This is a genomic window from Polaromonas sp., assembly GCF_029945925.1.
GTDB lineage: Bacteria > Pseudomonadota > Gammaproteobacteria > Burkholderiales > Burkholderiaceae_C > Polaromonas.
In genome coordinates this window covers 1-52,225 of the sequence record NZ_JAQSDN010000023.1, presented here as the reverse complement: position 1 = coordinate 52,225, position 52,225 = coordinate 1, and the positions used below count along the sequence as shown (strand labels likewise).

58 protein-coding genes, 1 tRNA gene and 1 riboswitch are annotated in these 52,225 nt (G+C 63.5%); of the genes, 28 read left to right on the top strand and 31 right to left on the bottom strand.

Annotated features, from left to right (window positions below; translation table 11 throughout):
- Positions 1 to 50 precede the first annotated feature (50 nt).
- Positions 51 to 431, bottom strand: coding sequence for a hypothetical protein (locus PSV40_RS06050; RefSeq protein WP_300535492.1), 381 nt, complete (start codon positions 429 to 431; stop codon positions 51 to 53).
- Positions 432 to 806: 375 nt separating this feature from the next.
- On the opposite strand from PSV40_RS06050, the gene PSV40_RS06045 reads away from it, so the two are divergent.
- Entirely contained in the window at positions 807 to 1,157 is a 351-nt protein-coding gene (locus tag PSV40_RS06045; protein ID WP_300535489.1) for a hypothetical protein, read from the top strand.
- A 15-nt stretch (positions 1,158 to 1,172) separates the two neighbouring features.
- On the opposite strand, the gene PSV40_RS06040 is transcribed toward PSV40_RS06045, so the two are convergent.
- The 3 genes from PSV40_RS06040 to PSV40_RS06030 all read right to left on the bottom strand — a co-directional run bounded on the left by PSV40_RS06040 (position 1,173) and on the right by PSV40_RS06030 (position 3,898).
- Positions 1,173 to 1,502 carry a hypothetical protein gene (locus PSV40_RS06040; RefSeq protein WP_300535486.1) on the bottom strand — a complete coding sequence of 110 codons (330 nt, stop codon included), beginning with the start codon at positions 1,500 to 1,502 and terminating at the stop codon, positions 1,173 to 1,175.
- Positions 1,499 to 2,302, bottom strand: coding sequence for a hypothetical protein (locus tag PSV40_RS06035; protein ID WP_300535484.1), 804 nt, complete (start codon positions 2,300 to 2,302; stop codon positions 1,499 to 1,501). The genes PSV40_RS06040 and PSV40_RS06035 overlap by 4 nt, the downstream gene beginning before the upstream one ends.
- A gap of 114 nt (positions 2,303 to 2,416) precedes the next feature.
- The gene (locus tag PSV40_RS06030) at positions 2,417 to 3,898 is read right to left on the bottom strand and encodes a GNAT family N-acetyltransferase (RefSeq protein ID WP_300535481.1); all 1,482 of its coding nucleotides are present in this window, start codon (positions 3,896 to 3,898) and stop codon (positions 2,417 to 2,419) included.
- Here PSV40_RS06030 and PSV40_RS06025 point away from each other — a divergent pair.
- Entirely contained in the window at positions 3,897 to 5,585 is a 1,689-nt protein-coding gene (locus tag PSV40_RS06025) for an NAD+ synthase (protein ID WP_300535478.1), read from the top strand. The genes PSV40_RS06030 and PSV40_RS06025 overlap by 2 nt on opposite strands.
- 152 nt (positions 5,586 to 5,737) lie before the next feature.
- Complete coding sequence (locus PSV40_RS06020; RefSeq protein WP_007869659.1) at positions 5,738 to 6,076, top strand: P-II family nitrogen regulator; 339 nt, start codon at positions 5,738 to 5,740, stop codon at positions 6,074 to 6,076.
- Positions 6,077 to 6,206: 130 nt separating this feature from the next.
- Here PSV40_RS06020 and PSV40_RS06015 read toward each other — a convergent pair whose 3' ends face one another.
- The 7 genes from PSV40_RS06015 to PSV40_RS05985 form a co-directional block, all read right to left on the bottom strand.
- Positions 6,207 to 6,794, bottom strand: coding sequence for a TIGR00730 family Rossman fold protein (locus tag PSV40_RS06015; protein WP_300535472.1), 588 nt, complete (start codon positions 6,792 to 6,794; stop codon positions 6,207 to 6,209).
- A complete protein-coding gene (locus PSV40_RS06010) occupies positions 6,791 to 7,231 on the bottom strand; it encodes a diacylglycerol kinase (protein WP_300535469.1) in 441 nt (146 codons plus the stop codon). Before PSV40_RS06010 ends, PSV40_RS06015 begins: the two co-directional genes overlap by 4 nt.
- Positions 7,232 to 7,299: 68 nt before the next feature.
- On the bottom strand, positions 7,300 to 7,770 hold the full coding sequence (locus PSV40_RS06005; protein WP_300535494.1) for an RDD family protein: 471 nt from the start codon (positions 7,768 to 7,770) through the stop codon (positions 7,300 to 7,302).
- Positions 7,771 to 7,928: 158 nt separating this feature from the next.
- A complete protein-coding gene (locus PSV40_RS06000) occupies positions 7,929 to 8,618 on the bottom strand; it encodes a DUF3106 domain-containing protein (protein WP_300535466.1) in 690 nt (229 codons plus the stop codon).
- A gap of 92 nt (positions 8,619 to 8,710) precedes the next feature.
- Positions 8,711 to 9,139 (bottom strand): DUF3619 family protein, encoded by a 429-nt coding sequence (locus tag PSV40_RS05995; protein WP_300535463.1) that lies wholly within the window; start codon positions 9,137 to 9,139, stop codon positions 8,711 to 8,713.
- The gene (locus PSV40_RS05990) at positions 9,136 to 9,702 is read right to left on the bottom strand and encodes an RNA polymerase sigma factor (RefSeq protein ID WP_096665297.1); all 567 of its coding nucleotides are present in this window, start codon (positions 9,700 to 9,702) and stop codon (positions 9,136 to 9,138) included. Before PSV40_RS05990 ends, PSV40_RS05995 begins: the two co-directional genes overlap by 4 nt.
- A 30-nt stretch (positions 9,703 to 9,732) precedes the next feature.
- Positions 9,733 to 9,885, bottom strand: coding sequence for a hypothetical protein (locus PSV40_RS05985; RefSeq protein WP_300535460.1), 153 nt, complete (start codon positions 9,883 to 9,885; stop codon positions 9,733 to 9,735).
- 117 nt (positions 9,886 to 10,002) lie between these two features.
- On the opposite strand from PSV40_RS05985, the gene PSV40_RS05980 reads away from it, so the two are divergent.
- The 6 genes from PSV40_RS05980 to pbpG all read left to right on the top strand — a co-directional run bounded on the left by PSV40_RS05980 (position 10,003) and on the right by pbpG (position 17,542).
- Positions 10,003 to 11,784 carry an acetolactate synthase 3 catalytic subunit gene (locus PSV40_RS05980; protein ID WP_300535458.1) on the top strand — a complete coding sequence of 594 codons (1,782 nt, stop codon included), beginning with the start codon at positions 10,003 to 10,005 and terminating at the stop codon, positions 11,782 to 11,784.
- 103 nt (positions 11,785 to 11,887) lie between these two features.
- On the top strand, positions 11,888 to 12,379 hold the full coding sequence (gene ilvN / locus PSV40_RS05975) for an acetolactate synthase small subunit (protein ID WP_096665291.1): 492 nt from the start codon (positions 11,888 to 11,890) through the stop codon (positions 12,377 to 12,379).
- A 140-nt stretch (positions 12,380 to 12,519) separates the two neighbouring features.
- Positions 12,520 to 13,536 carry a ketol-acid reductoisomerase gene (gene ilvC / locus PSV40_RS05970; protein ID WP_096665288.1) on the top strand — a complete coding sequence of 339 codons (1,017 nt, stop codon included), beginning with the start codon at positions 12,520 to 12,522 and terminating at the stop codon, positions 13,534 to 13,536.
- A gap of 173 nt (positions 13,537 to 13,709) precedes the next feature.
- Positions 13,710 to 14,522, top strand: coding sequence for a CDP-diacylglycerol--serine O-phosphatidyltransferase (gene pssA, locus PSV40_RS05965; protein ID WP_300535455.1), 813 nt, complete (start codon positions 13,710 to 13,712; stop codon positions 14,520 to 14,522).
- A gap of 223 nt (positions 14,523 to 14,745) precedes the next feature.
- Positions 14,746 to 16,284 (top strand): 2-isopropylmalate synthase, encoded by a 1,539-nt coding sequence (locus tag PSV40_RS05960; RefSeq protein WP_300535453.1) that lies wholly within the window; start codon positions 14,746 to 14,748, stop codon positions 16,282 to 16,284.
- A gap of 196 nt (positions 16,285 to 16,480) precedes the next feature.
- Positions 16,481 to 17,542, top strand: a complete 1,062-nt coding sequence (gene pbpG, locus PSV40_RS05955) for a D-alanyl-D-alanine endopeptidase (RefSeq protein WP_300535451.1) — start codon at positions 16,481 to 16,483, stop codon at positions 17,540 to 17,542.
- Between the two features lie 97 nt (positions 17,543 to 17,639).
- On the opposite strand, the gene PSV40_RS05950 is transcribed toward pbpG, so the two are convergent.
- From PSV40_RS05950 to PSV40_RS05935, 4 genes are all read right to left on the bottom strand, one after another.
- Positions 17,640 to 18,431, bottom strand: coding sequence for an IclR family transcriptional regulator (locus PSV40_RS05950; RefSeq protein ID WP_300535448.1), 792 nt, complete (start codon positions 18,429 to 18,431; stop codon positions 17,640 to 17,642).
- 104 nt (positions 18,432 to 18,535) lie between these two features.
- A complete protein-coding gene (locus PSV40_RS05945) occupies positions 18,536 to 19,297 on the bottom strand; it encodes an arginyltransferase (protein ID WP_300535445.1) in 762 nt (253 codons plus the stop codon).
- Positions 19,294 to 20,067, bottom strand: coding sequence for a leucyl/phenylalanyl-tRNA--protein transferase (aat, locus tag PSV40_RS05940; RefSeq protein WP_300535443.1), 774 nt, complete (start codon positions 20,065 to 20,067; stop codon positions 19,294 to 19,296). The genes PSV40_RS05945 and aat overlap by 4 nt, the downstream gene beginning before the upstream one ends.
- Positions 20,068 to 20,200: 133 nt before the next feature.
- A tRNA-Asn gene (locus PSV40_RS05935) sits at positions 20,201 to 20,276 on the bottom strand.
- Between the two features lie 167 nt (positions 20,277 to 20,443).
- On the opposite strand from PSV40_RS05935, the gene thiD reads away from it, so the two are divergent.
- Positions 20,444 to 21,307: a bifunctional hydroxymethylpyrimidine kinase/phosphomethylpyrimidine kinase gene (gene thiD, locus PSV40_RS05930; RefSeq protein WP_300535440.1), complete on the top strand. Its 864-nt coding sequence runs from the start codon at positions 20,444 to 20,446 to the stop codon at positions 21,305 to 21,307.
- On the opposite strand, the gene PSV40_RS05925 is transcribed toward thiD, so the two are convergent.
- From PSV40_RS05925 to PSV40_RS05885, 9 genes are all read right to left on the bottom strand, one after another.
- On the bottom strand, positions 21,291 to 22,598 hold the full coding sequence (locus PSV40_RS05925; RefSeq protein ID WP_300535437.1) for a cytosine permease: 1,308 nt from the start codon (positions 22,596 to 22,598) through the stop codon (positions 21,291 to 21,293). The two genes, thiD and PSV40_RS05925, sit on opposite strands and share 17 nt — an antisense overlap.
- 67 nt (positions 22,599 to 22,665) lie before the next feature.
- Positions 22,666 to 22,764: riboswitch (TPP riboswitch) on the bottom strand.
- A gap of 226 nt (positions 22,765 to 22,990) precedes the next feature.
- The gene (locus tag PSV40_RS05920; protein WP_300535434.1) at positions 22,991 to 24,091 is read right to left on the bottom strand and encodes an NAD(P)/FAD-dependent oxidoreductase; all 1,101 of its coding nucleotides are present in this window, start codon (positions 24,089 to 24,091) and stop codon (positions 22,991 to 22,993) included.
- A 65-nt stretch (positions 24,092 to 24,156) separates the two neighbouring features.
- Positions 24,157 to 24,486 (bottom strand): ferredoxin FdxA, encoded by a 330-nt coding sequence (gene fdxA / locus PSV40_RS05915; RefSeq protein ID WP_293593279.1) that lies wholly within the window; start codon positions 24,484 to 24,486, stop codon positions 24,157 to 24,159.
- A 90-nt stretch (positions 24,487 to 24,576) separates the two neighbouring features.
- The gene (locus PSV40_RS05910) at positions 24,577 to 25,986 is read right to left on the bottom strand and encodes a GTP-binding protein (RefSeq protein ID WP_300535431.1); all 1,410 of its coding nucleotides are present in this window, start codon (positions 25,984 to 25,986) and stop codon (positions 24,577 to 24,579) included.
- Between the two features lie 117 nt (positions 25,987 to 26,103).
- On the bottom strand, positions 26,104 to 27,036 hold the full coding sequence (gene cysD / locus PSV40_RS05905) for a sulfate adenylyltransferase subunit CysD (protein WP_300535429.1): 933 nt from the start codon (positions 27,034 to 27,036) through the stop codon (positions 26,104 to 26,106).
- Positions 27,033 to 27,842: a phosphoadenylyl-sulfate reductase gene (locus PSV40_RS05900; protein WP_300535426.1), complete on the bottom strand. Its 810-nt coding sequence runs from the start codon at positions 27,840 to 27,842 to the stop codon at positions 27,033 to 27,035. The genes cysD and PSV40_RS05900 overlap by 4 nt, the downstream gene beginning before the upstream one ends.
- Before the next feature lie 2 nt (positions 27,843 to 27,844).
- Complete coding sequence (locus PSV40_RS05895; protein WP_300535424.1) at positions 27,845 to 28,240, bottom strand: DUF934 domain-containing protein; 396 nt, start codon at positions 28,238 to 28,240, stop codon at positions 27,845 to 27,847.
- Positions 28,241 to 28,249: 9 nt separating this feature from the next.
- Positions 28,250 to 30,070, bottom strand: coding sequence for a nitrite/sulfite reductase (locus PSV40_RS05890; RefSeq protein ID WP_300535421.1), 1,821 nt, complete (start codon positions 30,068 to 30,070; stop codon positions 28,250 to 28,252).
- A 29-nt stretch (positions 30,071 to 30,099) separates the two neighbouring features.
- Positions 30,100 to 30,891: a sulfite exporter TauE/SafE family protein gene (locus tag PSV40_RS05885; protein WP_300535418.1), complete on the bottom strand. Its 792-nt coding sequence runs from the start codon at positions 30,889 to 30,891 to the stop codon at positions 30,100 to 30,102.
- A gap of 200 nt (positions 30,892 to 31,091) precedes the next feature.
- Between PSV40_RS05885 and PSV40_RS05880 the strand changes: the two genes are divergently transcribed.
- Positions 31,092 to 31,913, top strand: coding sequence for a response regulator (locus tag PSV40_RS05880; protein ID WP_300535415.1), 822 nt, complete (start codon positions 31,092 to 31,094; stop codon positions 31,911 to 31,913).
- A gap of 42 nt (positions 31,914 to 31,955) precedes the next feature.
- On the opposite strand, the gene mnmC is transcribed toward PSV40_RS05880, so the two are convergent.
- Both mnmC and PSV40_RS05870 read right to left on the bottom strand, forming a co-directional pair.
- Positions 31,956 to 33,851 carry an FAD-dependent 5-carboxymethylaminomethyl-2-thiouridine(34) oxidoreductase MnmC gene (gene mnmC, locus PSV40_RS05875; RefSeq protein ID WP_300535411.1) on the bottom strand — a complete coding sequence of 632 codons (1,896 nt, stop codon included), beginning with the start codon at positions 33,849 to 33,851 and terminating at the stop codon, positions 31,956 to 31,958.
- Between the two features lie 125 nt (positions 33,852 to 33,976).
- Positions 33,977 to 34,249, bottom strand: a complete 273-nt coding sequence (locus tag PSV40_RS05870; protein WP_293593270.1) for an oxidative damage protection protein — start codon at positions 34,247 to 34,249, stop codon at positions 33,977 to 33,979.
- 148 nt (positions 34,250 to 34,397) lie between these two features.
- Here PSV40_RS05870 and PSV40_RS05865 point away from each other — a divergent pair, with 148 nt between their 5' ends.
- The 8 genes from PSV40_RS05865 to alkB all read left to right on the top strand — a co-directional run bounded on the left by PSV40_RS05865 (position 34,398) and on the right by alkB (position 39,720).
- Positions 34,398 to 35,438: a sulfate ABC transporter substrate-binding protein gene (locus PSV40_RS05865; protein WP_300535407.1), complete on the top strand. Its 1,041-nt coding sequence runs from the start codon at positions 34,398 to 34,400 to the stop codon at positions 35,436 to 35,438.
- Between the two features lie 100 nt (positions 35,439 to 35,538).
- On the top strand, positions 35,539 to 36,153 hold the full coding sequence (locus PSV40_RS05860) for a class I SAM-dependent methyltransferase (RefSeq protein WP_300535404.1): 615 nt from the start codon (positions 35,539 to 35,541) through the stop codon (positions 36,151 to 36,153).
- Between the two features lie 185 nt (positions 36,154 to 36,338).
- Positions 36,339 to 36,692 (top strand): hypothetical protein, encoded by a 354-nt coding sequence (locus tag PSV40_RS05855; RefSeq protein WP_300535402.1) that lies wholly within the window; start codon positions 36,339 to 36,341, stop codon positions 36,690 to 36,692.
- Positions 36,679 to 36,912: a hypothetical protein gene (locus PSV40_RS05850; protein ID WP_096665230.1), complete on the top strand. Its 234-nt coding sequence runs from the start codon at positions 36,679 to 36,681 to the stop codon at positions 36,910 to 36,912. The genes PSV40_RS05855 and PSV40_RS05850 overlap by 14 nt, the downstream gene beginning before the upstream one ends.
- A 23-nt stretch (positions 36,913 to 36,935) precedes the next feature.
- On the top strand, positions 36,936 to 37,373 hold the full coding sequence (trxC, locus tag PSV40_RS05845; RefSeq protein ID WP_300535399.1) for a thioredoxin TrxC: 438 nt from the start codon (positions 36,936 to 36,938) through the stop codon (positions 37,371 to 37,373).
- A 207-nt stretch (positions 37,374 to 37,580) separates the two neighbouring features.
- Positions 37,581 to 38,042, top strand: a complete 462-nt coding sequence (locus PSV40_RS05840; protein WP_300535396.1) for a hypothetical protein — start codon at positions 37,581 to 37,583, stop codon at positions 38,040 to 38,042.
- A gap of 165 nt (positions 38,043 to 38,207) precedes the next feature.
- Complete coding sequence (locus PSV40_RS05835; protein ID WP_300535393.1) at positions 38,208 to 38,921, top strand: 2OG-Fe(II) oxygenase; 714 nt, start codon at positions 38,208 to 38,210, stop codon at positions 38,919 to 38,921.
- A gap of 148 nt (positions 38,922 to 39,069) precedes the next feature.
- Positions 39,070 to 39,720, top strand: coding sequence for a DNA oxidative demethylase AlkB (alkB, locus tag PSV40_RS05830; protein WP_300535390.1), 651 nt, complete (start codon positions 39,070 to 39,072; stop codon positions 39,718 to 39,720).
- A gap of 103 nt (positions 39,721 to 39,823) precedes the next feature.
- Here alkB and PSV40_RS05825 read toward each other — a convergent pair whose 3' ends face one another.
- The gene (locus PSV40_RS05825) at positions 39,824 to 40,081 is read right to left on the bottom strand and encodes a hypothetical protein (protein WP_300535388.1); all 258 of its coding nucleotides are present in this window, start codon (positions 40,079 to 40,081) and stop codon (positions 39,824 to 39,826) included.
- 403 nt (positions 40,082 to 40,484) lie between these two features.
- Positions 40,485 to 40,805, bottom strand: a complete 321-nt coding sequence (locus PSV40_RS05820) for an antibiotic biosynthesis monooxygenase (protein ID WP_300535386.1) — start codon at positions 40,803 to 40,805, stop codon at positions 40,485 to 40,487.
- 310 nt (positions 40,806 to 41,115) lie between these two features.
- On the opposite strand from PSV40_RS05820, the gene PSV40_RS05815 reads away from it, so the two are divergent.
- Both PSV40_RS05815 and PSV40_RS05810 read left to right on the top strand, forming a co-directional pair.
- Positions 41,116 to 42,600 carry a SulP family inorganic anion transporter gene (locus PSV40_RS05815; RefSeq protein WP_300535383.1) on the top strand — a complete coding sequence of 495 codons (1,485 nt, stop codon included), beginning with the start codon at positions 41,116 to 41,118 and terminating at the stop codon, positions 42,598 to 42,600.
- Between the two features lie 16 nt (positions 42,601 to 42,616).
- Entirely contained in the window at positions 42,617 to 43,474 is an 858-nt protein-coding gene (locus PSV40_RS05810) for a universal stress protein (RefSeq protein ID WP_300535380.1), read from the top strand.
- 10 nt (positions 43,475 to 43,484) lie between these two features.
- Here PSV40_RS05810 and PSV40_RS05805 read toward each other — a convergent pair whose 3' ends face one another.
- Positions 43,485 to 44,078 carry a hypothetical protein gene (locus tag PSV40_RS05805; protein WP_300535378.1) on the bottom strand — a complete coding sequence of 198 codons (594 nt, stop codon included), beginning with the start codon at positions 44,076 to 44,078 and terminating at the stop codon, positions 43,485 to 43,487.
- Between the two features lie 193 nt (positions 44,079 to 44,271).
- On the opposite strand from PSV40_RS05805, the gene PSV40_RS05800 reads away from it, so the two are divergent.
- The gene (locus tag PSV40_RS05800; protein ID WP_300535375.1) at positions 44,272 to 44,820 is read left to right on the top strand and encodes an NAD(P)H-dependent oxidoreductase; all 549 of its coding nucleotides are present in this window, start codon (positions 44,272 to 44,274) and stop codon (positions 44,818 to 44,820) included.
- 87 nt (positions 44,821 to 44,907) lie between these two features.
- On the opposite strand, the gene PSV40_RS05795 is transcribed toward PSV40_RS05800, so the two are convergent.
- Entirely contained in the window at positions 44,908 to 45,555 is a 648-nt protein-coding gene (locus PSV40_RS05795; RefSeq protein ID WP_300535372.1) for an NAD(P)H-dependent oxidoreductase, read from the bottom strand.
- A gap of 380 nt (positions 45,556 to 45,935) precedes the next feature.
- On the opposite strand from PSV40_RS05795, the gene PSV40_RS05790 reads away from it, so the two are divergent.
- From PSV40_RS05790 to PSV40_RS05765, 6 genes are all read left to right on the top strand, one after another.
- Positions 45,936 to 46,844, top strand: coding sequence for a LysR family transcriptional regulator (locus PSV40_RS05790; RefSeq protein ID WP_300535370.1), 909 nt, complete (start codon positions 45,936 to 45,938; stop codon positions 46,842 to 46,844).
- A gap of 303 nt (positions 46,845 to 47,147) precedes the next feature.
- Positions 47,148 to 47,753 (top strand): alpha/beta hydrolase, encoded by a 606-nt coding sequence (locus PSV40_RS05785; protein WP_300535368.1) that lies wholly within the window; start codon positions 47,148 to 47,150, stop codon positions 47,751 to 47,753.
- Positions 47,750 to 48,742 carry a sulfate ABC transporter substrate-binding protein gene (locus PSV40_RS05780; protein ID WP_300535365.1) on the top strand — a complete coding sequence of 331 codons (993 nt, stop codon included), beginning with the start codon at positions 47,750 to 47,752 and terminating at the stop codon, positions 48,740 to 48,742. The genes PSV40_RS05785 and PSV40_RS05780 overlap by 4 nt, the downstream gene beginning before the upstream one ends.
- A 3-nt stretch (positions 48,743 to 48,745) precedes the next feature.
- Positions 48,746 to 49,624 (top strand): sulfate ABC transporter permease subunit CysT, encoded by an 879-nt coding sequence (gene cysT, locus PSV40_RS05775; protein ID WP_300535362.1) that lies wholly within the window; start codon positions 48,746 to 48,748, stop codon positions 49,622 to 49,624.
- On the top strand, positions 49,621 to 50,550 hold the full coding sequence (cysW, locus tag PSV40_RS05770) for a sulfate ABC transporter permease subunit CysW (protein WP_300535360.1): 930 nt from the start codon (positions 49,621 to 49,623) through the stop codon (positions 50,548 to 50,550). Before cysT ends, cysW begins: the two co-directional genes overlap by 4 nt.
- A gap of 76 nt (positions 50,551 to 50,626) precedes the next feature.
- Positions 50,627 to 51,712: a sulfate ABC transporter ATP-binding protein gene (locus tag PSV40_RS05765; RefSeq protein WP_300535357.1), complete on the top strand. Its 1,086-nt coding sequence runs from the start codon at positions 50,627 to 50,629 to the stop codon at positions 51,710 to 51,712.
- Positions 51,713 to 51,725: 13 nt separating this feature from the next.
- Here PSV40_RS05765 and PSV40_RS05760 read toward each other — a convergent pair whose 3' ends face one another.
- Positions 51,726 to 52,001: a DUF2277 domain-containing protein gene (locus PSV40_RS05760; protein WP_300535354.1), complete on the bottom strand. Its 276-nt coding sequence runs from the start codon at positions 51,999 to 52,001 to the stop codon at positions 51,726 to 51,728.
- Positions 52,002 to 52,225: the final 224 nt, after the last annotated feature.

Below are 52,225 nucleotides of genomic sequence, written 5' to 3'. Positions count from 1 at the left end.
AGATACAAAGCTTGGGCGATACTATGTTTCGAAACTTACGTGTTGATGTACTAGTCCTCGAACAGATACTCCATGTCGCCCAGCCAGCGTTTTTCAATGACGGTCAGGCTGGCCCGCTTGCCGGCCTGCACGTTGCGACCCACCGAACTGCGAAAGGCCGCTCCCGGGGTTTCTTCCAGCCACCGGTCGGCCGTGTCGTCCGGAAATTCGAGTCCGAGCTTGTCGCCGACCTCGATGCCGCTGTGGCAGCCGTGCCTGAAGGCCAGCAGCAGTGACATGGCAAGGCGATGGCGACCGGCCGCGCAGTGAAACACGCCAATCATCCTGTTGTACACGAAGGGCAGGCTCAGGTCGGCAAGGTGCAATGGCTGGGGCTCCTGGGCGCCGGCCTCGACCAGCATCTGCCATTGCTGCGGCGTGAAATTGATCATGGATTCTTTCTTGGGCAGAGGGTCCGCGGCTTGGTCAGCCGGATGGGTTGCGGCTTGTTCCGCCGGTGTCTTCAACACGTCGGCAGGCTGCTTTGGCGGCCTTCGCGAGAACAGGCCTTGCTTGAATGGCGTTGCTCCAGTGTAGGGGTGATATCGGGTTTTGTTCCGGCGGGACAGGCCTTTTGAAGGCTTGTCTGTATGCTCTATTTATACAACACCCTCGGCGGGTCTTTCCCGCCATGTTAGGGTGAACGCCCGATGTTCGCATCGCTGCCGGCTCCAGGGGCGGGCGGAGGGTGTGAAAAATTCCCGAAAGGTGGCTTTATGGCGATAGGCTGGTTGACTGTGTTGCAAAGTGTTCCGTGGACCGAGGTGGTGAGCAACGCCCCCAAGGTCGCCGCCGGTGCGAGAAAACTGTGGGCCGCGGTGGGCAGGAAACCTCACGCCGGCGCGCAGGTCGCCGATGCCACCGAGGCAGCGCTTTCGCCGGAGGCCCGGGCCATCACCACCCTGACCGCGCATGTCAGTGAACTGGAAACGGCGACGAAAGAACTGCAGGAACAGATGCTTGCTTCCTCGGAGTTGATCAAGGCGCTGGCCGAGCAGAACACGCAGCTGATTCTGCGCATCGAGACGCAGCGCCGCCGCATGGCATGGCTGGCGGGCGCGCTGGTGCTGGTGGGCATGGCGGCGCTGGCCAGCCTGGTCCTGCTGCTTGCGCGCTGAAGGGGCGCCGCAGGCTTACAACGGAACGATTTCGAAGCGGGCATCGCCCATGTCCCGGTTCAAGGGGCGAAATGCCGCGAGGATCGCGTCTTCTTCGGCGTTCTCCCACAGCGCGATGACCTGTTCCTCGGCTTGCGACACCTGCGCGCCCAGCGGCAAGTCCTCGTTGAGCGATTGCACCAGCAAGTAGGCCTGCAGGGAAGGCAGCACCTGGTCGGGGCCGCCCAGGGAAAATTCAAGTGACATGCGAAAACGCAGCTCCGACGCAGCACGTTCGTCAGGGCTGAGGCTGGGGCACTCGACGAGTTTGACCTGGTAATGGCCGGTGCCGGGTTGCTTGTTCATGATGGTTCTTTCTCCCCTGGGTGGGTGTCGGTATCGCCCAGCAGGCCCTGTTCGTCATCGCGCAGACCGGCGACCGGGGTTGCCTTGGCCAGCGCGACCCACACGCCAAAAGGCAATGCCTGCCGGGGACGCCGCGGCGCGGCGCGGGCCACCACCAGCCGTTCGCCTTCGACCTGCATCACGCCGCATTCCGGCGGAACTTCATCGGCGGTGGCAATGGGCTGGCCTTTGGCGTCGCAGCCCAGCACGTACCAGCACTCGCCGCCCAGATCGAGATAGGCGCCGCGTTTTTCGGGCCGGCGCAGGTCGCCCAGCAGGTCGGATCGCCGCACCTTGATCTCATGGACGACGGGCTCGACATAGGCTTCCACCGAGGTATTGCGGATCGAAAACACGTCGGGCCGCACCATGCACCAGCGTGCGGCGGCGCCGTCGGCCGGTGGCGGCAGCTGCGCGCGCAGGCTCAACGCCCGCCAGGTGATGCGGCCGGCGCGCACCATCTCGCAGGCCACGCGTTCGACCAGCGCCTCGTGCGCCGACAGGGCCGCGCGGTTGCGCACCAGCGCGGCGGCCAGGCAGGCGACGCCGGCATCAGTCACGCGCAGGGTCTCGTGGCCTGAGGGGCCGGCGACACGCTGCAGCAGGCCGGCGGCCAGCAACTCGATTTCCAGCAGGTCCTGGCAGGGCCAGCCGGCGGAGCGGTAGATCTCGCGCAGGCGCCGCGCATGGGCGCGGCCCAGCGGTGCAGACTGGGTGGCAAGCGTTGCAAGGCCGGGGGCGTCGGTGGTGGCGTCGAGCATGAAAAAAGGGTGAGAAGCAGGGTTTCAGAAAAAGCTTGAATCAACTGTCCTTATACGCCAAATCGGCCTCCAGCCCAATGTAGGAAAGCGCTGGTAGCTATGAATACTGTAGCGTCACGAGGGGGTATTGCCGCCAGGCTCCGCCTGCCGGAACGGGTTGCGCCGCTCCAGTTCTTCCATGTAGCCGGCCATGCCTTCGCCCTCGCGTTCCAGGAAGCGCTCCACCGCGTCGGCAAAGGCCGGGTGCGCCAGCCAGTGGGCACTGGTGGTCTTGACCGGCAGCAGGGCGCGCGCCATTTTGTGCTCGCCCTGGGCGCCACCTTCGAAGCGCTGGTAGCCATGGGTGATGCACCATTGCAGCGGCTGGTAATAACAGGCCTCAAAGTGCAGGCAGTCGACACGTTCCAGCGCACCCCAGTAGCGGCCATAGGCAACCCGGGTCGGTGTTATGGCGTCAAATTGGCCTTCTGCCCTTGTTCCACCTGCGCTGACAGCTATCAAACTTGTAGCGATTGGTGCGCCATCGCGTTGCGCCACAAACAGCAGCCAGTTCTCCGGCATGGTGGCCTGCATGCGCTGGAAGAAGTCGCGGCTCAGGTAGGGCGCGTTGCCGTGTTCGTAATAGGTGCGCTCGTAGCAGCGGTAGAAAAAGTCCCAGTCGGCAGCGCTGATGTCTTTGCCCAGCGACCAGCGGAAGCGCACGCCGGCATCCAGCACCTTGCGCCGCTCCTGGCGGATTTTCTTGCGCTTTTCCTGGCTCAGCGACATCAGGAAGTCGTCGAAGTCGCGAAACGGCCGAGGCTCCCCGTATTCACCAGCCGGGGCCGCGGATCCGGCTTCGCCGGTCCGCAGGCGCAGCGCCCCCTCGGGGGGCAGCGAACCACACGCAGTGGGGAGCGTGGGGGCATTATTTTCACCAGCCGGGGCCGCGGATCCGGCTTCGCCGGTCCTCAGGCGCAGCGCCCCTTTTTCTCGTGCAAGGGGCAGCGAAACGCCGGAGGCACACGCAGTGGGGAGCGTGGGGGCTCTATTGGACCAATGGAACTGCACGTTGTGCCGCAGCATCAGCCCGGCTTCCTCGCAGGCGGCGACATCCTCGTCACTGGCAAACAGCAGGTGCAGTGACGACAGCCCTTCTTCCGTACACCAGGCCAGCAGCGCCTGCACCAGCAGCGTGCGGGTGGCGGCATCACGCGCCAGCAGCCGCGGGCCGGGCACCGGCGTGAAGGGCGGCGCCACCAGGGCTTTGGGGTAGTAGGGCAGGCCGTGCTGGTGGTAGGCGTTGGCCCAGGCGTGGTCGAACACGTATTCGCCGTAGGAGTGGTCTTTCAGGTAGAGCGCGCAGGCGCCGACCAGCTGCGTGCCCAGCGACAGCATGACAAAACGCGCGGTCCAGCCGGTTTGCGGGGTGGCACTGCCGCTTTCCAGCATGGCGGCGAGGTACTCATGGCGCATGAAGGGGTTCAGGCTGCCGTCACCCGCCTGCGCCGCGAGCAGCGCGTTCCAGTCGGCGGCCGGGACCTGCAGCGGCGAATCCAGCACGCGGATGACATAATCGTTTTCAGTCACAGCATCAACCGTTTTTTCTTTTTTCATGACTCTCAACATCTGCGTTGCCCAATTGAACTACTGCGTTGGCGACATGCCGGGCAACGCGCAAAAAATCATTGATGCGGCACGTACGGCCTATGCCGACGGTGTGCGCCTGCTGCTCACGCCCGAGATGGCGATATGCGGCTACGCCGCCGAAGACCTGTTTTTGCGCCGCTCCTTCATCGCAGCCTGTGATGATGCCGTGAATCTGGTGGCCCGGGAGCTGGCCGGGTTAAAGGGGCTGACGGTGGTGGTGGGCACGCCGACCCATGGTGACAGTGGCCGCGGCCTGCGCACAAAAAGTGTCGAGGTGCACCAGCGCCACAACGCCGCCCGCGTACTGCGCGAAGGCGCGGTGATTGCCACCTATGCCAAGCGCGAGCTGCCCAACTACCAGGTGTTCGACGAGCGCCGCTATTTCACGCCGGGGCAGGGTGTCTGCGTGTTCGAAGCCGGCGAGGGCGCCGATGCGGTCAAGGTCGGCCTGCTGATCTGCGAGGACGCCTGGTTCGAGGAGCCCGCGCGGCTGGCCAAAGAGGCGGGCGCCGAGCTGCTGGCCGTCATCAACGCCTCGCCTTTCCATGTGGGCAAGGGCGGCGAACGTGAACGCATGATGCGCGAGCGCGTGCTGGCCACCGGCCTGCCCATGGTGTATGCGCACCTGGTGGGCGGGCAGGACGAAATTGTCTTCGAAGGCCACTCCTTTGCCCTGCAGGCAGACGGCGCGCTGGCGGGTCGGGCCGAAAGTTTCAGGGAAAATCTGTTTCTGGCCCAGGCGGAACGTGCGCCGGGCGCTATTAAACTGATAGCTAGAGAGGTGCCGCTGCGCAGCGCCGAAGCGGATTTGTGGGACGCGCTGGTGCTGGGCGTGCGCGATTACCTCGGTAAAAACGGGTTTCCCGGCGCCATCCTCGGCCTGTCGGGCGGCATTGACTCGGCGCTGGTGCTGGCCATTGCGGTGGACGCGCTGGGCGCCGACAAGGTGCGCACGGTGATGATGCCGTCGCCCTATACCGCCGACATCTCCTGGACAGACGCACGCGACATGGCTGCGCGTTTGAAGGTGCGTTACGACGAGATTTCCATCATCCCCGAATTTGAAGCCTTCAAGGCTTCTTTGGCAGGTGAGTTCAAGGGCTTGCCGGAAGACACCACCGAGGAAAACATCCAGGCGCGCATCCGCGGCGTGTTCCTGATGGCGCTGTCCAACAAGTTCGGCGCCATCGTGCTGACCACCGGCAACAAGAGCGAAATGGCGACCGGCTACTGCACGCTGTACGGCGACATGGCGGGCGGATTCGCGGTCATCAAGGACCTGCTGAAAACCACGGTGTTCCGGCTGGCGCAGTGGCGCAACGAGAACGACCCCTACGGCACCGGCAGCAACCCGATTCCCGAGCGCATCATCACTCGCCCGCCCAGCGCCGAACTGCGCGCCGACCAGACTGACCAGGACAGCCTGCCGCCTTACGAGGCGCTCGACGCGATCCTGCAGCGCTACATGGAAAACGACGAGAGCATAGCGGCCATCGTGGCGGAGGGGTTTGATCGTGCCGTGGTCGAACGTGTGACCCGGCTCATCAAGATCAATGAGTACAAGCGCCGCCAGGCACCGATAGGCATCCGGGTTACCCACCGGAGCTTCGGCAAGGATTGGCGCTATCCTGTCACCAACAAATTTCATGCCTAGATATGGCCCCCACGCTCGGCACTGACGTGTCCTCGCTGCCCCCCGGGGGGCGCTGCGCCTGCGGGCCGGCGAAGCCGGACCCGCGGCCCTGGCTGATTAAGAGATGCCCGTTTATCACGGCTTTGCCAATTTAAAACCAACGGAGATATTCAGTGAAACAAATTACCGCCGTCCTCAAACCCTTCAAGCTCGAAGAAGTCCGTGAAGCCTTGGCTGAATGCGGTGTAACCGGCCTGACCGTCACCGAAGTCAAGGGTTTCGGCCGCCAGAAAGGCCACACCGAGCTATACCGCGGCGCCGAGTACGTGGTCGACTTTTTGCCCAAGGTCAAGGTCGAGGTGGTGGTGAAAACGGAGGACGTGGAACGTTGCGTGGACGCCATCGTGCGCGCCGCCCGCACCGGCAAGATCGGTGACGGCAAGATTTTCATCACCAGCGTAGAGCGTGTGGTGCGTATCCGTACCGGCGAAGAGGACGAAGCGGCGGTCTGATGCGCCCCCACGCTTTTCACTTCGTGTAATGCGCTGCCCCCCGAGGGGGCCGCTGCGCCTGCGGTCTGGCAAAGCCAGTCCCGCGGCCCCGGCTGGTGAAGAGCCCATAGGCTAGCTCGACGCAATCGCGTTAGATCTGGTCCAGGCGCAGCACGTCGGGCGCCATGCCCGCTGACTGCACCAGTTGCTGCAGCAACTGTTCAGCATCGCTGGCGACATGAATCAGTTCCATCTGCCAGTCGTTCATGAAGCCGCTGGTGACCGAGGTTCCCAAAAAAGCCAGCAGGTGGTCGTAATAACCGTTCAGGTTCAGCAGGCCGACCGGTTTGGCGTGGTAACCCAGCTGGCGCCAGGTCCACACCTCAAAAAATTCTTCCAGCGTGCCGATGCCGCCGGGCAGGGACAGAAAAGCGTCGGCGTGTTCGGCCATGATGCGCTTGCGTTCGTGCATGGTGTCCACGATGTGCAGCTCGGTGCAGCCTGTGTGGGCCCATTCCTTCTCCACCAGCGCCTTCGGGATGACGCCGACGACGCGGCCGCCGGCGGCCAGGGTCGCATCGGCGAGGATGCCCATCAGCCCGTTGCGCCCGCCGCCATACACCAGCTGGCCGCCATGCTCGCCTATCCACTGGCCGACCTGGCGCGCGGTTTCGGAAAATCCGGGGTCCGCGCCCGCTCGCGAGCCGCAATAAACGCAGACGGAAAAAGCCGGTTTCATGCGAAAAACCTCTGGAACAGCGCCATGACCCAGATGCCCGCGCACAGCAGCAGGCTCAGCAACACGGCGGCACTGCCCATGTCCTTGGCGCGTTTGGACAGGTCGTGCCACTCCGGGCCGATGCGGTCGATCGCGGTTTCTATGCCGGTGTTGAGCAGTTCGATGATCATCACCAGGATGACCGAACCGGCCAGCAAGGCGGTTTCAACCCAGCTGCGGCCCAGCCAGACGGCGGCAGGAAGCAGCACCAGCGCGGCAATGGCTTCCTGGCGAAATGCCGTTTCCTGCCATCCGGCGCGCAAGCCCGCCACCGAATAGCCGAAGGCATGCCAGACGCGGTTGATGCCTTTGCGGTCTTTCTGGGGATTGGCGGGAGGGGGGGGCGCCGGGTGGCCCTGAAGCGCAGGGGGAGAGACGGTGGAAGCGTGTTCGGGCATGGGCCGATTGTCGCGCAGCTCTGTGACGGTGTGACGCGGCTCTTGCATGGCGGAGGCGCCGCGGGGCTTCAGGCGGCTTGGGCCGGCGCGCCGGCGGGGAGGCTGGATACCAGGCGGGTGCCGGCCAGCGCATCGTGCCAGAACTGCCGGTCCGGGTGAAAGCGCGACAGGATCGCCCAGATGGCGATCCAGCCGCCGGCCAGCACGAGCGCCTGCCGCACGTCCAGCCCCAGCAGCCAGCTCAAGGCCAGCGGCGGCAAAAACCAGAGCCAGCTCAGGGTGTAACGCAGGAAGGCGCGCTTCTGGCTGACGGCTTGTCCCTGCAGGTCGGTCAGGCGGATGTTCCAGGTCTTCATGGCCAGGGTCTGGCCTTTGGCCCAGAACCAGACGAAGTAGATGCCGAACACGACAAACAGGAAGGCCTGCTGGGCGTTTCGGTTGTCCATGGCATTGCGCGTCTGGCTCAGGGTGCTGAACAGGTAGTCGGCAATGAACACCACGCCGAACATCAGCATGCCCTCATACAGCCAGCAGGCCATGCGCCGGCGCAGGGAGGGGGTGGGAAGGCGTTTGGCTGGTGAGTCTGTCAATTTGGTCGCGTTCAGGTCAGGTCGGTTAAATGCGCCCGGAGGAACCAAAGCCCGATCCGCATGCGGATCGTGTCAGGCCGGCACAGGGGGCCGAGCTCCTTTGCTGTCTACGGTTTGGCCGGTACCACGCCAGGCGTGGCAGCCGGCGCGGTGGTCGACAGCAGGTCCGGCTGTCCGGCCGGGGGCGGCGTAACCGCGATTTTAGTCGCTGGCTTGGCCTTTTGCTTGTCGGCGCGCGAAGGCACCGTCGCCAGCTTTTGCGCCGCAACCGGTTTGGCTGCAGGGGCTGCGCCCGCCGGTTTGGGCGGTGCCTTGGCGGCCAGTTTGCGCTTTTCCTCGGCGCTAAGGGCCTGGTAGGCTTGCCACTTGGCTTGCCTCTCTTCAGCAGTGAGCTCTTTGGACAGTTCTTTGGTTTTTGCAAAATTCAGCCGCGCCTGGGTGCGCTGCTGGGGGCTGAGCGCCACCCACTCCTTCATGCGCCCCTGCATCTTGACCTGTTCTTCGGTGGAAAGCGCCGGATAACTTTTGGTCATTTGCAGCCATTTGCGCTTCTGGGTTTGGCTCAGCCTGTTCCAGGTGGACGCCAGCGGCTTGAGGATCTCGCGTTCCACCGGGCTCAGCTCGGTCCAGACCGGACTGGAAAAAGCGGCCTGGGCAACCACGGTTTTGGCGGGCGGCGCTGGCGCTGCTGCGGGCGCGGGCGTCTGGGCGCGGGCGCCGGTCGCCAGGGCACCGAAAACCAGGCAGAGCAGCCCCACCCATCCCGGCAACGCCCAGGTCAGCCGGGTATGAATCAAGGTGTCACCTGCGGGTTGCAGACGCGCAGGACGGCGGGACAGGGTGACAGGCATCGATGTAAACGTCTTTCTGCGCAAGCGCCACTCCGGCCCTAGCGGCTGACCTTGAGGAATTGCACAAATCCGGGGTCGGAAAAGGCGTCGGGCGGCAGGTCGTCGGTCAGCAAGGCGGAGTCGACTTCGGCCAGTTCCTCGACGAAACTGTCGGTTTGCAGGGAATGGATCGCCAGCAGACCGACGACCAAGGCGATCAGGGGCAAAACCGATCCGATCCGGTACCACAGGCCGAACCTCTCGCCGGATCCCCAGGTCAGCACCGAACCTGTACCGCTTGCTGCGGTGGCGGAGCAGGTTTGAACCCTGGCCACCTTGCGGGCAGCCACGGCCTGCACACGGGCGGCCCGCAGGCGCTCGGAAATGTCGTACGGCAAGTCCGCCGCGCCAGCGGACAGGTAGGACGCCGTTTTCAGGCCATAGCGGTCCTGAAGGATATCGGTGTGCTTTTGCAGTGGATGGTTCATAGTTTTATTCCCTTGGCGGCCAAAGCCTTGCTGAGTGCGTGGACGGCTCTCGAGCAATGCGTTTTCACGCTGCCCTCGGAGCAACCCATGGCGGCAGCTGTTTCAGCAACATCCATTTCCTCCCAATAACGCATCAGAAAGGCTTCCCGTTGACGGCCCGGCAGTTCCTTGATCTCGACCTCGATCTGCCGCAAGATCTGCGCCCGTTCGGTGGCATCCTGGGCGCTTTCTGTTCCCTCTGAGTTGGTCGAGGTCTCCAAAGTTTCAAGCAAATCGAAATCGCCATCGTCCCCGGCGGATTCAAAGTCGCTCATGTTGGAAAACAGGGCGTTGCGCGTTTTGCGGCGCCGGAACCAGTCCAGCGTGGTGTTGGACAGGATGCGCTGGAACAGCATGGGCAACTCGGCCGCAGGCTTGTCTCCGTAGTGCTGGGCCAGCTTCATCATGCTGTCCTGAACGATGTCGAGCGCCGCTTCGTCGTCGCGGACATGGTAGACGCTGCGCTTGAAAGCGCGCTTTTCAACGTTTTTCAGGAAATCGGAGAGTTCTTGTTCAGTTGCCAAAGGGATGCATCCCGATTTGTCCCAGCGCCGTCATTGTTGTGTTTTCCAGGCGCAGTGAAGCGCCCGAAGCTGCAAAATTATCGCATCAAGCATGGCGCCTGCCGGACTTTTTTGCACGCCCCGCTGGTCACGCGCCGCCTGATGCCATAATACGAACTGCAAATCAAACAGCAAACGGGTCATGACCCGGCGGGATATGTTTCCGCCCATGGTTTTGGCCTCAAGTCTCGACGCTACTCCACAAGAGTGGGCGAAGAGGCACCCAAGGTATTTCGTTAGAGAAATTCACAAAGGTTCATCATGGAAATCACAAAGGCCGAACTCGCTTCGGCAGCGGCGGCAGCTTCTGCCCCAACAACCCCGCAAGAACTCCGCGGCGCGGAAATCCTGATCAAGGCCCTGCAGGCCGAGGGCGTCAAGCACGTCTGGGGTTATCCCGGCGGCGCCGTCCTGCATATCTACGACGCTTTTTACAAGCAAGACACCATCCAGCACGTCCTGGTTCGTCACGAGCAGGCGGCCGTTCATGCCGCTGACGGTTATGCCCGCGCCACCGGCGAGGTGGGCGTGGCACTGGTCACTTCCGGCCCCGGCGTGACGAATGCCGTCACCGGCATTGCGACGGCCTACATGGACAGCATTCCGATGGTGATCATCACCGGCCAGGTGCCCACGCACGCGATTGGTCTGGATGCCTTCCAGGAGTGCGACACCGTCGGCATCACGCGCCCCATCGTCAAGCACAACTTTCTGGTCAAGGATGTGCGGCAGATGGCCGAGACCCTGAAGAAGGCTTTCCACATCGCGCGCAGCGGCCGGCCCGGTCCGGTGGTGGTGGACATCCCCAAGGACGTCTCGTTCAACAAGACGCCCTATACCGGTTATCCGCAGACCGTCGAAATGCGTTCCTACAACCCGGTTCGCAAGGGCCATGGCGGGCAGATCCGCAAGGCGCTGCAGTTGCTGATGGCGGCCAAGCGCCCCTACATCTACACCGGTGGCGGCGTGCTTCTGAGCAATGCCTCGCAGGAGCTGCGCACGCTGGTGGACATGCTGGGTTACCCCTGCACCAATACGCTGATGGGCCTGGGCGCCTACCCGGCCAGCGACAAAAAATTCCTCGGCATGCTGGGTATGCACGGCACCATCGAAGCCAACAACGCCATGCAGCACTGCGATGTGCTGCTGGCTGTCGGCGCGCGTTTTGACGACCGTGTTATCGGCAACCCGAAACACTTTGCGCAGAACGAACGCAAGATCATCCACATCGACATCGACCCGTCGAGCATCTCCAAACGCGTCAAGGTGGACATCCCCATCGTCGGCGACGTCAAGGATGTGCTGACCGAGCTGATCGCGATGATCAAGGAGTCCGGTCTCAAGCCCGACGGCAACGCACTGGGCGGCTGGTGGGAAACCATTGAAGGCTGGCGCAAGCGCGACTGCATGAAATACAGCCTGGGCAAGGGCGACGTGATCAAGCCGCAGTACGTGGTTGAAACCCTGTGGAACATGACCAAGGACGCCGACACCTACATCACGTCCGATGTCGGCCAGCACCAGATGTGGGCCGCGCAGTATTACAAGTTCGACGAGCCGCGCCGCTGGATCAATTCGGGCGGCCTGGGCACCATGGGTGTGGGCATTCCCTACGCCATGGGCATCAAGCTGGCCAGGCCTGACAGCGAGGTGTACTGCATCACCGGCGAAGGTTCTGTGCAGATGTGCATCCAGGAGCTGTCGACCTGCCTGCAGTACAACACGCCGATCAAGATTGTCTCGCTGAACAACCGCTATCTGGGCATGGTGCGCCAGTGGCAGGAAGTGGAGTACGCGGGCCGCTACAGTAGCAGCTACATGGACGCGCTGCCCAATTTCGTGAAGCTCGCCGAGGCCTATGGCCACGTCGGCATGCTGATCGAAAAACCGCAGGACGTGGAGCCTGCGCTGCGCGAGGCGCGCAAGCTCAAGGATCGCACCGTGTTCATGGACTTCCGCACCGACCCCACCGAGAACGTGTTCCCGATGGTGCAGGCCGGCAAGGGCATCACCGAAATGTTGCTCGGGTCCGAGGACCTGTAAGCGGCGCACGCCATTTTTTCAACCGTCACCTGACGAATCTATTGCCTGCCGAGCCCGCGCATTACCGTGCGCGGGGGAGGGCAGCGAAAAGAGGAATCTTCACATGAAACACATCATTGCAGTTTTGCTGGAAAACGAGCCGGGCGCTCTTTCCCGCGTGGTCGGCCTGTTCTCTGCGCGCGGCTACAACATCGAAAGCCTGACCGTGGCGCCGACCGAAGACGCCAGCCTGTCGCGCATGACCATCCAGACCACCGGTTCCGATGACGTGATCGAGCAGATCACCAAGCACCTGAACCGGCTCATCGAGGTCGTCAAGGTGGTGGACCTGACCGAAGGCTCCTACACCGAGCGCGAGCTCATGATGGTCAAGGTGCGTGCCGTCGGCAAGGAGCGCGAAGAGATGAAGCGCATGGCTGATATATTCCGCGGGCGGATTATCGATGTCACCGAGAAGAGCTACACGATCGAGCTGACCGGCGACCAGTCCAAGAACGACGCCTTCCTGGAAGCGATTGACCGCAGCGCGATTCTGGAAACCGTGCGCACCGGCTCGAGCGGCATAGGGCGCGGCGAGAGAATTCTGAGAGTCTGATTTTCAGTGGTCCGTGCGCGCGTTTCGACAGGCTCAACGCGAACGGATTTTGACAGTGGCGATATGCGTTGACCGTTCGCCCTGAGCCTGTCGATGGGCATTTTCGCCAGAACCTGCAGACAATTTCTTCGGAGAGAAAAATGAAAGTTTATTACGACAAAGACTGCGACCTGAGCCTGATCAAGGGCAAAACCGTCGCCATCATCGGATACGGCAGCCAGGGCCATGCCCACGCGCAGAACCTGAACGACAGCGGCGTCAAGGTCGTGGTCGGCCTGCGCAAGGGCGGCGCTTCGTGGCCCAAGGTCGAAAAGGCCGGTCTCAAGGTCGCTGAAGTGGCCGATGCCGTCAAGGCGGCCGATGTCGTGATGATCCTGCTGCCCGATGAGCAGATTGGCAAGGTCTACGCCAATGACGTGGCCCCCAACATCAAGCAGGGCGCCTCGCTGGTGTTTGCCCACGGCTTCAATGTGCACTACGGTGCCGTGATTCCGCGCGCCGACCTCGACGTCTGGATGGTGGCGCCCAAGGCCCCCGGCCACACGGTGCGCAACACCTACACCCAGGGCGGCGGCGTGCCCCACCTCGTGGCCGTTCATCAGGACAAGAGCGGCAAGGCCCGTGACCTGGCCCTGAGCTACGCCATGGCCAACGGCGGCGGCAAGGCCGGCATCATCGAAACCAACTTCCGCGAAGAAACCGAGACCGACCTGTTCGGCGAGCAGGCCGTGTTGTGCGGCGGCACCGTCGAGCTGATCAAGGCCGGTTTCGAAACGCTGGTCGAAGCCGGTTATGCGCCCGAAATGGCCTACTTTGAGTGCCTGCACGAGCTCAAGCTGATCGTTGACCTGATTTATGAAGGCGGCATCGCCAACATGAACTACTCGATCTCCAACAACGCCGAATATGGCGAATACGTGACCGGCCCGAACATCGTGACCTCGGCCACGAAAGAAGCCATGCGCAAGTGCCTGAAGGACATCCAGACCGGCGAATACGCCAAGAGCTTCTTGCTCGAAAACCAGGCCGGTGCGCCAACCCTGTTGAGCCGCCGCCGCCTGAATTCGGAGCACCAGATCGAGATCGTGGGCGAAAAACTGCGCGCCATGATGCCCTGGATTGCCAAGAACAAGCTGGTCGACCAGACCCGCAACTGATACCCGGCGGGGCTTACCGGCCCCGTTTGGTCCAGTCCTCAAGCCGGGCAAGACATTTGCGCGGCTTTTTTCATTTGTGGGGCTCTCCGTTTGGTATCCTCGTAGCATGAACCATTCACTATCGGCGCAGCACGGTTGGCGCGAAAACGGTCCTGATACCGGGAGCACCCAACATGCATGACGGTCACGACGCCGCGCAGGAGTCCGACGAGCTCGTTCCGCGCAAGCGGCGCAAGGGCATTTACATCCTGCCCAACCTGTTCACGCTGGCAGCGCTGTTTGGCGGTTTTTACGCCATCGTGATGGCCATGAATGGCCGCTTTGACCAGGCCGCGATTGGTGTGTTCTGCGCCATGGTGCTCGACAGCCTGGACGGCCGTGTGGCGCGCATGACCAACACCCAGAGCGCGTTCGGCGAGCAAATGGACTCGCTTTCCGACATGGTGTCCTTCGGCGCTGCGCCCGCATTGATCGCCTATGTGTGGGCCTTGACCAGCCTGGGTCGCTGGGGCTGGATCGCGGCTTTTGTCTATTGCGCCTGCGCGGCACTGCGGCTGGCCCGCTTCAATGTCAACACGGCGGTGGTCGACAAGCGGTTTTTCCAGGGCCTGCCCTCACCGGCGGCGGCCGCGCTGGTAGCGGGCTTCATCTGGCTGATGACCGAGGCCGGCGTGCGCGGCGAGGAGGTTCGCTGGTTCATGTTTGCGCTGACCCTGTACTCGGGCCTGACCATGGTCACCAACGTGCCGTTTTACAGCTTCAAGGATGTGAGTCTCAAGCGCAGCGTTCCGTTTGCCGTGATCGTGCTGATTGCCCTGGGCATTGCCGTGATCAACATCGATCCGCCCACCGTCATGTTCGGCCTGTTTGTCATCTACGGTTTTTCCGGCTATGTGCTGTATGGCTGGCGCAAGGCCAAGGGCCAGCAGACCAGCGTGATCTCGACTTCGACCGACGAGCCGGATGAACGCGGTCTGCACAAGTAGGCGCCTGTCCGACCACCTTGCGGCTGGGGCCATGTCAATTTGTGGTACATTGATTTCCATGAAACGAATTTCGCTTGCACTATCGCTACTGGACCGACACGGGCACAGGCGATAGCGCACGCGCGCGATTCCAAACGGCCCGTATGCAAACGCAGCGGGCCGTTTTGTTTTGGGCTGCGTTTTTTGATTATCAGATCGACCTCGACCTCTCAGGAGAACAAGCATGGCAGATAAATTGATCATTTTCGACACCACCTTGCGTGATGGTGAGCAGTCGCCCGGTGCCTCAATGACGCGCGATGAAAAACTGCGCATTGCGCGCCAGCTCGAACGCCTGCGCGTCGATGTGATCGAGGCCGGCTTTGCCGCCAGCTCCAACGGCGACTTCGAGGCGGTGCAGGCGATTGCCAATGCCATCAAGGACTCCACCATCTGTTCGCTCTCGCGCGCCAACGACCGGGACATTTCCCGCGCGGCCGAAGCGCTCAAGGGTGCCAACAGCGCCCGCATCCACACCTTCATTGCCACCAGCGCCCTGCACATGGAAAAGAAGCTGCGCATGAGCCCGGAACAGGTGCTGGAGCAGGCCAAACTCTCGGTGCGTTTTGCGCGCAACCTGGTGGCCGATGTCGAGTTCAGCCCGGAAGACGGCTACCGCAGCGATGTCGACTTCCTGTGCCGCGTCATCGAGGCCGTGATCGCCGAAGGTGCGACCACGATCAACGTGCCCGACACGGTCGGCTACGCCGTCCCCGAGCTCTACGGCAACTTCATCAAGACGCTGCGCGAGCGCGTCCCCAACAGTGACAAGGCCATCTGGTCGGTGCATTGCCACAACGACCTCGGCATGGCGGTGGCCAACTCGCTGGCCGGCGTGAAGATTGGCGGTGCCCGCCAGGTCGAGTGCACGATCAACGGCCTGGGCGAGCGTGCCGGCAACTGCTCGCTCGAAGAGATCGTCATGGCCGTGCGGACACGCAAGGACTATTTCAACCTGGAGATGAACATCGATCCGGTGCATATCGTGGCGGCCAGCCGCATGGTCAGCCAGACCACCGGGTTCGTGGTTCAGCCCAACAAGGCCGTGGTCGGGGCCAACGCCTTTGCCCACGCCTCGGGTATCCATCAGGACGGCATGCTGAAGGCACGCGAGACCTACGAGATCATGCGTGCCGAAGACGTGGGCTGGAGCTCCAACAAGATGGTGCTGGGCAAGCTCAGCGGGCGCAATGCCTTCAAGCAGCGCCTGCAGGACCTGGGCATCCAGATGGAAAGCGAAGCCGACACCAACGCCGCTTTTGCCCGGTTCAAGGAACTGGCCGACGGCAAGAGCGAAATTTTCGACGAGGACATCCTGGCACTGGTCAGCGACGACAGCGTGACCCACGAGAAAGAGCAATACGGCTTTGTCTCGCTGTCCCAGCACAGCGAAACCGGCGAGCGTCCGCAGGCGACGGTTGTTTTCACCGTTGACGGCAAGGAAGTTCGCGGCGAATCGGACGGCAACGGCCCGGTGGACGCCTCCCTCAAAGCCATTGAAACCCACGTCAAAAGCGGGGCGGAAATGGTGCTTTATTCCGTGAACGCGATCAGTGGATCCACGGAGAGCCAGGGAGAAGTCACGGTGCGGCTGCAAAACAGCGGCCGAGTGGTCAACGGTGTCGGGGCCGATCCGGACATCGTGGTCGCTTCTGCCAAGGCTTATTTGAGCGCCTTGAGCAAATTACAAAATAAGGCCGACCGGGTTGCCGCTCAGGGTTGAAGTCTGAAGGTTTCGGAAAAAGCTTTTATATTCAACAGTTTAGTAAGTTTTTGTGGGCCAGGTCTGGCTGAAAAGACACATGGACTGATCTCTTCATTGTTGCGTTTAGGAAAGTCACGCAAGCTTTTGATATTGCGTGACTTTTTCTATTTGTATACACTGCGGTTTCGTATTAATCGCATCTGGAGACGAATCAATGTCCATCACGCTGAATTCGATTTTCAAACAGACCTTACAGGTCGTTGGAATTCTTACCTTTTCGGCAGCCTTGATTGCGCCCGCGGCAGATGCCGCCACGGCGAAGCGCCAGATCGTTAAAAAGTCACACGCCGCCAAGACGGTGTCGAAAAAGGTGATTTCCAGCCGGAAAAGCGCCCGCTTTGTCGCCAAAGCCCCGCGCAAGTCCGTGGTGATCGTGGCCTCGCCGCCCCGGCTGTCATATGGCCAGCTGGCGGGCCTGCACAGTGCACAGGACCCTCTTGACCTGAAATCCAGCGTGGCCCTGGTGATCGACCAGGACACCCGGGAAGTGCTGTTCAGCAAGAACGACCATGCGGTGCTTCCCATCGCTTCGCTGACCAAGCTGATGACCGGCGTGATCGTCAGCGGCGCGCATCTGCCGATGGACGAAACCATCACCATCACCCAGGACGACGTGGACACAGAAAAGGGCAGCAGCTCCCGCCTGCGCGTGGGCGCCAGCCTGACACGCGGCGAACTGCTGCATCTGGCGCTGATGTCCAGCGAAAACCGCGCAGCACATGCCCTCGGGCGGACCTACCCGGGTGGCTTGTCCACCTTCGTGGGCCTGATGAACGCCAAGGCCAAAATGCTGGGCATGAAAGACACCCGTTATGTGGAGCCGACAGGTTTGTCCAGCCTGAACCAGTCCAGCGCACAGGACCTGGCAACGCTGGTCAGCGCGGCCCATGGCGATCCTGTCTTGCGCGAGTTGTCCACCTCGACCGGCTACCAGGTCGCTGTCGGCCGCCAGACCCTGCAGTACAACAACACCAACCGGCTCGTGAAAAATCCCGAGTGGGAAATCGGCCTGCAAAAGACCGGCTACATCTCCGAAGCCGGCCAGTGCCTCGTCATGCAGACCAAAATCGCAGGGCGCAAGCTGATCATGGTTTTTCTTGATTCGGCCGGCAAATTGAGCCGCCTCGGTGACGCAGAGCGCGTCCGCCGCTGGGTGGAGTCGCAACCGGTCAACGCATCCAAAATCAGCGCAACCGCCCATCCCAACAACGGCTGAGGCCGTATTCCCATTGATGGGCAGGCTGGTCTGTCCGCTGAATCGCTATAAAAAGAGTAGCTGCCAGCGCAATGGGTACAAGGGCTAGAGCCCTTTTTTACTTGAAATTGTTGGGCTTGTAGCCCAGCGCCGCCGAGATCTCGCTGGCGGTGGACTGCAGTTTGGGCAGCCAGTTTTCATCCAACCGGTCGGCCGGCGCAGAAATCGACAGCCCCGCCACCAGCTTGCTCTGGTCGTCGTAAATGCCGGCGGCCATGCAGCGCACCCCCAGTTCCAGCTCCTCGTTGTCGCGCGCAATGCCGTATTGGCGTGCCTTGGACAGCTCGCGCTCCAGAATCGTCAGCTGGGTGATGCTGTTTTTGGTCTGGCCCGGCAAGCCGGTGCGGGTGGCATAACTGCGCAAGCGCTGGGGATCGTCAAAAGCCAGAAAAAGTTTGCCCACCGAAGTCAGGTGCAGCGGTGCCCGCCCGCCGATGGCGCGTACCACCTGCATGCCGGAGCGTTCGCTGTAGGCCCGTTCGACGTAAATGATTTCATCGCCCTGGCGCATGCTCAGGTTGACGGGTTGCTGGATCAGCCGGTGGAGCTCGCGCATGGGCGTCAGCGCCGCGTCCCGCACGCTCAGGCGCGCCTTCACCAGGTTGCCGAGTTCCAGCAGGCGCATGCCCAGCCGGTAGCTGCCCGCCACCGGCCGGTCTACAAACCGGCCGGTGGCCAGGTCGTTCAGGATGCGGTGCGCTGTCGAGGGGTGCAGGCCGGATTTTTCGCTGATCTCCTTGAGCGAGACGGCTTCCTCCCGCCCCGCCAGAATCTCTAGCAGGGTGAACATGCGTTCAATGACCTGAACCGTGGGTTTGGCGGGTGAGGCGAGGGAATCTTGCTTTTTCATGGGGGGCGACCTTCACCAGATTTTAGCTGGTGAAATCAGCGCGCCGCTACTCGCCGCCGTTTCGTCTTGACCTGCCTCACAGACGGTGCACTCAGATGGCTCACTCAGATGGCGCTGGCCGGGCTTGGGGTGGCGGAGTTCACCCACTGCCCATCGACCAGGATCTGGTTCGGCAAAAACCGGGCCTTGTAGCTCATCTTCGGGCTTTCGGCAATCCAGTACCCAAGGTACACATGCGGCAAGCCCAGTTGCCGGGCCTGGTCAATTTGCCAAAGCACGCTATAGGTGCCGTAACTGGCGTGCGCGTCGGGCTCGTAAAACGTATACACCGCCGACACACCGTCTTCCAGCACGTCGAGGATGGACACCATTTTCAGCGCCCCGGCCTCGCCATTGGACAGGGTGTCGCGAAACTCCACCAGGCGCGAGTTGACGCGGCTTTGCAGCAGAAACTGCGTGTACTGGTCGATGCTGTCATGGTCCATGCCGCCGCCCGCGTGGCGGCCGTTCTGGTAGCGCAGGTAGAGCTGGTAATGCTCGGGCATGAAACACAGCTTGAGCACGCGAACCTGCAGCGCCTGGTGCTGCTTGCGGGCGCGGCGCTGGCTGCGGTCTGGCCGGAAAGTCGCCACCGGCACGCGCAGGGGCACGCAGGCCTGGCAGCCGTCGCAATAGGGGCGGTAAGTGAACATGCCGCTGCGGCGAAAGCCGTTGGTCACCAGCTCCGAGTAGGCGGCGTTGTGAATCAGGTGGCTGGGGGTGGCGACCTGCGAGCGGGCCTGCCTGCCCGGCAGGTAGCTGCAGGGGTAGGGCGCTGTCGCATAAAACTGCAGCGTCTGGAGGGGCAGGTCTTTGAGGTGCGTCACGTCGTCAGGTCGTTCTGCGTTCTGGCCGTCAATAGCTGCTGCCAGTATAGGGTGTCAAACTTCCAGCGGGGTGAAGCCTGGGCCACGAGGGCGGCCACCTGCGCGACAAATTCCGCGCGGGGAATTTCCGCAGCGCCCAGCGAAGCCAGGTGCCGCGTGTTTTGCTGGCAGTCAATCATGGGCAGGCCCTTGGCCCGGCAGAAACCCACCAGCGCCGCCAGGGCCATCTTGGACGCATCGGTCTGGTGGGCAAACATCGACTCGCCAAACACCATGCCGCCCAGGTTGACGCAGTACAGTCCGCCGACGAGCTGGCCGTTCACCCAGGTTTCCACGCTGTGGGCGTGGCCCGCACGGTGCAGGGCGGTGTAGGCCTTGACCATGTCCGGCACGATCCAGGTGCCCGGCTGGCCGTCGCGCGGTGTGCTGGCACAGGCGTGAATCACCTCCGGAAAAGCCGTGTCAAAACGGATCTCATGACCGGCAGCACCGATGAAACGCAACAGGCTTTTGCGCAGCGAGCGGTGCAGCTTGAAATTGTCGGTACGCAACACCATGCGCGGATCGGGGCTCCACCACAGGATGGGCTGGCCGACCCCGAACCACGGGAAAATGCCCAGCGCATAAGCCTGCTGCAAGCTCGCCACATCGAGCGAGCGCCCCGCAGCCAGCAGGCCGGGTGCCGGGTCGCCTTCGGCCCACGCCGTTTCCACGGGCGGAAAGGACTCGTCCGCATCCAGCCAGGGCCGGGGGTGGGGTGACTTGCGCATGGCAGATGGGTGAGGCAAGGGTGTGGTTTGGCGTGCTGAGCGCATGCGCCGGTGACGCATGGACAGCACCCGCAAATGGTAACCCCGCCAACGAAAAAAGCCTGGACGTTGTGGACGTCCAGGCTTCAAATTCTGGCTCCTCAACCTGGGCTCGAACCAGGGACCTACGGATTAACAGTCCGGCGCTCTACCAACTGAGCTATTGAGGAATACAGCCTAAGATTATAGCCTGACTTTTTCGGACTTCTGGCTCAGGATTGAACTCGGGGCCGGAAATTCAGGCGCTGATCCCCGGCGCGCAAGGCGCCAAGCGGCTTCCCCGATAATCCGGCATCGCCTTTCGCAAGGCCTGAACCACCGGGAAACACTTTTCTCCATGAGCAACGACACTTTTGAATTCGAGTACCCGCGCGTGTTGTCCATCGCGGGGTCGGACAGCGGCGGCGGGGCGGGCATCCAGGCGGACCTGAAGACTTTTGCCGCGCTCGGCTGTTACGGCATGACGGCCATCACGGCGCTGACGGCGCAGAACACCCAGGGGGTGCGGGCCATTCATGGCGTGCCGCCGGCCATGCTGCGCGACCAGATCGATGCGGTGGTCGAGGACATCGGTGTGGATGCCGTGAAGATAGGCATGCTGCATGCGCCCGAGATCGTGCTGGCCGTGGCCGCGGCCATTGACCGCCATGCACTTGAAAAAATCGTGCTCGACCCGGTGATGGTCGCCACCAGCGGCGCGGTGCTGATTGACAACCCGGCCATTGAGGTCCTGGTGCGGGATCTGTTTCCGCGCGCGGTGCTGGTCACGCCCAACCTGGACGAAGCCGCCCTGCTGGTCGGCCGGCCCCTGAACAATGCGGATGACATGGAAACGGCCGCCCACGAGCTGCTGGCCAAGGGCGCACGCGCGGTGCTGCTCAAGGGCGGGCATCTGCCGGGCGACACGGTGATGGACCTGCTGCTGACCGCAGCGGGCGAAAGACACTGGATGCATGCAGCGCGCATTCACAGTGCCAACACGCATGGGACAGGCTGCACGCTTTCGTCCGCCATTGCGGCCGGACTGGCGTTGGGGCAGCCCTTGCTGGAAGCCGTGGAAATGGCCCGGGCCTATGTGCGTGCGGCACTGCTGGCCGGCGCCAAGGTGAAAACCGGCGCCGGCAGCGGGCCGTTGAACCACGGGCATGCGCCGCTGGCCATGCGGCTCAAGCCCTTGAATCCGCTCAAGCCGCGGGGCTGAGCACGCGTTCGCCGGTGGCCGGCCCGGAGTGAGCACGGGTCACACGGGCGAGCACAAAGGTCAGGGCCAGCGTGGGAAGCGCCGCGCCCCACTCGGGCGCGAGTTTGGCGCACAGGTGGTAGGTGGCCACGCCCAGCACCCAGATCACGACCGCGCTGATATTGACTTTTTTCGTTCCCACCAGCGCAGCCACATTCGGCGCACCGCCCAGGCGCGCCAGGATCACGCCGTAGAGCGGCACAAACACCGAACTGAGCATCAGCAGGAAAGGCTCCAGGCTGTGCATGGGCAGCACCAGCGCCAGCCCGGTGCACAGGACGGCGAGGGCCATGCCCCAGCGGCGCAGGCTCCAGCCGGGTTTCAGGCTGTGGCCCGCGACCGAGCCGGAGTACAGGTCGCCATAGGCGTTGTCCACCTCGTCGATCAGGATCAGGCCCAGGGCGATCAACCCGCCTTGCGCCAGCAGCAGGGCGGCAACCAGGTCGGTGCTCGGTGTGGTCAGTGCAATCAGCACGCCCAGGCCGTAACACCAGGTGTTGGCGATTGCATAACCCAGCCAGGTGCCACGCAGCGCGCTTTTGCCGTCGCGGCCATGGCGTGCGAAATCGGCCACCAGCGGCAGCCACGACACCGGCATGGCAATCACCAGGTCCAGGGCTGACAGTGTGCTCATGCCGCCTGTGCCGGGACGGTTCCAGATTTCCTGCCAGCCTTGCGCGTGGGCCCGTCCGAGGAATTGCCAGGTCAGCCACAGCAGCGAGGCGATCACCAGCGGCAAGCCATAACGGCCTATGAATTTGCGCACCAGTTTGACCATGGAGCCCGACAGCAGGGCAATCAGCACGCCGCCCCAGAGCAGGGTGGCCAGTACCGGCCAGAAGGACGCGACAAACGAACCAGACTGCCGGGCGATGGCGACCGTGCCGTCGCGCATGACCACGAGTTCGAACGTGGTCCAGCCGATCAGTTGCACGATGTTGAGCAGCACCGGCAGGCGCGCAAAGCTGCTGCCGTAGGTGGCGTGCATCAGGCCGGCGCTGGACAGGCCGCTGTCGCAGCCGATTTTCGCGGTCCAGGCCAGCAGGCCGGCGCCGAGGATGGAGCCGACCACGATCACGGCCATGGCGGCTTTGGCGCCGAGCGCCGGGACCAGGTAGGCACCAATTTGCATGACCAGCAGGCCGACGCCCAGGCTGAGCCAGAGCGCGGCGTGTTCGCGCCAGCCGAACAGGCGGTCTCCCGGGGCCAGGGGCGTGAGTGCGGTGTTGGGGGTAGCGTTTAGGATGGCCATCAACTTTTCCTTGTGTCAATGGCAGGTCGGCTTGCGAGGGCGCGGGCAGGGTCGAAAAAACCTGTGCCACGCCTTGGACATGCTTCCCTGCGCGAGGATTACCTCAGTCAGGTTCAAAGGGACTTTCTCAGTCGCCACTTGCATGGCAACACCCCCAGCGAATGCGCTCCTGCGGGAGCGCGTGTTGGATTCTACGGCAGGAGCCGCATGACGCGCCGCCGGGTCACAGCCGGCGCACCGGCTGGTACTGCCAGACCTGCCGGTAGTCGGCGGTCTGCATCGCCAGCATGGCGGTGATGAATATTGCGGTGGGCACCAGCACGGGGCCGCTGGCGCGCATCAAAGAAAAGGCCCGCACATGGCGGGCCTGACAGGAGGGTGCGGCCCGGTGTTCAGTCGAAAACCGGCGTCTCCACCCCAAGCACCTTGTGCAGTTTCGGGCTGGTGGTGGTGTATTGGAGGTGGATTTTTTTGTCCGGGAAGATGAAAGGCGCCGCGCCGAAAGCGGCCAGCGCGCATTCATGAAAGCCGCTGAGGATCAGCTTTTTCTTGCCGGGGTAGGTGTTGATGTCGCCGACCGCAAAAATGCCGGGCACATTGGTCGAGAACTTCTCGGTGTCCACCTTGAGCTGCTTGCGCTCGATGTCCAGGCCCCACTCGGCAATCGGTCCGAGCTTGGGCGACAGGCCGAAGAAAACCAGCATCACGTCGAGCGGTACCACGCGGGTGACGCCGTCGGCACCTGTGACCTTGGCGCCCGTGAGCTTGCCGTCCTTTTCCTCGTAACCGGTGACCTGGCCGACGATGAACTGCATCTCGTAGTTGTCGCACAGCTCTTTCATCTTCGCCACACTGGCTGGGGCGGCCTTGAAGCCGTCGCGGCGGTGGATCAGGATCACGCTTTCGGCCTTGTTCGGACCTTCGTTGGCGAAATTGAGCGCCCAGTCGAGCGCGGAGTCGCCGCCACCGATGATCACCAGGTTTTTGCCGGCAAAGTCAGCCGGTGACTTGACGCGGTAAAACAGCTGCGTGTCGTCAAACTTCTCGAGGCCGTCGACCTTCAGCAGGCGCGGCTGGAAAGCCCCCACGCCGGCCGCAATAAAGATGGTTTTGGTCAGGAACTGCGTGCCTTTGGAGGTCTGGACGAAAAAGCGGCCGTCGTCCTGTTTTTCGACGGTGCTGACTTCCTGGCCGAAGTGAAAAGTCGCGCCAAAGGGCTCGATCTGCTTGAGCAGGGAGTCGGTCAGTTCCTTGCCGGTGCACATGGGCACGGCGGGAATGTCGTAAATCGGCTTATCCGGGTAGAGTTCGATGCACTGGCCGCCGGGGTAGGCCAGCGAGTCGATGACATGGGCCTTGATCTCCAGCAGGCCGAGTTCAAACACCTGGAACAGCCCGACCGGGCCCGCGCCGACGATGACCGCATCGGTCTCTATCGGGCCATCGTGCGCGGCAGCCGTGTTGATCACTTCCTGGTTCAGTTGAGGTTCCATGGGGCTTTTTTCGGTTTGCTGTTTCAAGAGGGCGGACAGACGCGCAGCCTGCGGCGGGGTGCGTCTCAGCGAACGAGCTGGTCCAGTTTGCTGGTGACGTCTTTCCACTCTTCGGCATCGGGCAAGGCTTCCTTGCGCTTGGTGATGCTTTTCCAGCCTGGCGCGTTGCTCAGTTCGACATTGATCTTGATGAAGTTGACCTGGTCGGCCGGCACGTCTTCCTCGGCATAAATGGCATTGACCGGGCACTCCGGGATGCAGACCGCGCAATCGATGCACTCATCCGGATCGATCACCAGCATGTTGGGGCCTTCGCGGAAGCAGTCCACGGGACAGACATCCACACAGTCGGTGTATTTACAGCGGATGCAGGATTCGGTAACGATGTGAGTCATGTTGTTCTTGCGGGATCGGTGGAAACCCTCAATTTTAAGAGGATTCCGTGAGCAGGGTTAAGTCGGGTGCTTGATAGCGTCTGATCCTGATCAAAGGATCAGCGCGGCGCCCGAGGTCTTGTTCGACGCCGTGTCCACCAGCACCAGCGAGCCCAGGACCCGTGAGCGGGCGTAAGGCAGGGTGGCCAGCGGGGCCTGCAGGCTCAGTTCAATGTGGCCGATGGCATTGGGCGGCAACTCACTGGCGTCTTCCTCGGCCAGTGTGTTGACGTCGAGTTTGTGCACGATGCGTTTGACCTTGGCCTTGACCCAGCGGTGGCCGTGCAGCGCCCAGTAGACACGTCCGGCGACCAGCGGCTCGTCGTCCATCCAGGCGATGGTGACCGCCAGTTCGCGCGTCGGCTCGAAGGTGTCGGCAGCCAGCAGCCAGTCGCCACGCGACACGTCCACTTCGCGGTCCAGCACAATGCCGGCGCTGTGGCCGGCCAGAATGGATTGGGGCTGGCGGGCGTGGTCGAGTACCTGGGCCACCACGGCTGTATGTCCGCTGGGCATCACGGTGACGGTCTGGCCCGGCCGTACGCCGCCGGTGGCGACACGGCCCCAGAAGACGCGGCGGCCCTGGGAGATGTCCGAGGAGGATGGGAATGGTTTCTCCGACGGGCCGCCCCTAGGAGAAACAGCCCCCTCGGGGGGCAGCGAGGACACGTCAGTGCCGAGCGTGGGGGCAGGTTTCTCCACCCACTGCACCGGGAAGGAAAAAGCCTCGGTGCTTTCGGCCGGGGTGGCCGGCAGTTGCTCCAGCAACTGCAGCAGCGACAGGCCTTCATAACCGCACCAGCCGGGCATGGCGTCCACCACGTTGTGGCCCTTGAGTGCGGAAATCGGCACGATGGCCCGGACCGGGATCTGCGCAGCCTGCGCGAAGGCCGTCAGCGCCGTGCTGATATTTTTGAACGCCAGCGCGGGATTTTCCACCGCGTCGAGCTTGTTGACCGTGAACACAATGGACGGCACCCGCAGCAGGTTGACCAGCAGCGAATGGCGCCGCGTTTGCGGCAGCAGCTCCATGGACGGGGTTTTCCAGTCCAGCTTGGTCGCATCGACCAGCACCACGGCGGCGTCGGCGCTCGAGGCGGCCGTGACCATGTTGCGGGTGTACTGCTCGTGGCCGGGCGCATCGCCGATGATGAATTTGCGGTTTTCGGTGGCGAAGTAGCGGTAGGCCACGTCGATGGTGATGCCCTGCTCGCGTTCGGCCGACAGGCCGTCGGTCAGCAAGGCCAGGTCGGTCTCGCCGCCGCGTTGCACGCCGGCCAGGTGGTCCTGCAGCACGGCCTTGCTGTCCACCAGCAGGCGGCCGATCAGGGTGCTCTTGCCGTCATCGACCGAGCCGCAGGTGATGAACTTCAGCGCGGATTTCAGGTCATTTTGGCCTGTAGCGGCCGCCAGTTGTGCGCCGCCAGCTATCAAATCAGTAGTAGGGGTGGTTGTGTTCATCTGAGTCTCAAAATTGGTGGCAAAGGTCTTGATCAGCAGGGGCCGCGGGTCCGGCTCCGCCGGCCCGCAGGCGCCGCCCCCTGGGGGGAGGCAGGCAAAGCCTGCTGCGGGGGAGAACTAAAAGTACCCGTCTTTCTTGCGCTTTTCCATGGAGGCGTCGGAGGTCTTGTCGTCCATGCGTGTGGCGCCGCGCTCGCTCACGTCGGCGGCCAGGGTTTCAATCACGATCTCGGCCGCGGTGGCGGCTTGGCTGTCCACCGGGCAGGTGCAGGTGATGTCACCCACGGTACGGAAACGCACGGTTTTCTCGATCACTTTTTCACCCTCGCGTGCCGGTGTCAGCTCCGTCACCGGCACCAGCAGGCCCTTGCGTTCGACCACTTTGCGCTGGTGCGCGTAATACAGCGAGGGCAGGGCGATGTTTTCGCGTTCGATGTATTGCCAGACGTCGAGCTCGGTCCAGTTGGAGATCGGGAACACGCGGAAGTGTTCGCCGGGCTGCAGCCGGGTGTTGAACAGGGTCCAGAGCTCGGGTCGCTGGGCCTTGGGCTGCCACTGGCCGAAGCTGTCGCGGTGCGAGAAGATGCGCTCCTTGGCGCGGGCTTTTTCCTCGTCGCGCCGCGCGCCACCGATCAGCGCGTCAAAGCGGAACTCGTCAATCGCTTCGAGCAAGGTCACCGACTGGTGCACGTTGCGCGACTCGCCGGGATGCGCCAGGCGCACGGTGCCGCGTTTCATCGAGTCTTCCACGTTGCGCACGATCAGCTCGGCGCCCAGTTCCTTCGCGCGCAGGTCGCGGAAGTCGGTGACCTCGTGGAAGTTGTGGCCGGTGTCGATCATCAGCAGCGGGTAGGGAATGCGGCCCACGCCAAAGGCCTTCTCGGCGCACTTGAGCATGACCAGCGAGTCCTTGCCGCCCGAAAACAGCAGGGCCGGGCGCTCGAAGGCCGCGGCCACTTCGCGCAGGATGAAAATGGTTTCTTCCTCGAGCGCATCAAGGTGCGAGTTGCTCAGCTTGCTGAGAAGTTGGGGTTCGGCGCGTGCGTTCATGCGGGGATCTCTCGGATGGGGATGATGCTGGAGGTACGACCGGAAAGCGGGCTGGACAGCGGTTCCAACGCAGCGGGCTCCTGCGCTTCATGGGTGCCGTCGGCGCTGACATGCAAGCCGCATTCCTTCGCGCTTTCGTTTTCCCACCACCAGCGGCCGGAGCGGAAGTCTTCGCCCAGCGTCACGGCGCGTGTGCAGGGCGCGCAGCCTATGCTGGGGAAAAACTGGTCATGCAGCGGGTTGAACGGAATGTTGTTCAGCGCGATGTAATGCCAGACGTCACCCCAGGTCCAGTCGGCCAGCGGGTTGATCTTGGCGCGGCCATCCTGTTCCTCGACGTCGTGCACTTCGGCGCGGGCGCTGGACTGTTCGCGGCGCAGGCCCGTGATCCAGCCCTTTTTGCCGTCTAGCGCGCGGGCCAGCGGCTCCATCTTGCGGATGTGGCAGCAGGCCTTGCGCAATTCCAGGCTCTTGTACATCGCGTCGCTTCCGTTGGCCTGCACAAAGGCGTTGGCCGCATCCAGGTCAGGACGGTAGACATCGACATGGCGCAGGTAGCGCTCTTCGATGCGCGGGATCAGCGCGACGGTTTCGGCATGCAGCATGCCGGTCTCAAGCACAAAGATTCCGCTGTTGATGCCGGCTTCCTCGAGCAGGTGCGTGACCACCATGTCCTCGGCGCCCAGGCTGGAGGCCTGGGTCAGCGGCGAATGTTTTTGCGCCGACGATTGAAGCAGCGCGATGCTGCGCGCGAGTTTCTGCGCGAAGTCGGGCGAGGCCTTGGCGTAAAGCGATATGGCGCCCATGCTCAGGCCGCCTCTGCAAAGTGGGGCGCGACATGCACCGCGTCGCCCTGGTAGCGGCCCACGCCGTAGCCGGGGTAGCTGGCCAGCACGCGCTGGGCGGTGGCCATGTCCTGGTCGGCACGCAGCACGGCGACGTCAAAGCCACTGCGCTCCATCTGCGCGAGCTGGTCGGCCAGCACGTCGCCCGTGGCGCGTATCTCGCCCTCGAAGCCGCGCCGGCGACGCAGCAGAAAGGCCTGGCTGAAGGCGCGGCCGTCGGTGAACTTCGGGAAGTGCAGGTCGATGCGTGTCACGCCTTCCAGCGGTGCCTGCAGCGGGTCGGCGTCGTTGGCCAGTGCAAGCACCGTGCGGTCTTCGGCGCCTGCCGGGGTGTGGTCGGTCAATGGCAAAAGTTTCATGGGTTCTCCTCAGGCAACCTCAGCGGCGGCGGGTGTGGCTGCAAAACGCGCGCTGTTGGCAGCCAGCTTGAACGGGTCGATGCCGACGCGGCGCAAGGTGGCGATAAAGGTTTCGCCGGCCTCGCGCTCGCGGCGGTAGGTGTCGAGCACGGCTTCAATCACTTCGGGCACTTCGGCGGCGGAAAACGAGGGGCCGACGACCTTGCCGGGCACGGGTGCGCCGCTCAGTGTGGAGCCGTCCGAGCCGCCCAGCGTGACCTGGTACCACTCCTTGCCGTCCTTGTCCACGCCCAGGATGCCGATGTGGCCGCTGTGGTGGTGGCCGCAGGAGTTGATGCAGCCGCTGATGTGCAGGTCGATCTCGCCGAGGTCGTGCAGCTCGTCCATGTCCTGGTAACGCTCGGTGATCGCCTCGGCAATCGGAATCGAGCGTGCGTTGGCCAGCGAGCAGAAGTCACCGCCGGGGCAGGCGATCATGTCGGTCAGCAGCCGGATGTTGGGGCGTGCAAAACCCGACTTGCGCGCAGCGCGCCACAGCTCGGGCAACTCGTCGCAGCGCACCCAGGGCAGCAGCAGGTTCTGGTCGTGTGTGACGCGCACCTCGCCGGCGCTGAAGCGGTCGGCCAGGTCGGCCGCCACATCGAGCTGGTTGGCCGTCGCATCGCCGGGCGCCTGGCCCAGGCGCTTGAAGGACAGCGTCACGGCGCGCAGGTCGGGGTTCTGGTGCGGTGCCACGTTCTGCTTGAGCCAGCGGCCAAATTCAATATCGTCTTCCGCCGCTGCGCGCAGGATGTTGGCGATCTTCGCGTCGGCGCTTTTGCGGTCGCATTGGAGCGTGGGCGGCACAAACGACGCCGTCACGCGGTCCAGCTCGGCCTGCGTGATGGTGTGCGGGCCGCCATCGTGTTCCATGATCTGCCGGTACTCGGCTTCCACGTCGTCGATGTAGCGCTGGCCCTCGGCCTTGACCAGGATCTTGATGCGGGCCTTGTACATGTTGTCGCGCCGGCCATAGCGGTTGTACACACGCACGATGGCCTCGATGTAATTCATGACCTGGTGCCACGGCAAAAACTCGCGGATCACGCTGGCAATGATGGGCGTGCGGCCCATGCCGCCGCCGACCAGCACCTTGAAGCCCAGCTCGCCTTCGGCATTGCGGATCAGGTGCAGGCCGACGTCGTGCCAGGCGGTGGCCGCGCGGTCTTCCTTGGCGCCGCTGATGGCGATCTTGAACTTGCGCGGCAAAAAGGCGAACTCGGGGTGCAGCGTGCTCCACTGGCGCAGGATTTCGCCAAAGGGCCGCGGGTCGGCAATTTCATCGACCGCAATGCCGGCGCGTTCGTCGCTGGTGATGTTGCGTATGCAGTTGCCGCTGGTCTGGATGCCGTGCATGCTGACGCTGGCCAGCAGGTCCATCACGTCGGCCGACTTGTCGAGCGGAATCCAGTTGTACTGGATGTTCTGGCGCGTCGTGAAATGGGCATAACCGGCGGTCAGTTTGGAGGCCACCGACAGGCCGCTTTTGAGGTTGACCGGGCCGAGCTTGTCCTGTGCCGCCTGGGCCTCATTGAACAGCGCGGCATGGGGCTGGTCGTAGTCACGGGCGATTTTCGCCAGCACACGCACCTGCGCGCTCGAGAGTTCGCCATAAGGCACGGCGACGCGTAGCATAGGTGCATATCGCTGGACATACCAGCCGTTTTGCAGGCGCAGCGGGCGGAAGTCGTCTTCGGCCAGCTGGCCGGCTTGCCAGCGGGTCAGCTGGTCGCGGTACTGGCCGGCGCGGGCTTTCACAAACTGGCGGTCAAATTCGGTGTATTGGTACATGGCGGTCAGGGATCAGGTGATTCAGAGGGTCAGATGGCGATGAGTTTGGCGCCGGCATAAGCCAGCAGCACAGAAAGCAGGGAGCGTATCCAGCGGTCGGGTGTGCTGTTGACCAGGCGCGAGCCGAGCCAGATGCCGGGCAGCGAGCCGGCCAGCAGTTTGGCCAGCAGCGGCCAGTCGACGGAGCCGATGGACGCATGCCCGAAGCCGGCCACCAGCGTCAGCGGCACGGCGTGGGCGATGTCGGCGGCCACGATGCGCGGCAGCGGCAGGGCCGGGTAAAGCAGCATCAGCACAATCACCCCGATGGCGCCGGCGCCCACCGAGGTCAGCGTCACCAGGGCGCCAATGACGGCGCCGAACAACACCGGCAGGGCCCAGTGGCGCGCCTGCGTGGCTGCGGTCAGGGCAGCCGGTTCGATGTGGCGCGGGGCGTCTTTGCCGTAAACGGCCTTGTAGAACGTGGCGCTCGCCGTGAGCAGCAGCGCCACACCCAGCGTGGTGGTCATCACTGCGTGGGCCGCCGGGCTGGCTGGTCCGACCAGATGCAGCACATACAGCGTGGCCAGCGAGGCCGGAATGCTGCCTGCCGCCGTCTGGCCGACAATTTTCCAGTCCACCAGCCGGGCCCGCGCCAGGCCAACTGTGCCGCCCAGCTTGGTGAAGGCGGCAAACAACAGATCGGTACCGATGGCCAGATGCGGCTTGACGCCGAAAAAGAAAATCAGCAAGGGCGTCATCAGCGAGCCCCCGCCCACGCCGGTCAGTCCCACCACGAGACCGACGGCAAAACCCGCAAAAACAAAAGCGAAATCATGCATAAGCCGCCGACTTTAGGGCGAGGGCTTATGGAAACAAACGACAGATTCGTTGTTCGCTTATGCGGATAAGCTTATTCACCAGTGTTCATGCGGCTTTACAGGCCTGAGCACTGAATTCCGTGTCATCGGGACAACGCCATCAGCAACATTTGCACACAAGCCCCGTATCATCCACGGCAATAACAACGAGGGGCGGGGCAGTGAAGCGGATATTCGTCAAGTTTTTCGGTTTCAGCGGCACCGAGCGCCAGGCGCTGGATCTGGTGTTTCGCCTGTCCGAGTCGCGCGACGTCGTTTATTCGGCCTGGACCTCGCAAACCGCGGAAGCGATAGACGCGCCCGATGTCCTGATCATCGACGGCGACAGCTGGGAGGCCGTGCTGGCACTGGCCAACCCCGCCCACGACGGCCTCAAACTCATCTGGATTGGCGGTGACGCGCCTGCTCAGGCCTGGCGGGTGTTTCCGGCGCCGGTCAAATGGTCAGGCGTGCTGGATGCGATGGACGAGGCCTTTGGGCTCCTGCCCTTGCCTTCTTCCCCTGAAGCTCGGGCCTCGTCGCCGATCGATCTGGACCTCGCGCACGATGAGGACCTCGATGTGGTGCTCGACCAGGGCGACGCCACCGAGCCCCTGCCGCTGGAGCCGGGCGCCTTGCCGTTGGTGGGGCGGCGGGTGCTGGTGGTGGACGCCGGGCGCGATGACCGCCTGTACCTGCGTGCCAAGCTGGCCGCCGCCGGCGTGCACGAGGTCGATGAAGCGGCCACCGGCACCGAGGCCCTGATTCTGCTCAACACCCATGCCTACCTGCTGGTGACGGTGGACCTCGGGCTGACCGACATGGACCCCTGGCAACTGGTCAAGGCGGTGGACAACACCCGGCCGGCCATTGCCCACATGTTTGTCACCGGCACGGCGCCGGCCTGGCAGCAGGGCTTGCGGGCCCGTTTTTCCGGTGCGCAGGTCTACCTGCGAAAACCCCTGCACCCGGGGCAGCTCAAGAAATTGCTACGAAATATATAGCTGCCTGCGCAGGCCCATCCAGGGCTGGAGCCTCAAAAGGCTTCAAATCACGGGGTCCACGGGCGCCACCCGTTGTTTGAGCAAGCTGGCGCGCTGCGGCGCCAGTGCCTGCAGCATGCGCTTGTCCACCGGCAAGGGTTCGCCATGCAGCCGGGCGGCGAGCAGTTCGCCGCCGAGCACAGCAAACGTCAACCCGCGCGAACCCATGGCCGTGTTCACCCAGAGCCCCGGCTGCCGCAGGGGGTGAACCGGGCCCACCAGCGGCAGCCGGTCCGGTGACGCACATCGCACGCCGGCCCAGGCCCGGGCGCTACCTGCCTGAAAATCCGCTGCCAGTTGGCGCGCCGTGTGCGGCAGCAGGGTTTGCAGGCGCTCCAGGTTGGCCTGCTGGTCGGCCGGGTCGGGCCGGCTGTCGTTGCGGTCGCGCTGGAAACCGGCACCGGCCATCCACGCCACGCCGTCATCAACAGGCACGGCGGGCAGCAAGCTGCCGTGGCCGTTGACCGGGAAGGCGGGGAGCGCGCTGCCGTCGCCAGCGCGCCGCAGGTCCCAGGAGACCTGGCCGCGAATTGCCTGCAGCGGCAGGCCGCCGTCCACCAGCAGCCCGCTGGCTTGGGCCGCGGCCAGCACCACAAGATCGGCCCGCGCGATGAACTGCCCCCTGCCGTCAAACACCTGCCATGGGCCGGTGGCATCGCGTTCCAGCCGCGCCGCCTGCACGCCGCCGCGCCAGGTGATGCCGGGCTGCGTAAGCAGCGCCTGCACCAGCCGGGCCGGCTTGATCCAGCCGGCCTGGTGGTGCCAGGTGGCGGCCGAGGCCGTGTCCAGCCCGGCCTGTTCGAGTTGCGCCGCGCTGGCGGCCTCGCTCCAGTCGCGGCCGGCATCGGGCCAGCCGGCGGGCAGGCCACCGCTGCCGTCCAGCCGCCGCTCCAGCACGCCGCTGGCCTGCCAGTCGCTGCCTTCCTGCAGCAGCGCCCGGGCCTGCTGCAGCGTGGCGCGTACGCCGCAGCGCGACAGGCGCGACAGCAGGCTGTCATCGGGCGAGACATGCGGCACCAGCACGCCGGCCGGCAGGCCCGAGGCGCCGCCGGCCGGTGCGTCATGCGTATCCAGCACCACCACCTGCCAGCCACGTCGCGCCAGGCTGGCGGCCGCGGCCGCACCGGCCAGGCCGGCGCCGATGACCACACAGCGTGAAGGCGGGACCGGCGCCAGGGGCGCACTGCCTGCGACCTTGCGCGGCACCCAGCGCGGTGAGAATTCGCCCTGCAGGTTGTCGCGTTTGGGCGGCAGGCCCGGGGTTTTCTGCACGACGAAGCCGCACTGGGCCAGGCCGTCGAGCACGCTGCGCGCTACCGTCCAGCTGGCGATGCGGGTGCCGCGGCGGCAACAGCGTGCCACTGCCTTGAGCGTGTGAAGGTCCCAGATACCGGGGTTTTTGGCGGGGCTGAAGCCGTCGAGGTAAACCGCGTCGGCGGCCAAGGCCTGCTCGCGCAGCACAGTCTTGGTATCGCCGATGCACAGGGTGAGCAGCACATGGCCGCCCTCGAACACCAGCCGGTGCGCACCGGGCAGCAGGCCCCAGCACTGGGCCTGCAGTTGCTCGGCCAAATGCAGCAGTTCAGGATGCGCCGCGGCGGCACGCAGGATGTCGGCGGCGCCGGCCGGGTGCGCCTCGGTGGCCACAAAATGCAGCAGCCGCGGGCGCGCGGGGTCGGCCTTCCAGGCCTGCCAGGTCACCAGGAAGTTCAGCCCGAGGCCAAAGCCTGTTTCCAGGATGCACCACTGCGGCTGGCCGGCCCAGGCGGCAGGCAGGCCGCAACCGTGCAAAAACACCTCGCGCGACTGCGCCAGCCCGCCGAGTTCACTGCGGTAGCGGTCCCCAAAACGCGGGCTGTAAGGCGTGCCGTCAGCCAGCCACTCGATTACTTCGGGCATGTGTTGTCAGACACCGAGATAGCGGTCCCTTCAAGCAGGGGCCGCGGAACCGGCTTTGCCGGGCCGCAGGCGCAACGGCCCCCTCGGGGGGCAGCGTAGTACACGAAGTGACAAGCGTGGGGGCTCTATTCCGTCGGGGGCACGTAGCCTTGGACCTTGTCTGCGCCAGTGCCGAAAAAGTGGTTTTCCATCTGGCGCGCCAGGTACTGGCGGGCGCGGGCATCGGCGAGGTTCAGGCGGTTTTCATTGACCAGCATGGTCTGCTGTTTCATCCACTCAGCCCAGGCTTCCTTGCTGACTTCTTCCCACAGGCGCTTGCCGAGGGGGCCGGGGTAGGGGGGAAAGTCCAGACCTTCGGCTTCCCGGCCCAGTTTGATGCATTTGACGGTACGTGCCATGGGGACTTCTTTCGTGGAATCTGGTTGTAGATGATTTGGGTATTAAGAACTGAATTCTTATTCGTTCCTGTTTTGGCCTGCCGCTTCCAGAATCCAGCTTCTCACTCAAACCCGCATACAAAAAATGCACCGGACCAGAAAGCAGACCATGACCACACGCCGCCATTTTATGAATGTTTCCACCCGCCTGGCAGTAGCCGTTGCGCTGGCAGGGTCGGCCGGAGCCGCGCTGGCGCAAACGCCGGCCGCCAACCCCCCCGTGACCCTGCTCAATGTGTCCTATGACCCGACGCGCGAGTTCTACGTGGAATACAACGCCGCCTTCGCCAAATACTGGAAGGCCAAGGCCGGGCAGGACGTGACCATCAAGCAGTCGCACGGTGGCTCGGGCAAGCAGGCGCGCTCCATCATCGACGGGCTCGATGCCGATGTGGCCACGCTGGCGCTGGCCGGTGACACCGATGCGCTGGTCAAAAACGGTGCCTGGCTTGCGCCCGACTGGCAGAAAAAGCTGCCCCACAACGCTTCGCCCTACACCTCGACCATCGTGCTGGCCGTGCGCCAGGGCAACCCCAAGGGCATCGAGGACTGGGACGACCTGATCAAGCCCGGTGTCAGCGTGATCACGCCCAACCCCAAAACCTCGGGTGGCGCGCGCTGGAACTACCTCGCAGCCTGGGAGTTCGCCAAACGCAAATACGGCAGCGATGCCAAGGCCAAAGAATTTGTCGCCAAGCTCTACGGCAACGTGCCCGTGCTCGACACCGGCGCGCGCGGCTCCACCATCACCTTTGCCCAGCGCGCCCAGGGCGATGTGCTGATCGCCTGGGAGAACGAGGCCTACCTGCTTGAAAAAGAGTTCGGCGCCAAATTCGACGTGGTCGCACCGTCGATCAACATCCTGGCCGAACCCGCGGTGGCCGTGGTGGACAAAAACGTCGACAGGAAAGCCACACGTATCGTGGCCGAGGAGTACCTCAAGTACCTGTATTCCGAAGAAGGCCAGGACATCGCCGGCAAGAACTTCTACCGCCCGGCGGTTTCGCAAAAAGCCATCGCCAAGTACGCCAGGCAGTTTCCCAGGCTGAACCTGTTCACCATCGACCAGGCTTTCGGCGGCTGGGCCAGAGCCGACAAGGAACACTTTTCGGACGGCGGCTCTTTCGACCAGATCCATGTCCGCAAGTAAAAATCATCGGTCCGGGGCGCCGCGAGTTTGCGGCAGGTCAGCCCAGGTTGCCCGGACGCCACTATCATGAAGGGATCATAAGTTCACCCGGAGACGTTTCATGGAAGCCAAATCGCATTGGGAGCAGGTTTATACCGCCAATGCTGCCGAAGCCGTGAGCTGGTACCAGCCGCACGCCACCTTGTCGCTGGAGCTGATCCTGCGCGTCGCCCCCGACAAGTCGGCGCGTATTGTCGATGTGGGGGGCGGGGCTTCCCGCCTGGTGGACGACCTGCTGGACCACGGCATGACGGATGTGAGCGTGCTGGATATTTCCGGTGCGGCGCTTGATGTGGCGCGCCGCCGGCTCGGTGAGCGGGCAGGGCGGGTGCGCTGGATCGAGGGTGACATCACGACCGTTCCGCTGGAGAAGGCCAGCATCGATGTCTGGCACGACCGGGCCGTTTTCCATTTCCTCACCGATCCGGCGGACCGCGCCGCTTATGTTGCCCAGGTGCGGCGTGCCGTGCGCCCTGGCGGGCATGTCATCGTGGCGGCCTTTGCCCCGGACGGGCCCCTGCAATGCAGCGGCCTGCCGGTGGTCCGCTATGCGCCCGATGCGCTGCATGCCGAGTTTGGCGGCGCTTTTGAACTGCTGGAGCACTTGCAGGAAGACCATCGCACGCCTTCCGGTGCCCTGCAGCATTTCGTGTATTGCCATTGCGTCCTGCATTGAGGGGGCCCCAAAAGACGGCCCGGCACGCAGCCCGCCGCAGGTATCCGGACGGGGGCGGGTTTTTGAAGCCAAACAGGCCTTCGGCCCTTGTTGGACGGGCGCTGTCAGCTATCAAAAGCATAGTGATCTGCGGGGCCGGGGCATTTCGGCTTGTTTTTCGGCCAAAAGCCCCCAGTTTCAGAGGCATGAACACGACCCAAACCCCTTCTTTCAGTGCCGACCTGACCGTGACGCACGTGCTGGCCGAATTGCTTGAGCGGCTGGAGCACAGTGCTGTTCCGGTCGGCCCGGAGCAATACCTCTCTGTGGTGACCCACTTGGTCGATGCGTTTGACAGCGTCACGCCGGGGGTGGAGCTGGGGGCTTTGCTCGACACTCACCCGGCCGCGGCCGAATTGTACGAAAATGTCAATTACCAGTACGCGGGCCTGTGCCGCTCGCCACTGGATCCGGCGCTGGCTGCCGAACGGCAGGCCAGGCAAGCCATAGAGCGCGCAATGCGCCAACCCAACCAAGGAAACACCCATGGCCAGAGCTGATGCCAAAACCACCGTCCTTGCCGACGGACTGCGTTACAAATCCAAGGTGTCGGGCTCCCCGTTTGTCGCGTCCGCTTCTTTCGGTGCTGCCACGATGTCGTGCTTCATGTGCGGCAAACACCGTCCCCGCTCGCAGATGGGCACGCGCAAGGTGCTGGGCAAGTCCCACGCCGTGTGTGCACCGTCGTGCAAGGCGCTGGACGAAGCCAACAACAGCTGATTCAGGATGTAGACGAGGTACAGATGACGGATTCCCTGCACATCGTGTGTCCGCACTGCCACACGACCAACCGCGTCAAAAGCGCGGATCTGGCCAACGCGCCGGACTGCGGCAGTTGCCACCAGGCGCTGTTCACCCGGCACCCGGTCAACCTCGACGAAGCGGCGTTTGACCGCCACATCGCACGCAACCAGATCCCGGTGCTCGTCGATTTCTGGGCGCCTTGGTGCGGCCCCTGCCTGCAGATGGCGCCGGCCTATGAACAGGCCGCCGCGCAGCTCGAGCCCATGGTTCGCGTGGTCAAGGTGGATACCGAGGCCTGTCCGACTCTGGGCGCACGCTTCAACATCCGCAGCATTCCCACGCTGGCGCTGTTCGTGAACGGCCGCGAAGTCGCGCGCCAGCCCGGCGCCATGGGTGCCGCCGACATCGTGCGCTGGACGCGGTCGCACATCGGCTGAAACCGGCACTGCCGGCACGGACCGTGTCTCCCGGTTCCGTGACTGGCCCTCAACTTGTCCGGCAGCCTGCCGTTAAGCATGCATGGCTCTGCTGCTTGTCCTTCAAAAAATCACGCTTGTTGTCCCGGCGCATTGCCGCCGGTACGGATGCAGGCGGGAGCACGGGTTGACAGGCCTGCCGCTGGTTGATTTTTCTGGAGAAACCTCATGATCCGCACCCACACCCTTGGCCTCCAAGAGGCTTGCCTCACCGCTGTTTCCGCCCTGGACGATCTGGTGTTCGAACTCGTCTGCGAGAGCCCGCAGAGCTTGTCGCCCATGTTCCTGGACTGGGTGGCTGACGAAGCCACGCCGTTTGTCGAGCGGCAGGTCGCCAGGTCCTTCGCAACACCGCAGTTTGCGGCCAGCCTGCGCATCGGCGATCAGCGCGTGGCCATGGCGCTTTGGGTGCGGCTGTGGGTCGGTCCGCGCATCGTGGCCGGTTTTGAGGAACTGGCTGTCTGCCTGCCGGAGTTTGCCGGTAGCCGGCCCGCAGGCCAACCACCTGTGCCTGTGGCTGCCGCGCGATCCGGCGCCGGCACGCTCGGCCATCGATTCCTCGCCATGCTGGGGCTGGCCGGCGCCGGCGCCGGCACCGCCGGCTTGCCGGGTTCCCCGCCACGCTACTAATAAAGTAGCTGCTGGCGCCCGGTCCCATTGGGCTGGAGGCCGATTTCATGCATGAAACAGGGCGCCTCCGCACCCTGCGCTGAATCGGCGGGATGTCCGTTTCCGGCGAGCCAGGCCGCCGCCCCCGGGCTACGCTTGGGTTTTTTTCCAGGACACCCACCCGCCATGAACACCTTGTTGACGTCCAGGCCGGCCGAAACCGGCTGGCCGGCACTGGCCAAAGAACTGCAGACGCGTGGCAGCGCCGTGCTGCCGCAACTGCTGACGCCGGCCCAGTGTGCGGCAACCGCCGCGCTCTACCGGCAAAGCGCGCTGTTTCGCAGCCGCGTCGTGATGGCGCGGCACGGCTTTGGCCAGGGCGAATACCAGTACTTCAGCTATCCGCTGCCTGAGCTGGTCCAGCAGCTGCGAAGTACGCTGTATCCCCGGCTGGTGGACGTGGCCAACCGCTGGAACGAAGTGATGGGTATCGCCGTGCGTTACCCGCCCGAGCATGCGCAGTTTTTGGCGCGTTGCCATGCGGCCGGCCAGACGCGGCCGACGCCGCTGCTGTTGCAATACGCCGAAGGCGACTACAACTGCCTGCACCAGGACCTGTACGGCGAGCATGTGTTTCCGCTGCAGGTGGCGGTGCTGCTGTCGCAGCCGGGGCACGACTTCACCGGCGGCGAGTTTGTACTGACCGAGCAGCGCCCGCGTACGCAGTCCCGGCCCGAGGTGATTCCCCTGGCGCAGGGTGATGCCGTGGTGTTTGCCGTGCACCACCGGCCGGTGCAGGGCAGCAGGGGGTTTTACAGGGTCAACATGCGCCACGGCGTCAGCACGGTACGCTCTGGCCACCGCCACACGCTGGGTGTGATTTTTCATGATGCGCAGTAGCATCTTTGTATTTTTGAAGGGGAAGCCTTCATCCGTTCGGGCTGAGCCTGTCGAAGCCTCTGTGCCCTGATGGCATTTCGACCCTTCGACAAGCTCAGGACAGGCCAAGCTCAATGCGGACGGTCAGATACAAGCCAAGGAATGCCGTTTGACCAGCGATCTTTTTGACGAGTTGCCCGTGGCGGTGTCGCGTGAAACGCTGGCACCCGGTGCCGTGTTGCTGCGCGGTTTTGCACGCGTGGACGACGCAGCCCTGCTGCAGGCCATCGCAGAGGTCACCGCGCAGGCGCCGTTTCGGCACCTGGTCACGCCCGGCGGATACACCATGTCGGTAGGCATGAGCAACTGCGGCCCACTCGGCTGGGTGTCGGACCGCAGCGGCTACCGCTACGACGCGCTGGACCCGCTGTCGGGCCAGCCCTGGCCCGCCATACCCGCGATACTGCGCAAGCTGGCCGTGCGCGCGGCAGCGCAAGCCGGGTTTGCCCACTTCGAGCCCGACGCCTGCCTTGTCAACCGTTACGAGCCGGGCGCACGGCTCTCGCTGCACCAGGACCGGGACGAGAAGGATTTCTCCGCCCCCATCGTCTCGGTGTCCCTGGGCCTGCCCGCGGTGTTCCTGTTCGGCACGCCCAGTCGCAAGGACAGGCCGCAGCGCCATCGTCTGCAGCATGGCGACGTGGTGGTCTGGGGCGGCCCGTCGCGCCTGGCCTTCCATGGTGTGGCACCGCTGGTTGATGGCGAGCACCCCTTGCTGGGGCGCCGCCGCATCAACCTGACGTTTCGCTGTGCGGGTTGAGGTGGAAACGAGCGTTTCCCCTTGTATGGCGGTCGCTGGCTGCTACAGAAAACGTAGCAAAGGCAGAGCCTGACGCAGAAGCAACGTTGCTGAAAAACGGCGGCTAGAAGTGTTCGGTCCCCAGCACCAGCGGATGGTCCGGCGTGTAGTTGGCGCCCGCCACGATGTGGTCGGCAGCCCGGGCGTGAATCATCTCGGCGTCGAGCGCATAGGCTGTTTTCAGCGAGTCCGGCCCCTGGGTCGCGTCGAAGTGCTCCTCCATCGCTGCCCGGGAAATTTTGACCGGAACGACGCCGCCGGCGTGTGACATTCCGAAGCTGAGCCAGTCGCCGTGGTCTTCGACGTTCAAAGATGATTCCATGCATCCCTCCTGAAAAATGGCAAGAATAACGGAGCATCTGTGAGACGTACAGACTGGGAGAAACCACTAAGCCGAATGGCACTTACTTAAGCCGAGAATACCGGGAAACCTGTCGGCCGGGCCTGAGCCGGGTTGACAGGCGGGGACGTGGATGACGCCTGAAGTTGTCATTGCGGGCTTGACCCGCAATCCATGCCTCGCGGGCCTGCGCAGTGGAGCCTGCGGCATGGATCCCACCGGATCGGAGTCCGGGGCAGGCTCCTCAAGGCCGGGATGACAGCCTTTTTGGCTTATGTAAGTGCCATTCCCACCAAGCCCCGATTTTTCTGACAGGATGGGCGAAAGGTGTGCCCGACGTCGAACAGGTGCTGGCCAATGTGTCAAGTGCAGCCCTACAAGACGCTCACGTCGCACCGAGTTCCGGCAATACTGACCACTCCGGCTCTTCAAACTCGCCGATCACGGTGACGTCGCAGTGCCGGGCGTGTTTGTCGAGAATGGCGCGCACGGTGGCGTCGCGGCGGTCGTCCCTGGCATCGCGGTGTGCCTTGGAGTCCCAGGTGGCAATGGCCAGCAGGGTGTCGGGCGAGCCGATCTTGCGATGCAGGTAAGTGCCACGCGCGCCCGGCGTGCGCTGGATGATTTCACTGGCACTGATCCAGGCGGCGGCATACTGGTCCACCGTGTAGCCGGGCTTCATGCGGACTTCGAAAATGAACTTCATGGAACGGTCCTCCGGGAAGTGATGACTCCGCTCAGGATTCTGGGGCCGTGTTTCCCTGCCTGCGGCGCTGGATTGTTACAATGTTGCGATGCACAAAAGCCCAGTCACGAGCTTGCTCGCCCCGGTGATCTACCCGGGCGGCGGACTGCCGCGCGGCTATTTCTGTTCTGTGACGCCGCCCTGAGCTGTCACTTGAGGCGTGCGACGCCTCCGAGTCCGGCCGGATCTGGCAGCCGTCTGCTGCAGCGATCCATTCCTCTTTTTCCTTGACCCACGACAGCCAGGCACGCCCTGGACTGCGCCCATTCCATTGAAAACACTTTATCCCTCCATCCGCCAGGACTGGTTCTCCAACATCCGCGGTGACCTGCTCGCCGGCCTGGTAGTGGCGCTTGCCCTGATTCCCGAGGCGATTGCCTTTTCCATCATTGCCGGTGTCGACCCCAAGGTCGGCCTGTATGCCTCGTTCAGCATCGCCGTGATCATTGCCTTCACCGGCGGCCGGCCGGGCATGATCTCGGCGGCCACCGGCGCCATGGCGCTGGTCATGGTCATGCTGGTCAAGGAGCATGGCCTGCACTACCTGCTGGCGGCGACCGTTCTGACTGGCGTATTGCAGATTCTTGCCGGCGTTTTCAAGCTTGGTGTACTGATGCGTTTTGTGTCGCGATCTGTGATCACGGGGTTTGTCAACGCGCTGGCCATCCTGATTTTTCTGGCGCAGCTGCCCGAACTCACCAACGTCACCTGGGTGGTCTATGCCATGACGGCGGCCGGCCTGGCCATCATTTATGGCTTGCCCTACATCACCAAGGCCATCCCCTCGCCGCTGATCTGCATCGTGGTGCTCACTGGTGTGGCGATGGTGCTCAAGCTCGACATCCGCACCGTGGGCGACATGGGCCAGCTGCCCGACAGCCTGCCGGTTTTCCTGCTGCCCGATGTGCCACTGAACCTCGAAACGCTGAAGATCATCCTGCCGTATTCCGCCACACTGGCCGTGGTCGGTTTACTCGAATCGATGATGACTGCCTCGATTGTTGACGAACTGACCGACACCGGCAGCAACAAGAACCGCGAGTGTGTGGGGCAGGGCGTGGCCAACATTGCCACCGGTTTCATAGGCGGCATGGCCGGCTGCGCCATGATTGGCCAGTCGGTGATCAATGTGAAGTCGGGCGGGCGCGGGCGGCTGTCCACGTTTGTCGCCGGCTTGTTCCTGCTGATCCTCATCGTTTTCCTCGGTCCCTGGGTCAAGCAGATTCCCATGGCCGCGCTGGTGGCGGTGATGATCATGGTCAGCATAGGCACGTTCAGCTGGGACTCGATCCGCAAGCTGCGTGAGCATCCGCCAAGTTCCTCCGTCGTGATGATCGCCACCGTGGTCGTCACCGTGGCCACCCACGACCTGGCCAAGGGCGTGTTTGTCGGTGTGCTGCTGTCCGGCGTCTTCTTTGCCCACAAGGTCGGGCGGGTGTTGCGTATCGACCGAAGCAGCGACGACGAGGGCCGGGTACGCAGCTACGGTGTTGTTGGCCAGGTGTTTTTTGCGTCGTCGGAAACTTTTGTCGGCGCCTTCGATTTCAAGGAGGTGGTCGAGCAGGTGCGCATCGACGTGAGCCGCGCGCATTTCTGGGACATCACTGCCGTGAGTGCACTCGACAAGGTGGTGCTCAAGTTCAGGCGCGAGGGCACGCCGGTGGAAGTCATCGGCCTGAACGAGGCCAGCGCGACCCTGATGGACCGTTTTGCGATCCACGACAAGCCGGGCGCCGTTGAAAAACTCATGCATTGAATCAGGAGACAAAAAAATGAACAAGGTTTACGCCTGCATTGACGGGCTTGCAAACACCACCGCCGTGATCGACTGGGCCGCCTGGTCTGCACTGCGGCTCGACGTCCCCCTGGAGCTGCTGCATGTGCTGGAGCGCAAGCCCGGGCGGCCCCAGGCCGTTGACTACAGCGGGGCCATCGGGTTGGGCGCGCAGGAGGCGTTGCTGGCGCAACTGAGCGAGCTGGACGAGCAGCGCGGCAAGCTGGCACAGGAAGCCGGCCGCCGGCTGCTGGCCGTGGCCCGCGAACGTGCGCTGGCGGCGGGCGTATCGCGGCTCGACGGCCGCCTTCGGCACGGCGAACTGCTCGACACGGTGCTCGAGATGGAGCCCGACGCTCGCCTGTTTGTGCTCGGTGAGCACTACCACGCGAGTGAGGCCTCGAAGATCCACCTGGACCACCATGTCGAGCGGGTGATCCGCTCGGTCAAACGGCCCGTGCTGGTGGTGACGGGGGAACAGTTCGAGGCGCCCCGGCGTGTAGTCATGGCGTTTGACGGCAGCCCGACCGCGCGCAAAACCGTGGAGACGGTGGCGCGCAGCCCCTTGCTGGTGGGGCTGCCGGTGCTGGTGGCCATGGCGGGTGTGGACACCGCGGCGGCACGCCAGCAGCTCAAGGAGGCCCGGCAGCTCCTGATGGAAGCGGGATTTGACGCAGAGGTCGAACTCATCCCCGGTGAGCCGGAAGAGGTGTTGCCGGCATTGGTCAAGGCCCAGGGTGCGGCCTTGCTGGTGATGGGCGCCTATGGGCACTCGCGCATCCGCCAGTTGATCGTGGGCAGCACGACCACCACACTGCTGCGGCTGAGCAAGGTGCCGGTGCTGATTCTGCGCTAGCGCGCCCGGCCTACTTCTCCATCTCTTTTTCCAGCGCAAGGCGGAACGCCTCGAGCTTGGCGTGGTAGTCGGCTGCCTCGCCGTAGGCCAGAAACCGCTCGTAGCGCGAGTGGGAGCTGAACAGCTTGCGCGCGTGTTTGATGGGGCAGAAATACTGCTCGGTCCGCGCCACGATTTCGGCCGCGTAGGCGATCAGCCCGTTGGCGTAGGCGCAGTAGGTGCAGTGAAATCGCTCGAAGCCGTTGAGGTAGGCCAGATGCTGGCGATCAATGGCGATGTAGTCGGCGCGCCGGACCTTGGCAATTTTGTAGATCGGAAAGCAACTGGCCTGGTAAAACGTGACGCAGAGGTCAAGCACCGCCAGCGGAACAATCAGGCTGTAGATGATGGGCCCGGTCAGGAAATTCTGCGGGCGGTCCGTCACGATCCAGCGCCACAGGCTGCGTTTCAGTTTGCGGTGGGTCTCGCGGATCGAGCCCTCGAATTCGACCCGTTTGCCCTTGAACTGGTAGAAAAGCTGCGTCTCCTGTTCACGCAGCGTGGAGCGCAGCTCGTCTTCCAGCGTGGTGATCTGGCCGAGCAGCTCTTTGATTTTGGGGTTCAAGGTTTTTTCCAGTACGTGGATCGGATCACAAGCGGTGATGATGAATCATTATTGATTTTTTCCCGGGCACAAGGCCATCGCGGCTTCCCATTGCTGGTTTGTCCTCACGCCGCGCAATGTCAAGCCGTCTTCGCATAATGGTCCAGTCCCTTCACGGGTCCCGCCAGTCTGACCATTTTTTCAGGAGAACTCCATGGCTCAATACCGCATCGCCGTTGTCGTCGGCAGCATTCGCAAGGATTCATTCAACAAAAAGCTCGCGCTGGCGCTTGAAAAACTGTTCCCGGCGGATTTCAGTTTCACCCATGTGCGCATCGACGACCTGCCGCCCTACAACCAGGATGACGACGGCAACCCCTCGGCGCAGGTGACGCGCCTGAAGGGCGAGATCGCGGCGGCCCAGGGCTTGCTGTTTTTCACGCCTGAATACAACCGCTCGATTCCCGGCGTCCTGAAAAACGCGATTGACCATGCCTCTCGCCCCTACGGCAAAAGCGTGTGGAATGGCAAGCCTGCGGGTGTGCTGGGCGCCTCCGTCGGCCCCGTTGGCACGGCGCTGGCGCAGCAGCACCTGCGCAACATCCTGGCCTACCTGAATGTGCCCACCCTGGGCCAGCCCGAAGCCTTCATCCACAACAAGGAAGGGCTGTACGACGCGGCCGGCAACATCGGCGAGGCCAGCCTGGCGTTTTTGCAGGGCTGGGTTAACGCTTATGTGGACTGGGTCAAAAAACACGCCTGACCGTCTGCCGCCCGCCATGGAAAAAGCCCGCAGTGCGGGCTTTTTCCATGTGGCAGCTCAGGCCTGACGGGCCTGAACCCGCCGGGTTCAGGCGGCGAGGGCGGCCTGCGCTTCGTTGGCGGCCCTGGCTTGCGCCGCGATGTCAGCGGTGGCGGCAGCCAGGGCGGCGGCTTTGGCTGCGTCGCCCATGGCCAGGCCTTCGGCGCGCACAAAACGCATGTCGGTGATGCCGAAGAAGCCGAACACGGTCTTCAGGTAGCTTTCCTGGTGCTCCATCGCATTGCCGGCGTCGCTGGTCGAATAGACACCGCCTCGGGCGGACGCCACGATCACGGTCTTGCCACCGGCCAGGCCGACCGGGCCCTTGTCGGTGTAGGTGAAGGTGCGGCCGACCTGGGCAATGCGGTCAATCCAGGCCTTGAGCTGGGTGGGAATGGAGAAGTTGTACAGCGGTGCGCCGACCACAATCACGTCGGCGGCGAGGAACTGGGACACCAGCGCTTCGGAAACAGCGTTTTCACGCTTTTGCGCTTCGCTCAGGTCGCTGCCGGCGGGCATGCGAAAACCCAGGGACTCGGCCGACAGGTGGCTGGGGGTGTTCACGGCCAGGTCGAGGTAGCTGACTTCGGTAGCCGGGTGGCCGGCGCGCCAGGAGGCGACGATCTGGGCGGTCAGTTGGCGCGACACGGAGTTGCCGCCGAGGATGCTGGAGTCGATGTGCAGAAGCTTGGTCATGAGGGGTTCCTTGAGGGGATGAATCGGGGATGGATCGGTTGTTGGCCGTATTCACCATGAATCGCAGCCATGGATAGATTGTGTGGGTGGGTGCATTCATTGATAAGATGGCAAAAATGCGATACATCGTCCTGTATTCAGGACAATCGACGCGCCAGACCCATTCCAGGGAGCTGTCAACCATCGAGCCCCGCCCAAGTCCACTGCTGTTCATTCAAACCTTGCCAACCGTTCGGGCAGAGCTTGTAGAAGCCTGTTTGCATGACGGAGACCCTTCGACAAGCTCAGGGCGAACGGTTAAACGAACAGTAGGGCGGCCGAAGTGCGGGGCAACACACCACCACAACCAATCAACCAACCAACCAACAGGGGAGCCGCCCATGCAGGACCTGAACGACATGGTGTATTTCGCGGAAGTGGCCGAGCGCGGCGGCTTCGCGGCGGCGGGCCGGGCGCTGGGCCTGCCCAAATCGCGGCTCTCGCGCCGGGTGGCCGAGCTCGAGGCCCGGCTCGGCGTGCGGCTGCTGCAGCGCACCACACGCAAGCTGTCCCTGACCGAGGCGGGCGAGCTTTACCTGCGCCACTGCGTGGCCATGCGTGACGAGGCCCTGGCCGCCGGCGAGGCCGTGGCGCAGATGCAGAGCGAGCCCCGCGGGACGCTGCGCATCAGTTGCCCGGTGACGCTGGCGCAAGGCACGCTGGGCTACCTGATTCCGCAATACCTGGCCCAGCACCCGCATGTGAGGCTGGACATGCGGGTGACCAACCGGGTGGTGGACCTGGTGGAAGAGGGTATGGACGTGGCGCTGCGGGTGCGCCCCACGCTGGACGACAGCGGCAGCCTGGTCGTCAAGCAGCTGGGCGCCTCCTGCAGCTACCTGTTGGCCAGTCCTGAACTGCTCAGGCGGCAGGGTGCACCGGCCACGCCCGACGACCTGAAAAACCTGGACACGGTCGCGATGTCGGCCACCGAGGGGCGCAGCGCCTGGGAACTGCTGGGACCGCAGGGGCAGGAGTTTGTGTTGCAGCACCAGCCGCGTTATGTGGCCGACGACCTGCAGACGCTCAAGCTGGCGGTGCTGGCCGGCACTGGCATGAGCTTTTTGCCGGAGATGCTGTGCACGGCCGAGCTGCAGGCCAGGCTGCTGGTGCCGGTGCTGCCCGGCTGGGCATTGCGGCCGGGCATGGTGCATGCCGTGTTTCCCTCGCGCCGGGGCCAGGTGCCGGCGGTGCGCAGCTTTCTCGACTTTCTGGGGGAGCACCTGAAGGCCGAGGAGCTGGCTCAGTAAAACGCTCTTGTTTTGATAGCTGCTTGCGCAGGTGGGACAAGGGCTGAGGGCCGATTTGATGCATAAACTCGGGTGCCAGCGAGCGACAGGGCCCACACGCAAGTCCATCTTGGGCAAAGCGCGAACAGCATCAAATCGCGTTAGTTATATCGTTATGCCGTATAAATTTAAAACGATATATTCTTTTGAGTTTTAAGGCCGGCTCCTCACAATGCATTTTTTGAATACAAATGCACAGGAGTCCTCATGGCAACACCCCGACCCGCCGGCACCTCGCTTGTCCACTGACGACTGGTCAAGCAGGTGCGCTTCATCATCGTCCCCGGCTGGCGCGACTCCGGCCCCGGCCACTGGCAAAGCCTGTGGGCCGGGCGCCTGGACAACGCCGTGCGCGTCAAGCAGGACGACTGGATCACGCCCTCGCGCAAGGCCTGGGTCGCAACACTGGCGCAAACCATCTTGTTGCAGCGCGAGCCGGTGGTGATCGTGGCGCACAGCCTGGGCTGCATCGCCACCGCGCATTTGCCGGCCGACGCCCGCGCCGCCATCCAGGGCGCCTTGCTGGTGGCGCCGGCGGACCCTGAACGGCGCGCCATCCTCAGCGACTTTGCACCCGTGCCTTACCAGAAGCTGCCGTATCGCAGCGTGTTGGTGGCCAGCAGCAACGACCCTTATTGCCCGGTGCGCCTGGCGGGGGCCTATGCGCGGGCCTGGGGCAGCGAGTTTGTGCGCATCCAGGACGGCGGCCACATCAACATCGAATCCGGCCATGGCGAATGGCCGCTGGGCGTGGCGCTGCTGCAATCGCTGGCCGGTGACACCGATATCGCCTCCCGCCTGCATTCCCCTTTTTCTTTTTCTTCTTCTTCTCCCACTTCCTTTCCCTCTGCTCCTCTGGAAACTGTATGACCACCAAACTCAAACTCGCTCTTGCCTCCATCGCCCTGGCCACCAGCGGCCTGGCTTCGGCCCAGACCCTGCTCAACGGCTCGTATGACGTGGCGCGCGAGTTCTACAAGGACTACAACGCTGCCTTCATCGCCCACTACAAGAAGACCACCGGCAAGGACATCAAGATCGACCAGTCGCACGCCGGCTCCAGCGCGGTGGCGCGCTCCGTGGCCGACGGCCTGGACGCCGACGTGGTGACCATGAACACCACGACCGATATTGAATTCCTGGCCGACAAGGGCCTGGTGGCCAGGGACTGGACGAAACGGTTCCCCAACGACGCGTCGCCCACCACCTCGACCATGGTGTTTCTGGTGCGCAACGGCAACCCCAAGGGCATCAAGGACTGGGCCGACCTCGTCAAGCCCGGCGTGCAGGTGATCGTGGTCAACCCCAAGACCGGCGGCAACGGCCGCATGGCCTACCTGGCGGCCTGGGGCTCGGTGCGCAAACAAGGCGGCAGCGATACGCAGGCTGCCGAATTTGTCGGCAAGCTCTACAAAAACGTGCCCATCCTGGCCAAGGGCGGCCGCGACGCCACTTCCATCTTTTTGCAGCGCAACACCGGGGATGTGCTGATCACGTTCGAATCCGAGGTGTTGTCGGTGAACCGCGAGTTCGGCGAAGGCAAGGTGGACGCTGTTTACCCCTCGTCCAGCATCGTGGCTGAAAACCCGGTCGCTGTGGTCGAACGCACCGTCGCCAAGAAGGGCACGGGCGAACTGGCCAGGGCTTATCTCAACTACCTGTACTCGGACGAAGGCCAGGAGATCGCTGCCAAACATGCGATTCGCCCGCGTTCGCCGGCCGTGCTCAAAAAATATTCGAACGTCTTCAAGCCCATCCAGCAGTTCACGGTCAAGGACTACTTCGGCTCGCTCGGTGAAGCGCAGAAGGTCCACTTCAACGACGGCGGCCAGTTCGACAAGCTCTACACCGTCAAGTAATCCATGACTGCTGCGACCCTTTCTGCGGCGGCGCTGGCTGCGGCGCCGGTCCGGCGTGCCTCGAAAAAGGTGCTGCCGGGCTTCGGCCTGACCTTGGGCTACACACTGTTCTACCTGAGCATCATCGTGCTGATCCCGCTGTCGGCGCTGCTGTTCAAGACTTTCTCGTTGACCTGGGAGCAGTTCGTAACGGCGGTGACTTCGCCGCGGGTGATGGCTTCGTACCGCCTGACCTTCGGCGCCTCGGTGTTCGCCGCGCTGGTCAACCTGGTGTTTGGCCTGCTGTTGGCCTGGGTGCTGGTGCGCTACAAATTCCCGGGTAAAAAAATCGTCGATGCGCTGGTGGATTTGCCGTTTGCGCTGCCGACGGCGGTGGCCGGCATCTCGCTGACGGCCATCCTGGCCGGCAACGGCTGGATCGGCCAGTACCTCGAACCGCTGGGCATCAAGCTGGCCTTCACGCCGGCCGGCGTGGTGATCGCGCTGATCTTCATCGGCCTGCCGTTTGTGGTGCGCACGGTGCAGCCGGTGCTGGAAGACGCCGAAAAGGAACTCGAGGAAGCCGCCACCTCGCTGGGTGCGACCCGCTTGCAGATTTTCACGCGAGTGATTCTTCCGCATATCACGCCGGCCCTGCTGACCGGGTTTGCCATGGCTTTTGCGCGCGCCATCGGTGAATACGGTTCGGTGATTTTTATCGCCGGCAACATGCCCATGATTTCCGAAATCACGCCGCTCATCATCATCGGCAAGCTCGAGCAGTACGACTATGCCGGCGCCACGGCGGTGGCTGTGGTGATGCTGGTGATTTCCTTTGTGCTGCTGCTGGTCATCAACGGCTTGCAGGCCTGGCAACGGCGTAACGCAGGGGCCCCGGCATGAGTGCAACTGTCTCCAAGGCTACCCATGCCAGCCACGCGCGAGCGGGGACCAGCGAAGCGCCGTGGGTGCGCTACACCCTGATCACCGTCGCGCTGATCTTTGTCTTGCTGTTCCTCGTGCTGCCGCTGGCTGCCGTTTTCACCGAAGCACTGCGCAAGGGCTTCGGTGCTTACTTCGCCGCCTTGAAGGAGCCTGACGCCTGGTCGGCCATCGAGCTCACGCTGATCGCCGCAGCGATTGCCGTGCCGCTGAACCTGGTGTTCGGTGTTTCGGCCGCCTGGGCGATCGCCAAGTACGAGTTCCGCGGCAAGTCCTTTCTGACGACCCTGGTGGACCTGCCGTTTTCGGTCTCGCCGGTGGTGGCCGGGCTGATGTATGTACTGGTGTTTGGCGCCCAGGGCTGGTTCGGCCCCTGGCTGGCGGCCAATGACATCAAGATCATTTTTGCGGTGCCCGGCATTGTGCTGGCCACGGTGTTCGTGACCTTTCCCTTCATTGCACGTGAGCTGATTCCGCTGATGCAGGCCCAAGGCAGCGACGAGGAGCAGGCCGCCATTGTGTTGGGAGCCACCGGCTGGCAGACCTTCTGGCATGTGACCCTGCCCAACATCAAGTGGGGCCTGCTCTACGGCGTGATTTTGACCAACGCACGCGCCATGGGCGAGTTCGGCGCGGTGTCGGTGGTGTCCGGCCACATCCGCGGGCAGACCAACACCTTGCCGCTGCATGTGGAGATTCTTTACAACGAATACCAGTCGGTGGCGGCCTTTGCCGTGGCCTCGCTGCTGGCGCTGTTGGCCCTGGTCACGCTGCTCATCAAGTCGGTGGCCGAGTGGCGCGCCGAGCAGGAGCAGCAGGGCGCCGCCGACCTGCCGCCCGAGCGGCCGCGACTTGTTCCCTCTCCCGCCGGGAGAGGGCCAGCGTGAGGGCCGCTTCCGACCTCCGCCAGCGCCAGCCCTCACCCCAACCCTCTCCCAATGGGAGAGGGAGAAAGAAAAAATCATGAGTATTGAAATCCGCAACATCAGCAAACACTTCGGCAACTTCCAGGCGCTCAATGACGTGAGCCTGGACATCGCGTCCGGCGAACTGGTCGCCTTGCTCGGCCCCTCGGGCTGCGGCAAGACCACCTTGCTGCGCATCATTGCCGGGCTGGAAACGGCCGACCAGGGCAGCATTTTGTTCAGCGGCGAAGACACGACCGATGTCCATGTGCGCGAGCGCCAGGTCGGGTTTGTGTTCCAGCATTACGCGCTGTTTCGCCACATGACGGTGTTTGAAAACGTCGCCTTCGGCCTGCGTGTCAAGCCGCGCGGCATGCGCCCCAGCGACGCCGAGATCAAACGAAAAGTGCATGAACTGCTGGGCCTGGTGCAGCTCGACTGGCTGGCCGACCGTTTTCCGTCGCAGCTCTCGGGCGGGCAGCGCCAGCGGATTGCGCTGGCACGCGCGCTGGCGGTCGAACCCAAGGTGCTGCTGCTCGACGAACCTTTCGGCGCGCTCGATGCCAAGGTGAGGAAAGAGTTGCGCCGCTGGCTGCGCCGCCTGCACGACGACCTGCATGTGACCAGCATTTTTGTCACGCACGACCAGGAAGAAGCGCTCGAGGTCGCCGACCGTGTGGTGCTGATGAACCAGGGTAAGGTTGAGCAGATCGGCTCGCCGCAACAGGTCTGGGACCACCCGGCCAGCCCCTTTGTTTATGGCTTCCTCGGCGACGTCAACCTGTTCCACGGCCGCGCGCACGAAGGCAAGATCCAGCTCGAAGGCATGCGCCTGGATTCACCCGAACACAGTGGCGCGCAAAACGCCAAAGCTTTTGCCTATGTGCGCCCGCACGACTTCGAGGTGCAGCGTTACTCACCGGGCGCCGAAGGCATTGCCGCCCAGCTCAGCCGCGCGATCGTGATCGGCCCCATCGCCCGGCTGGAACTGACGCCCTCCGAAGACAGCGATCAGGCCGACCCGCTGATCGAAGTGCAGATTCCTTCACAGCAATACCGCGACATGGGGCTGCGCGAGGGCGAATTGCTGGTGGTGACACCGCGCAAGGCGCGGGTGTTTGTGGATGCGGGGGAGGGGATTTGAGGGCGCTGGTCCATCACTGAGCCGGACCGAACCTCATCGCTGACCGCGCCCGCGTCCGTTCGGCCTCAACTTCGCGGTTGCGCGGTTCGGCGTTGGTGACCAGGGAACCGATAAGGTTTCGTGCGGAAGCCGCCACCTCTTCTACCGCGCGTTCGAACGCTGCTTCATTGGCCTTGGACGGAACGCTGAACCCGCTGAGCTTCCTGACAAACTGCAGTGAAGCATCGCGGATTTCCAGTTCCGTGGCCGGTGGTTCGAAGTTGAACAGGGTCTTGATGTTGCGGCACATGGCGGCTCCTTGAGACTAGGGATTTTTGAGGCCTATGTACGCCGATGACGTCCCTGCTTTTGAATGACAAAACATTAAAGAGAACCCCATTCTTGAGATGCGTAGTTCTTCCCAGAGAGGCGTTCAAATTCTCTTAAGAATTGGTGAATTTTTGCAAATAAAGGTTCGTCGTGAGCCTGTCAGAAATTTTGTGTGTGAGGCATAACATGTCACGAAGGAACATG

Excerpts from the sequence above, each read along its gene's own strand:
- cysW (WP_300535360.1), top strand. The coding sequence starts at position 49,621 with ATGAGTGCAACTGTCTCCAAGGCTACCCATGCCAGCCACGCGCGAGCG.
- PSV40_RS06025 (WP_300535478.1), top strand. The coding sequence starts at position 3,897 with ATGACTCTCAACATCTGCGTTGCCCAATTGAACTACTGCGTTGGCGAC.
- PSV40_RS05920 (WP_300535434.1), bottom strand. The coding sequence starts at position 24,091 with ATGGAACCTCAACTGAACCAGGAAGTGATCAACACGGCTGCCGCGCAC.
- PSV40_RS05825 (WP_300535388.1), bottom strand. The coding sequence starts at position 40,081 with ATGGAATCATCTTTGAACGTCGAAGACCACGGCGACTGGCTCAGCTTC.
- PSV40_RS05995 (WP_300535463.1), bottom strand. The coding sequence starts at position 9,139 with ATGAACCATCCACTGCAAAAGCACACCGATATCCTTCAGGACCGCTAT.
- PSV40_RS05855 (WP_300535402.1), top strand. The coding sequence starts at position 36,339 with ATGAACACGACCCAAACCCCTTCTTTCAGTGCCGACCTGACCGTGACG.
- PSV40_RS06010 (WP_300535469.1), bottom strand. The coding sequence starts at position 7,231 with ATGCCCGAACACGCTTCCACCGTCTCTCCCCCTGCGCTTCAGGGCCAC.
- ilvC (WP_096665288.1), top strand. The coding sequence starts at position 12,520 with ATGAAAGTTTATTACGACAAAGACTGCGACCTGAGCCTGATCAAGGGC.
- PSV40_RS05980 (WP_300535458.1), top strand. The coding sequence starts at position 10,003 with ATGGAAATCACAAAGGCCGAACTCGCTTCGGCAGCGGCGGCAGCTTCT.
- PSV40_RS05810 (WP_300535380.1), top strand. The coding sequence starts at position 42,617 with ATGAACAAGGTTTACGCCTGCATTGACGGGCTTGCAAACACCACCGCC.
- PSV40_RS06050 (WP_300535492.1), bottom strand. The coding sequence starts at position 431 with ATGATCAATTTCACGCCGCAGCAATGGCAGATGCTGGTCGAGGCCGGC.
- PSV40_RS05910 (WP_300535431.1), bottom strand. The coding sequence starts at position 25,986 with ATGAACACAACCACCCCTACTACTGATTTGATAGCTGGCGGCGCACAA.
- PSV40_RS06040 (WP_300535486.1), bottom strand. The coding sequence starts at position 1,502 with ATGAACAAGCAACCCGGCACCGGCCATTACCAGGTCAAACTCGTCGAG.
- PSV40_RS05760 (WP_300535354.1), bottom strand. The coding sequence starts at position 52,001 with ATGTGCCGCAACATCAAGACCCTGTTCAACTTCGAACCACCGGCCACG.
- PSV40_RS05885 (WP_300535418.1), bottom strand. The coding sequence starts at position 30,891 with ATGCATGATTTCGCTTTTGTTTTTGCGGGTTTTGCCGTCGGTCTCGTG.
- PSV40_RS06030 (WP_300535481.1), bottom strand. The coding sequence starts at position 3,898 with ATGAAAAAAGAAAAAACGGTTGATGCTGTGACTGAAAACGATTATGTC.
- PSV40_RS05835 (WP_300535393.1), top strand. The coding sequence starts at position 38,208 with ATGAACACCTTGTTGACGTCCAGGCCGGCCGAAACCGGCTGGCCGGCA.
- PSV40_RS05890 (WP_300535421.1), bottom strand. The coding sequence starts at position 30,070 with ATGTACCAATACACCGAATTTGACCGCCAGTTTGTGAAAGCCCGCGCC.
- PSV40_RS06005 (WP_300535494.1), bottom strand. The coding sequence starts at position 7,770 with ATGGCCTGCTGGCTGTATGAGGGCATGCTGATGTTCGGCGTGGTGTTC.
- PSV40_RS05765 (WP_300535357.1), top strand. The coding sequence starts at position 50,627 with ATGAGTATTGAAATCCGCAACATCAGCAAACACTTCGGCAACTTCCAG.
- PSV40_RS05800 (WP_300535375.1), top strand. The coding sequence starts at position 44,272 with ATGGCTCAATACCGCATCGCCGTTGTCGTCGGCAGCATTCGCAAGGAT.
- PSV40_RS05860 (WP_300535404.1), top strand. The coding sequence starts at position 35,539 with ATGGAAGCCAAATCGCATTGGGAGCAGGTTTATACCGCCAATGCTGCC.
- PSV40_RS05780 (WP_300535365.1), top strand. The coding sequence starts at position 47,750 with ATGACCACCAAACTCAAACTCGCTCTTGCCTCCATCGCCCTGGCCACC.
- aat (WP_300535443.1), bottom strand. The coding sequence starts at position 20,067 with ATGCGCAAGTCACCCCACCCCCGGCCCTGGCTGGATGCGGACGAGTCC.
- thiD (WP_300535440.1), top strand. The coding sequence starts at position 20,444 with ATGAGCAACGACACTTTTGAATTCGAGTACCCGCGCGTGTTGTCCATC.
- PSV40_RS05895 (WP_300535424.1), bottom strand. The coding sequence starts at position 28,240 with ATGAAACTTTTGCCATTGACCGACCACACCCCGGCAGGCGCCGAAGAC.
- PSV40_RS05925 (WP_300535437.1), bottom strand. The coding sequence starts at position 22,598 with ATGGCCATCCTAAACGCTACCCCCAACACCGCACTCACGCCCCTGGCC.
- PSV40_RS05960 (WP_300535453.1), top strand. The coding sequence starts at position 14,746 with ATGGCAGATAAATTGATCATTTTCGACACCACCTTGCGTGATGGTGAG.
- PSV40_RS05795 (WP_300535372.1), bottom strand. The coding sequence starts at position 45,555 with ATGACCAAGCTTCTGCACATCGACTCCAGCATCCTCGGCGGCAACTCC.
- cysT (WP_300535362.1), top strand. The coding sequence starts at position 48,746 with ATGACTGCTGCGACCCTTTCTGCGGCGGCGCTGGCTGCGGCGCCGGTC.
- PSV40_RS05840 (WP_300535396.1), top strand. The coding sequence starts at position 37,581 with ATGATCCGCACCCACACCCTTGGCCTCCAAGAGGCTTGCCTCACCGCT.
- PSV40_RS05900 (WP_300535426.1), bottom strand. The coding sequence starts at position 27,842 with ATGGGCGCCATATCGCTTTACGCCAAGGCCTCGCCCGACTTCGCGCAG.
- PSV40_RS05790 (WP_300535370.1), top strand. The coding sequence starts at position 45,936 with ATGCAGGACCTGAACGACATGGTGTATTTCGCGGAAGTGGCCGAGCGC.
- PSV40_RS05950 (WP_300535448.1), bottom strand. The coding sequence starts at position 18,431 with ATGAAAAAGCAAGATTCCCTCGCCTCACCCGCCAAACCCACGGTTCAG.
- mnmC (WP_300535411.1), bottom strand. The coding sequence starts at position 33,851 with ATGCCCGAAGTAATCGAGTGGCTGGCTGACGGCACGCCTTACAGCCCG.
- PSV40_RS05820 (WP_300535386.1), bottom strand. The coding sequence starts at position 40,805 with ATGAAGTTCATTTTCGAAGTCCGCATGAAGCCCGGCTACACGGTGGAC.
- PSV40_RS05850 (WP_096665230.1), top strand. The coding sequence starts at position 36,679 with ATGGCCAGAGCTGATGCCAAAACCACCGTCCTTGCCGACGGACTGCGT.
- ilvN (WP_096665291.1), top strand. The coding sequence starts at position 11,888 with ATGAAACACATCATTGCAGTTTTGCTGGAAAACGAGCCGGGCGCTCTT.
- PSV40_RS06035 (WP_300535484.1), bottom strand. The coding sequence starts at position 2,302 with ATGCTCGACGCCACCACCGACGCCCCCGGCCTTGCAACGCTTGCCACC.
- trxC (WP_300535399.1), top strand. The coding sequence starts at position 36,936 with ATGACGGATTCCCTGCACATCGTGTGTCCGCACTGCCACACGACCAAC.
- PSV40_RS05870 (WP_293593270.1), bottom strand. The coding sequence starts at position 34,249 with ATGGCACGTACCGTCAAATGCATCAAACTGGGCCGGGAAGCCGAAGGT.
- fdxA (WP_293593279.1), bottom strand. The coding sequence starts at position 24,486 with ATGACTCACATCGTTACCGAATCCTGCATCCGCTGTAAATACACCGAC.
- pbpG (WP_300535451.1), top strand. The coding sequence starts at position 16,481 with ATGTCCATCACGCTGAATTCGATTTTCAAACAGACCTTACAGGTCGTT.
- PSV40_RS06015 (WP_300535472.1), bottom strand. The coding sequence starts at position 6,794 with ATGAAACCGGCTTTTTCCGTCTGCGTTTATTGCGGCTCGCGAGCGGGC.
- cysD (WP_300535429.1), bottom strand. The coding sequence starts at position 27,036 with ATGAACGCACGCGCCGAACCCCAACTTCTCAGCAAGCTGAGCAACTCG.
- PSV40_RS05985 (WP_300535460.1), bottom strand. The coding sequence starts at position 9,885 with ATGACCCGTTTGCTGTTTGATTTGCAGTTCGTATTATGGCATCAGGCG.
- pssA (WP_300535455.1), top strand. The coding sequence starts at position 13,710 with ATGCATGACGGTCACGACGCCGCGCAGGAGTCCGACGAGCTCGTTCCG.
- PSV40_RS05865 (WP_300535407.1), top strand. The coding sequence starts at position 34,398 with ATGACCACACGCCGCCATTTTATGAATGTTTCCACCCGCCTGGCAGTA.